Annotated in this window: 52 protein-coding genes and 3 pseudogenes (1 of these 55 only partly in view); 1 reads left to right on the forward strand and 54 read right to left on the reverse strand. The window is 41.5% G+C overall.

The annotated features are described in order from the left end of the window. The 54 genes and pseudogenes from EUBIFOR_RS03520 to EUBIFOR_RS12920 form a co-directional block, all read right to left on the reverse strand. On the reverse strand, positions 1-139 hold the 5' end (the start) of the coding sequence (locus EUBIFOR_RS03520) for a DUF5688 family protein (protein ID WP_003864555.1). Its footprint begins 911 nt before the window's first position; only the first 139 of its 1050 coding nucleotides appear in the window; it begins with the start codon at positions 137-139; the stop codon falls past the left edge of the window. Positions 140-167: 28 nt separating this feature from the next. After that, positions 168-851 (reverse strand): annotated as a pseudogene (locus EUBIFOR_RS03525) (DNA topoisomerase); the annotation flags it as partial. Between the two features lie 47 nt (positions 852-898). Continuing rightward, entirely contained in the window at positions 899-1096 is a 198-nt protein-coding gene (locus EUBIFOR_RS03530) for a hypothetical protein (protein WP_003864557.1), read from the reverse strand. Positions 1097-1347: 251 nt separating this feature from the next. Further along, positions 1348-2724 carry a virulence-associated E family protein gene (locus tag EUBIFOR_RS03535; RefSeq protein WP_050755933.1) on the reverse strand — a complete coding sequence of 459 codons (1377 nt, stop codon included), beginning with the start codon at positions 2722-2724 and terminating at the stop codon, positions 1348-1350. Then, the gene (locus EUBIFOR_RS03540; RefSeq protein WP_003864559.1) at positions 2636-3274 is read right to left on the reverse strand and encodes a CHC2 zinc finger domain-containing protein; all 639 of its coding nucleotides are present in this window, start codon (positions 3272-3274) and stop codon (positions 2636-2638) included. Before EUBIFOR_RS03540 ends, EUBIFOR_RS03535 begins: the two co-directional genes overlap by 89 nt. 197 nt (positions 3275-3471) lie before the next feature. Then, positions 3472-3942 (reverse strand): hypothetical protein, encoded by a 471-nt coding sequence (locus tag EUBIFOR_RS03545; protein WP_003864560.1) that lies wholly within the window; start codon positions 3940-3942, stop codon positions 3472-3474. Positions 3943-4215: 273 nt separating this feature from the next. Beyond that, entirely contained in the window at positions 4216-4725 is a 510-nt protein-coding gene (locus tag EUBIFOR_RS03550; protein ID WP_003864561.1) for a DUF5104 domain-containing protein, read from the reverse strand. Between the two features lie 167 nt (positions 4726-4892). After that, positions 4893-6125 carry a plasmid recombination protein gene (locus EUBIFOR_RS03555; protein ID WP_040466125.1) on the reverse strand — a complete coding sequence of 411 codons (1233 nt, stop codon included), beginning with the start codon at positions 6123-6125 and terminating at the stop codon, positions 4893-4895. Positions 6126-6547: 422 nt separating this feature from the next. Next, on the reverse strand, positions 6548-6994 hold the full coding sequence (locus EUBIFOR_RS03560) for a hypothetical protein (protein WP_003023134.1): 447 nt from the start codon (positions 6992-6994) through the stop codon (positions 6548-6550). A gap of 28 nt (positions 6995-7022) precedes the next feature. Then, positions 7023-7403, reverse strand: coding sequence for a hypothetical protein (locus tag EUBIFOR_RS03565; protein WP_003864563.1), 381 nt, complete (start codon positions 7401-7403; stop codon positions 7023-7025). A gap of 352 nt (positions 7404-7755) precedes the next feature. Further along, a complete protein-coding gene (locus EUBIFOR_RS12665; RefSeq protein ID WP_003864564.1) occupies positions 7756-8403 on the reverse strand; it encodes a hypothetical protein in 648 nt (215 codons plus the stop codon). Between the two features lie 227 nt (positions 8404-8630). Further along, on the reverse strand, positions 8631-8939 hold the full coding sequence (locus EUBIFOR_RS03580; RefSeq protein WP_003864565.1) for a hypothetical protein: 309 nt from the start codon (positions 8937-8939) through the stop codon (positions 8631-8633). Then, complete coding sequence (locus EUBIFOR_RS03585; protein WP_040466127.1) at positions 8917-9165, reverse strand: hypothetical protein; 249 nt, start codon at positions 9163-9165, stop codon at positions 8917-8919. Before EUBIFOR_RS03585 ends, EUBIFOR_RS03580 begins: the two co-directional genes overlap by 23 nt. Before the next feature lie 109 nt (positions 9166-9274). Continuing rightward, the gene (locus EUBIFOR_RS03590) at positions 9275-9658 is read right to left on the reverse strand and encodes a TnpV protein (protein ID WP_003864567.1); all 384 of its coding nucleotides are present in this window, start codon (positions 9656-9658) and stop codon (positions 9275-9277) included. Next, positions 9655-11577 (reverse strand): recombinase family protein, encoded by a 1923-nt coding sequence (locus EUBIFOR_RS03595; protein ID WP_003864568.1) that lies wholly within the window; start codon positions 11575-11577, stop codon positions 9655-9657. The genes EUBIFOR_RS03590 and EUBIFOR_RS03595 overlap by 4 nt, the downstream gene beginning before the upstream one ends. Continuing rightward, positions 11574-13058: a DNA topoisomerase gene (locus EUBIFOR_RS03600; RefSeq protein WP_003864569.1), complete on the reverse strand. Its 1485-nt coding sequence runs from the start codon at positions 13056-13058 to the stop codon at positions 11574-11576. The genes EUBIFOR_RS03595 and EUBIFOR_RS03600 overlap by 4 nt, the downstream gene beginning before the upstream one ends. A gap of 72 nt (positions 13059-13130) precedes the next feature. Next, entirely contained in the window at positions 13131-13877 is a 747-nt protein-coding gene (locus EUBIFOR_RS03605) for a CD1107 family mobile element protein (RefSeq protein WP_003864570.1), read from the reverse strand. Continuing rightward, entirely contained in the window at positions 13852-14160 is a 309-nt protein-coding gene (locus EUBIFOR_RS03610) for a DUF4315 family protein (protein ID WP_003864571.1), read from the reverse strand. Before EUBIFOR_RS03610 ends, EUBIFOR_RS03605 begins: the two co-directional genes overlap by 26 nt. 26 nt (positions 14161-14186) lie before the next feature. Then, positions 14187-16430 (reverse strand): C40 family peptidase, encoded by a 2244-nt coding sequence (locus EUBIFOR_RS03615; protein WP_003864572.1) that lies wholly within the window; start codon positions 16428-16430, stop codon positions 14187-14189. A 51-nt stretch (positions 16431-16481) separates the two neighbouring features. Further along, positions 16482-16940, reverse strand: coding sequence for a hypothetical protein (locus tag EUBIFOR_RS03620; protein ID WP_003864573.1), 459 nt, complete (start codon positions 16938-16940; stop codon positions 16482-16484). Further along, a complete protein-coding gene (locus tag EUBIFOR_RS03625) occupies positions 16927-19317 on the reverse strand; it encodes a VirB4-like conjugal transfer ATPase, CD1110 family (protein WP_040466128.1) in 2391 nt (796 codons plus the stop codon). Before EUBIFOR_RS03625 ends, EUBIFOR_RS03620 begins: the two co-directional genes overlap by 14 nt. Positions 19318-19338: 21 nt before the next feature. Beyond that, the gene (locus EUBIFOR_RS03630) at positions 19339-19728 is read right to left on the reverse strand and encodes a PrgI family protein (protein ID WP_040466129.1); all 390 of its coding nucleotides are present in this window, start codon (positions 19726-19728) and stop codon (positions 19339-19341) included. Between the two features lie 22 nt (positions 19729-19750). Next, on the reverse strand, positions 19751-20623 hold the full coding sequence (locus EUBIFOR_RS03635; RefSeq protein ID WP_003864576.1) for a VirB6/TrbL-like conjugal transfer protein, CD1112 family: 873 nt from the start codon (positions 20621-20623) through the stop codon (positions 19751-19753). A 19-nt stretch (positions 20624-20642) separates the two neighbouring features. Continuing rightward, entirely contained in the window at positions 20643-20774 is a 132-nt protein-coding gene (locus EUBIFOR_RS12370) for a Maff2 family mobile element protein (protein ID WP_425268504.1), read from the reverse strand. A 24-nt stretch (positions 20775-20798) separates the two neighbouring features. Next, positions 20799-22496, reverse strand: coding sequence for a recombinase family protein (locus tag EUBIFOR_RS03640; protein ID WP_015521926.1), 1698 nt, complete (start codon positions 22494-22496; stop codon positions 20799-20801). Positions 22497-22522: 26 nt separating this feature from the next. Beyond that, entirely contained in the window at positions 22523-22705 is a 183-nt protein-coding gene (locus tag EUBIFOR_RS03645; protein ID WP_015521925.1) for a hypothetical protein, read from the reverse strand. A gap of 303 nt (positions 22706-23008) precedes the next feature. Continuing rightward, on the reverse strand, positions 23009-23125 hold the full coding sequence (locus EUBIFOR_RS13235) for a putative holin-like toxin (RefSeq protein ID WP_015543458.1): 117 nt from the start codon (positions 23123-23125) through the stop codon (positions 23009-23011). 264 nt (positions 23126-23389) lie between these two features. Continuing rightward, the gene (locus EUBIFOR_RS03650; RefSeq protein ID WP_023843669.1) at positions 23390-25297 is read right to left on the reverse strand and encodes an AAA family ATPase; all 1908 of its coding nucleotides are present in this window, start codon (positions 25295-25297) and stop codon (positions 23390-23392) included. Positions 25298-25335: 38 nt separating this feature from the next. Then, on the reverse strand, positions 25336-27063 hold the full coding sequence (gene mobQ / locus EUBIFOR_RS03655; RefSeq protein WP_003864580.1) for a MobQ family relaxase: 1728 nt from the start codon (positions 27061-27063) through the stop codon (positions 25336-25338). Then, a complete protein-coding gene (locus tag EUBIFOR_RS03660; protein ID WP_015543456.1) occupies positions 27063-27428 on the reverse strand; it encodes a DUF3847 domain-containing protein in 366 nt (121 codons plus the stop codon). The genes mobQ and EUBIFOR_RS03660 overlap by 1 nt, the downstream gene beginning before the upstream one ends. Before the next feature lie 200 nt (positions 27429-27628). Next, positions 27629-27859 carry a hypothetical protein gene (locus tag EUBIFOR_RS03665; RefSeq protein WP_003864582.1) on the reverse strand — a complete coding sequence of 77 codons (231 nt, stop codon included), beginning with the start codon at positions 27857-27859 and terminating at the stop codon, positions 27629-27631. Then, on the reverse strand, positions 27847-28413 hold the full coding sequence (locus EUBIFOR_RS03670) for a DUF3990 domain-containing protein (RefSeq protein WP_003864583.1): 567 nt from the start codon (positions 28411-28413) through the stop codon (positions 27847-27849). Before EUBIFOR_RS03670 ends, EUBIFOR_RS03665 begins: the two co-directional genes overlap by 13 nt. Beyond that, the gene (locus tag EUBIFOR_RS03675) at positions 28406-28630 is read right to left on the reverse strand and encodes a DUF3791 domain-containing protein (RefSeq protein WP_003864584.1); all 225 of its coding nucleotides are present in this window, start codon (positions 28628-28630) and stop codon (positions 28406-28408) included. The genes EUBIFOR_RS03670 and EUBIFOR_RS03675 overlap by 8 nt, the downstream gene beginning before the upstream one ends. A gap of 322 nt (positions 28631-28952) precedes the next feature. Then, complete coding sequence (locus EUBIFOR_RS03680; protein ID WP_003864585.1) at positions 28953-30464, reverse strand: hypothetical protein; 1512 nt, start codon at positions 30462-30464, stop codon at positions 28953-28955. Positions 30465-30576: 112 nt separating this feature from the next. Beyond that, a complete protein-coding gene (locus EUBIFOR_RS03685) occupies positions 30577-30759 on the reverse strand; it encodes a DUF6440 family protein (protein WP_003864586.1) in 183 nt (60 codons plus the stop codon). 33 nt (positions 30760-30792) lie between these two features. Beyond that, positions 30793-31086 carry an L-2-amino-thiazoline-4-carboxylic acid hydrolase gene (locus tag EUBIFOR_RS03690; RefSeq protein ID WP_003864587.1) on the reverse strand — a complete coding sequence of 98 codons (294 nt, stop codon included), beginning with the start codon at positions 31084-31086 and terminating at the stop codon, positions 30793-30795. Between the two features lie 115 nt (positions 31087-31201). Further along, positions 31202-31627: an N-acetyltransferase gene (locus EUBIFOR_RS03695; protein WP_003864588.1), complete on the reverse strand. Its 426-nt coding sequence runs from the start codon at positions 31625-31627 to the stop codon at positions 31202-31204. A 515-nt stretch (positions 31628-32142) separates the two neighbouring features. Continuing rightward, positions 32143-33054, reverse strand: a complete 912-nt coding sequence (locus EUBIFOR_RS03700) for a reverse transcriptase domain-containing protein (protein WP_003864590.1) — start codon at positions 33052-33054, stop codon at positions 32143-32145. A gap of 497 nt (positions 33055-33551) precedes the next feature. Further along, positions 33552-34073, reverse strand: a complete 522-nt coding sequence (locus EUBIFOR_RS03705) for a GNAT family N-acetyltransferase (protein ID WP_003864592.1) — start codon at positions 34071-34073, stop codon at positions 33552-33554. A gap of 346 nt (positions 34074-34419) precedes the next feature. Continuing rightward, positions 34420-34626 carry a helix-turn-helix domain-containing protein gene (locus EUBIFOR_RS03710; RefSeq protein WP_003864593.1) on the reverse strand — a complete coding sequence of 69 codons (207 nt, stop codon included), beginning with the start codon at positions 34624-34626 and terminating at the stop codon, positions 34420-34422. Positions 34627-34772: 146 nt separating this feature from the next. Further along, positions 34773-35183 (reverse strand): single-stranded DNA-binding protein, encoded by a 411-nt coding sequence (locus EUBIFOR_RS03715; RefSeq protein ID WP_003864594.1) that lies wholly within the window; start codon positions 35181-35183, stop codon positions 34773-34775. Between the two features lie 23 nt (positions 35184-35206). Continuing rightward, positions 35207-35506: a hypothetical protein gene (locus tag EUBIFOR_RS03720; protein WP_015543455.1), complete on the reverse strand. Its 300-nt coding sequence runs from the start codon at positions 35504-35506 to the stop codon at positions 35207-35209. A gap of 696 nt (positions 35507-36202) precedes the next feature. Then, positions 36203-37057 carry a substrate-binding domain-containing protein gene (locus tag EUBIFOR_RS03725; RefSeq protein WP_015543454.1) on the reverse strand — a complete coding sequence of 285 codons (855 nt, stop codon included), beginning with the start codon at positions 37055-37057 and terminating at the stop codon, positions 36203-36205. A gap of 1 nt (position 37058) precedes the next feature. Continuing rightward, a complete protein-coding gene (locus EUBIFOR_RS03730) occupies positions 37059-38777 on the reverse strand; it encodes a Na/Pi cotransporter family protein (protein ID WP_003864599.1) in 1719 nt (572 codons plus the stop codon). A gap of 172 nt (positions 38778-38949) precedes the next feature. Beyond that, a complete protein-coding gene (locus EUBIFOR_RS03735; protein ID WP_003864600.1) occupies positions 38950-39732 on the reverse strand; it encodes an EAL domain-containing protein in 783 nt (260 codons plus the stop codon). Positions 39733-39990: 258 nt separating this feature from the next. Further along, positions 39991-40272: a hypothetical protein gene (locus tag EUBIFOR_RS03740; protein WP_003864601.1), complete on the reverse strand. Its 282-nt coding sequence runs from the start codon at positions 40270-40272 to the stop codon at positions 39991-39993. A gap of 14 nt (positions 40273-40286) precedes the next feature. Next, on the reverse strand, positions 40287-40634 hold the full coding sequence (locus EUBIFOR_RS03745) for a TnpV protein (RefSeq protein WP_015543451.1): 348 nt from the start codon (positions 40632-40634) through the stop codon (positions 40287-40289). A 1440-nt stretch (positions 40635-42074) separates the two neighbouring features. Beyond that, positions 42075-42206, reverse strand: a complete 132-nt coding sequence (locus tag EUBIFOR_RS12380) for a Maff2 family mobile element protein (protein WP_003864605.1) — start codon at positions 42204-42206, stop codon at positions 42075-42077. A 127-nt stretch (positions 42207-42333) separates the two neighbouring features. Further along, positions 42334-43509, reverse strand: a pseudogene (locus EUBIFOR_RS03755) (VirD4-like conjugal transfer protein, CD1115 family); the annotation flags it as partial. 144 nt (positions 43510-43653) lie between these two features. After that, positions 43654-45525: a group II intron reverse transcriptase/maturase gene (gene ltrA, locus EUBIFOR_RS03760; RefSeq protein ID WP_003864607.1), complete on the reverse strand. Its 1872-nt coding sequence runs from the start codon at positions 45523-45525 to the stop codon at positions 43654-43656. Between the two features lie 687 nt (positions 45526-46212). Then, positions 46213-46854 (reverse strand): annotated as a pseudogene (locus EUBIFOR_RS03770) (type IV secretory system conjugative DNA transfer family protein); the annotation flags it as partial. Continuing rightward, positions 46854-47417, reverse strand: coding sequence for a PcfB family protein (locus EUBIFOR_RS03775; RefSeq protein ID WP_003864610.1), 564 nt, complete (start codon positions 47415-47417; stop codon positions 46854-46856). The pseudogene EUBIFOR_RS03770 and the gene EUBIFOR_RS03775, both read right to left, overlap by 1 nt. Further along, positions 47418-47696 (reverse strand): hypothetical protein, encoded by a 279-nt coding sequence (locus EUBIFOR_RS03780; RefSeq protein ID WP_003864611.1) that lies wholly within the window; start codon positions 47694-47696, stop codon positions 47418-47420. Then, a complete protein-coding gene (locus tag EUBIFOR_RS12920; protein WP_167528766.1) occupies positions 47683-47829 on the reverse strand; it encodes a hypothetical protein in 147 nt (48 codons plus the stop codon). The genes EUBIFOR_RS03780 and EUBIFOR_RS12920 overlap by 14 nt, the downstream gene beginning before the upstream one ends. A gap of 106 nt (positions 47830-47935) precedes the next feature. On the opposite strand from EUBIFOR_RS12920, the gene EUBIFOR_RS12385 reads away from it, so the two are divergent. Next, a partial coding sequence (locus EUBIFOR_RS12385; RefSeq protein WP_147587361.1) for an IS91 family transposase occupies positions 47936-48535 on the forward strand: 600 nt, incomplete at its 3' end.

A 48535-nucleotide genomic window follows, 5' to 3' on the forward strand; every position in this document is an offset into this window, starting at 1 on the left:
CTTTTCTCACCATCAATCCCGTATAGGCACGGTTCAGTTTCTGACACTCCATCGTTGATACTTCTGCATTCTCATAATCCTTTGGTAAAAAGAGTCTGATATTGTCCTTTACTTCATTTACAAATTCATTAAAATTCATTTTTCGTTTCCTCCTCTAATCTGTTTTCTTATTTCTTTTTGCTTTTGTTTTTTGGTTTCTTTTGTGGGAAGGATAAAGAGAAATTCACCCTTCCGGTTTCATCTGCATCCATAAGAAGATCTGCCTCAAAGTACATATTCTTCTTTTTGGAATACAAGTCTTTTACATGCACACTTCCACTTTTCAGAAGTTCTGCAGCCATCTTCTTATCCATGGCTTTTTCCATGCTCTGCAGATAGCGATTCTCTTTCCAGAGAGCAAAGTGGCAATCGTGGTTGCTGCAATAGAAGTTGGTTTTGCTTTCGTATACCAGGCTGCCACATACCGGACAGGTTCCAATGCTTTCTCTGGTCTGAAATCTTCTGGTTTCTTCTTCTGAGATTGCATCACATCCATTCAGCATCATGGTGAGCATGTTTTTAATCCCGGTCATAAACTGTTCCGGTGCAATCTCTCCATACTCCATCAAGAGCAGCTGATTTTCCCATTCTGCAGTCATACTCGCAGATTTCAGGAAGTCTGGCAGAATCTCTACAAGAACTTTTCCATCGTCTGTCGGAAGGATCTGTTTGCCTTTTCGGGTGGCATACTGAGAATAGATCAGTTTTTCGATGATACCGGCTCTTGTTGCCGGAGTTCCTAATCCTTTCTTTTCTGTATCTTCATCGAATTCCTTATTTCCAGCTGTTTCCATTGCCGCAAGGAGAGTATCTTCTGAAAGCTTTTGTCAAGGGGGTGCGTGGATATTTTTCATATTATTTACGCAGATTCTCTCTCTGCTTCTGCCTGAATAATGCGTTTCAATCTGTCCTCAGCAGTCAAACCGCTACTATGATCAAAAAACACTTTGACTTTATAATTTGTTTTGCCTTGCTTAATCACAAAAACTCCATCCGGTTTGTTTTTCTCCGAATGGTTATTTTGGGTGGGTAGTGTACTGTTCACAATATTTGTCATACGATATTCCTCCTAATTAAATGAAAAAAGCCCGACAAGGAAAGGTCTGACAACGAAGTTCCGACAACGGACATCAAAAAACCTTTTTTCTTTATCGGGCGATACTATCTTTTTACTATTTCCTTTTTCTTTATAATATTGGTTGTCATGGTTGTCAGAGAGGGAAAAGTGCCGCAATATCAAGGCTTTCGGGATTTTTGCCCGACAACCAGACCGACAACCGGCTCGACAACCGAAGCGACAACGGGCTTTTATTTTTGCTTCAACCATTCTTCTGGAAGTCCTAACTGTTCCATTTCCTCTGTCGGGATTTCCTGAAAACCATCCATGCTGTTGTCAGGCTCGTTGTCGTTCCTGATACGCTCCCAGCCTTTTTGTCTGCGGTAAGGCTCTGGAAAATACCTAGGATTGCTGAACGCCCTCCAGCCTGTGACAGCGTTATTCATAATGTCGTTGATCTCTCGCAGTTCCCATTGTTTCGGTTCGTCATAATCATGCCCCAGTGCTTCCTTATAAAGCTGTTTGGAACAGACCATGCTGCCGGAATAGCGTTCCAAATAGTCTAAAATCTGTCCTGCCTTTGTGTCCTCCGGCATAAAGTCCTTTTGGTGGGCTTTCAGATAAGCGTTCATAGCCGGACTGAATCTCAGACGGAAATTGCCGCTTCTGTAAATCTCCATAGCTTCTGCCCACATCTGATTGATATACTCTCTGGAAGCCTGTTCATCTGCCAAAATATGAACCTCAGCCCTTTCAGGATAGACCATAACCGGAACGAAGCGGCGGTTGCCTGTTCTGTCAAGGGGAAGAAAGTCAAGGGTATTAGAAGAACCTCCAAACACACATTGTCGTTTTCTGTCTGCCGGATGTGTTTCATAGGGTATCTTATAGGTTTCCTTTTGGCGGCTCAGAAAGGACTTGATTTCTTCAATGCTCTTAGCGTTGGCGGTTGCAATCATTTCCGACATTTCAATAATCCAATGCCCCTGCATTTTGCGGTACACATTTTCATCATCCAGCTTTTTCAAGTCATCAGAGAACCAATCATCATTGACCGCAAGCAAACGGAAGAAAGAGGACTTTCCAGCTCCCTGACCGCCCACAAGACAGAGCATAACCTCAAATTTGCACCCCGGCTTAAAGGCTCGTGAGATAGCACCCAACAGAAACAACTTCAATGCTTCATAGGTGTAATCATCTGTATCAGAACCGAGAAAACGGTGCAGACAGAAGCGTATGCGTTCCGTTCCGTCCCATTGCAGGGCATTGAGAAAATCACAGACAGGGTGGTAACGGTTTTCATTAGCAATAACCGCAACTGCGTCTATGATTTTCTTCTCTACGGTCAATCCATAGTTTTCTTCAAAATATAGGAGCAGATATTTCACATCCACATCCGTCAATGTCGGGCTGTCACGATACCAACCGAGGGGCTTCACAATGTCGATTCTTTCGGTCAGAAGATTTTTTCGGATAGCCCCTTTCAAAAGTGGATCATATTGCAGAACACGCTTATAATTTGCGGCAGTATTATAAACCTTACCTTTCTCGCTCTGCTCTAAGCTGTTTCGGATTTCTTCTACTGTGCATGGTTCTGTCTGCTGACAGTTCTGCAATTCGCTGTTCAAGTTTTAACACCTCCTTTCTCTGTTCTGCCACAAGTGCTTTTCGTTCCTCCAATGAACCATACAGAAGAATATCAAGCAGATATTCGATATAGTTCTTCTTATGCAGTGCTTCTGCAAACAGGGGATTCCATTCCTCATCCGGCTGTTTAGGAGCGTATTTCTTTTCCCATTCTCTAAGAAGATGAAAATAATCCGTCAGCACCTTGTAGCAATGATTTTCTCCTTTTTGATACTTCTGTTCCGGTGTCGGCTCACGAATACGAGGGCGGACACTGGGCTTTTGTCGGCTGTCATAGTTAAGACCAAAATCTTCAGCAAGTTTGACAGCAGCTTCCCTCAGCCCGATACCGAATAGCTTCGCTGTGAGATCAACAGCGTCTCCGGTTGCTCCGCAGCCAAAACAGTAATAGCGTTCATCCAGCTTCATACTGGGGGACTTATCTGAGTGAAACGGACAGCACGCCATACCTGTGCGACCCACTTTCAAGCCATAGGCTTCTGCGGCTTGTCGGGCAGTAACATTTTCTTTTACAACTTCAAATACATTCATGTGACTCCTTTCCTGAAACGAAAAAAGCACCTGTCATTTTCAAAACGAAAACAGCAAGTGCCTTAGAGTTCCATATTTAATTTTAGGTGCAAAAAAGCAGGAGACCTTTTCAGATTTCCTGCTTAGCAAAGCTGTGAAGATTTAATTGTGGTTGGGTTGCCAGTTATACAAACTGGAAATTTTCTTTTTAGAATGAATTATTTAATTTCTACAATAGCACCATATTTCGTATGCGGAAGATATTGTACCTTTAAATAAGTATTTTTATCAATATACCTTGAAAATACTGTGATTTCGATTTCATCATCTTTAACTTTATCATATAGAAAAATACTTCTTCTTTCAGAAGATATATCTGCACCACCATGAGATTGTTCAGTTACATATCCTTCTGCATAACTATACTGTTTGTTTATGATGTAAGGCATATCTAAAACAAAATCTTTCAAATATAAGATTAAAAGAATAGCTACTATAACAAGAATGGTATTAGCCAATCGAAGAAATATTATATCATTTTTTCCAGTATATTCTTTTTTTATCGCTTCTTTATCAAAAAATATCGAATAGATAAGTTTTCTTTTTTTAATTAGATAGATAATGCAAGCAATTAACGCTATAACAAATAATGAAACTCTTATAAACAATCTAAATATAGCAAAATCCATAATATCATCCCCTTAAACTTCAAGTTTGTTGCTTACATTATACTTCATCAACCTAAAGAATGGAAGATTTTTTCTTGCCTCCCAAAGCAAAAGCACCTGTCATTTTCAAAACGAAGACAGCAAGTGTCTTAGAGTTCCACATTCTATTTTGAGTGCAAAAAAGCAGGAGAACTTTTCAGATTTCCTGCTTAGTAAAGCTGTGAAGATTTAATTGTAGTCAGTTTTTCTTATACCATCCGAAATTTATACTTTAATGTTCTCTCATAACAAAAATCAATTTTGTCCTCCAACAAAAATACCGTTTGGGGGATTATCCCATATAAAATTATCCTCAGCCACTTCGCTCTCCAATGCAATTTCAATTTTATATATCCCCACATTTTGGGCATTTTCATCATCCTCACTATACATATAAAAATTCATACAATACCTTTCCTTCTCTGTCAATATGAGATACATACCATCCAATTCCGTTTTCCTTTTACCATAGTTGCTTTCACTTGATGATGCACAATCGCCCTCAAAACTTTGGATACTGCCCTCAATATAATCGAAAAAAGCAGAGATTTCAGTGTCTAAATTCTCAATGTTCTTTTTGCTTTCTTCGGAAAATAGAGATTTGAGTTTCTCTGAATCCTGTTGCTTATATGCCTCAATAACTTGTTGACATATTTTATCCGTTTCATTTTGTTCAGAGCTAAACCAGTCATTGAAATACTTGTTAGAGCAGCCTGTTAAACCGAGTATCATAATCACACTGGAAAACAACAATACCTTTTTCATATAATTACATCCTTTACTTGATAATTGCAAAATCACTTATTGGATTAAGGTCATTACAAAAAATTTCTTACTATCATTATACTTCATCAACCTAAAGAATGGAAGATATTTTCCTGCTCCCTAAAGCAAAAGCACCTGTCATTTTCAAAACGAAAATAGCAAGTGCCTTAAAGTTCCATATCCTGTTTTTTGCTTTTCGCCGGAATTGTCCGGCTGACTTCACGCTCTGCCATTTCCTTCTTCTTGCGGCTCAACTGCTCTATAATGGAACCTTTGGCTTTCTTCTTGATTTGCTCCGTTCCGGCTTTTTTGACCTCCGGCTTCATCAGCGTGGTTTGAATTTTCTGAATGGTTGATTTCATAGCGTTTGTGATTCTGGCAATCACTCCATCCAATCGTTTCACTGCATACTCAACTTCTTTCTTTGAAGCCTTACGCTCAGGGGAGAGAACCCATGCCTTAGACTGCTCCACCAGCTTAATATCCTCCTTGTGCGTTTCCAGTTTTACAGTATCAGCAACGACCTCAACCGCCTTGTCATAGGCAATATCGGCAACCTCGTCCACCAAAGCTTCCACATCTTCAATCTTCATCGTGAGTTCTTCCAATTTTTGCTCCTGTGCTGCCAGTTGCTCCTTTTGCTTGAAAAGAATATAGTCCTGTTTTTCCAGATATGTACGACCACCATATTCCGGTTCTTCTTCCAGTTGTAAGCCATGCTTTTTCGCCACATCAAACAGCAGTACTCGGCAAGCTGAATCGAAAGTCATCTTGCGGTTGTTTTTTCTTCCGACTGGCTTCTCCGGTTCCGGCAGTTCAAACCCCAGTGCTTCCAAAGCCTTTTCCTGTTGTGGGGCAATCTCCCCATATTGATTTTCACAGTCGAACACATGACGCTCGTGAATATGAGGGGTGCTTTCATCCAAGTGCAGCGCCCAATTCAGGATATGGACATGAGAGCCGAAACGCTCATTTACGATTTCCATAAATTCTGTGACGATCTCAATGAGCAATTCCGGTGGAACATGATTATCAAGCGTTCCAATCTGATAGACCGTTTCCTCTGGACAGGTCTTTTTGCTTTTGAGCAAATCTCCGGTTTCCTTATTTCTTTCAGGGTGTCGGTTCTTCACATTTCTTTCGTTCTGCCTGGTCACAAAATCACGATACCGCTGACGATAAAAAAGCTGTTCCACATCTTCAAAAGTGGCAGACAGCTCATTTTCCTTTTCGGGATTTTTGAAATTGCGGAAGCCATTGTAACAGTCCCAATAGAGATTTTGTTTGGCTCGTTCTTCGTCAATGTGTTCGCTGTTGGCAATGTCAAAACTGCGGTCATTGTGCTTCGGATTATAAACGCCATTCTTTCCGGCTCGTCCATTGTGTCTTGTTAATTTCACATGAGTTCCTCCTTTTCTTTTTGATTTCCCCGACAGGGGAGAAGGGCAGCGAAGCTGATTCCTTGCGGCTTTCTGCGTCAAGTAATACCCAGTACTAAGTGGCGAAACGCCACTTAACTGGGCAAGGCTGCCGCCCTTGACCTGCACAGGGATATTGCATTCCCTGTACCCATGCACAAAGGGTTGCACCCTCTGTACTCCCGCCCGAACAAACTGACTTCACCCCGTCTCAAGCTCTGTCAGTTCCTTCGGTTTTACAAAACAGTCCACCGGACTATTTTGCAAAAAGAAAAACCGACGCATGATCGCTTTACGCTCAATACATCGGTTTCTTCATCTGACCTTAACGGTCATATTCAGTTGTGGCAGATTACAGGTAATCTACAAATTTCCCAAAACAAAATAGGATATTTATTTTTATTCTATTCAACTACATACCCATATTCTGTGTGTGGTAAATACCTTACAGTTATCTTATCTCCTAAATCGCTACCGGTTCCCCAATATTTTAATGAATGTTCTTCTCCAGTTTTCTCATCTCTAATATGTATTCTTCTTTCACTATTAGAGTTTTCTCCTGACATTGCACCTTGTGTAACTTCTCCGGTAACTTCAACTAAATTATTAGATAGTAAATAAGGTATATCCAAGCAACAAGGAACAGTTATAAATATACCGAGAATCAATAACCCAACAACTGCCATCACATTGATTATTTTTTCCCATTTTTGATATTTTATTTTTTCTTCTTCATTGACAGCCTTTCGTTTTATAAACTTCCCATTTTTCTTTCTATGCAAAACATACATAATTAAGACTATAAATGATACTATAATCACTCCAAAAGTTCTAAACATCAATAATGCCATAAATTTGTACTCCTTTCAAAGCGACACGCTATTTATTAACAGCTTTATCAGCTAATCTTTTATCTCCCCATGGCGTTTTCAGCATAGGCTCATTATCAATAATTCCTGCTCTTAAAATTTCAAGGGGTTTTTCTAATTGTAAGATGTTTTTATTATCTATAATAATAGCAGTTTGAAATTCCTCAAAACTTTCAAAAACTCTGTCTTGAAATATAAAAGATATATTTTCTTTACATTCCTCTGCGTTAGCAGGTAAAACACAGGAACCCATCACATATTTTTTCTCATTATAGGAAAACTCAACAAGAGTAAACGCCATATCATTATCATAATCAGACTTGATAATTTCCATTAGATCTTTTGCTTCAATAATGAGCGTTGGCTTTTCATTTTTCTTAAAACCAAACATGAATAACACCTCCAAGAATTAACTTTATCTTATTTTTCATTATACTTCATCAACTTAACGAATGGAAGAAAAAATTTGTGTGCAGAGTTCCTGTTCAAGCCTTGTAACGCGCATTTATGCAAAATCCATAGTCACCGATACTTTCCTCACGGGTGATATACAGTCGGAATTCTGTCAGCTTATGAAATAAGAAAAACCGACGCATGATCGCTTTACGCTCAATACATCGGTTTCTTCACCTGACCTTAACGGTCATATTCAGTTGTGACAGATTACAAATAGTCTGCAAATGGATAAACAAAAACGACCAACTATGCAGCTGATTATCATTTATGTGGAATATAAAGATTATTTATTCATTCGGTTTTAGCTTATATTTTTTTATCAAAAAGTACTTCACGAAAAAAATTATACTCATTAAACATAGTAACGAAAGAACATAAAATCCCAAACCTGCTATCCTAATCATAGATATATATGGTATTTTAGAACTCATTATTTTAGCGACGGATATTCCGAGCATTCCAAAACAAACGAAACTCCAACCTCCCATAACTTTTTTATTAGAATCTGAATTATATATATCCTTTTTTATGAGAAACATAACTAAACATGTATGTGCTATCGCACTCATTATATATACAATCAATAAAATAGCCATATAAGAACTATAATCTTCCTTTTCTAATGTTGAAAACATGAGAATAGTCCCAAACCAACCGGACAAAATGCTCATTCCTAAACCTTGAATGCCATGAATCCAAAAAGTTTTTTCGCCAGTCACATCTGATTTTGAAAATGTAGCAATTACGAAAACAACATAGAATAGTATTAAAAAAATTCTGTAAAAAGAGGGCGACGGAGTTGAATCTGCTATAACCATTGCTAAAAAACAGAGAAAAAGTATTGCTCCATCAAATTTATAAATCTCTTTCCTCTCTATTTTATTTTCAATACCATATAGTATGAAATTTTTGGTTTTTTCACTAAGTTTCATCATATAAAAATTACCCTTTCGTCATTATTTGTTGCTATTCTAACATATCTCCATACCTTAAATCTACAAATAAGTGTTAATAATTCCGAAGTGGCATTAAATTTTCACAGCTTTTTATCTTGCTACCCGTAACGCACATTTCCGCAAAATCCATAGTCCCCGATACTTTCCTCACAGGCGATAGGCAACGGTCAAAACATCAGGTCTGCACCTGACATTTTAACCGCATATCAGCCCTGATTATCACATTGTCCCTGCTGGCTGTTCAGCCCATGCTTTTTCGCATATTCACTGGCTTTCTGTCTGCGTTCCTCACTGTAAGGCGGCAGGAAGCGGATAGACAGACGGGACTTTGCCAGCTCATAAGAAACACCGCCTTGAACATTGGATTTTTCCAGTCTGCAAAGGTCAGGGTACTTCTTAGCAAAAGCAGCTAACCTCTTTTTCAATCCGGCGTTGTGGGTGTAGATATTTGCCTTGTCCTCGCCCTCATTAAAGAGAACGATTGTTTCTTTCTCAATCTTCGTAAGTCTCGCCATAACAGCCCTCCCTATGGTTTTTCAACACACGCAGCTTGCAGTAAAAGCAGCAATACCACCTTTCAACACCCTCAGCACTCAGCTTGACGGAAAGCATATAAAACAGCTTCTTCGCCGCTGGATCGGGTGCGAGGGCAGCTACCATACGCAAACGCTCGACAGTTGCTTTCAGGTTCGGACAGCCAAAGGCATAAAGGGTTTCCATTTCATTCCGGTTCATCTTCATTGTGTTTTCCTCCTTAAAATTTGATAAATGAAAAGCGACAGACACTTCATAAGGAAATACCTGTCGCTTCGTTGACGATATAAAATTGTTGGTTTTGGACTTGATAAAATCAGCAGTAAATCATTTCCTGTCTGATGATTTCTTCGGCTCGGTTACGGATAGAGTTCATGGACTGTACCCACAACATCTGATTGTCTGCTTTCATGGTTTCGGTCACACCCTCGGCTTGTTTCATCTGCTCAATGATAAGGCTGCACCTTTCCGCTGCCTGTTCGTTCAGGTCAGCAAGGTAAGTATGCAGTTCGCCGGATAAACAGAGGGCAGATAACCTTGCAGGGCGGTACTGCTCCAAATATGTCCTGTGCAGTCTGCCCCACATACCGATAGGGCGGTGTTCCTCCGGCAGCTTCAAGTCCGGCACATAGTAATCGCCCACAAGAACATAGTCCAGACCGTTACATTCATCATGGATTCGTGGTTTCAATTCTGTCATGCTATTTTTTCTCCTTTCACTTTTTGCCGATTTGATTTGCTTGTGGCGTTCTGTTCAACACACACATTGCTATCAGAACTTTTTTCTTCTGCTATAAGCTCATGCTCCGCAAATTCTTTTGATTTCTCACGAATCTTTTTCATATACTTACGATTGGATTCTCGTTTTCTGCGAAGTCGTTCCGCCTCTTTTTCAGCAGCAATCCTTTCTTCCTCGGTTGGTTCATGCTGCTCCACAGGTACTTGAAATTGCCCGACATAGTTAAGATATATCTCCACCTCTGTGGTGCGGTCTGCACCTTTTCCCTGTGGCTCGTGAACCAGTATTTTGTCTATAAATTCATTTATCATGGTAGGAGTAAGCTCTGTAATGTTCTCATACTTTTTAACCAGCTTTATAAAACGCTCCACATTATTTTGACCGCCTATAATCCGTTGCATATCAGCGGTGTCAGTCTCAATAATCTTGTTTAGCTCGTTCTGCTCATTTTCATAATCAGTAAGCATACTCTGAAAAAGTCTGTCCGGCAATCTTCCAATCACATTATCTTCATAGATTTTCCTGATAAGCATATCCAGTTCGTGAACTCGCTTCTGATTTCTTTCAATGCGGTTTTTTACAGTTTCAGAAACAGCAATATCTTTCATCGCCGATTCTTCTTGCAGAGAATAGACAAACCCCTGCTCATTCAAAGAAACATAATGGCAAGTCTCTTGTATGGTTTTCAGAATGATGCTTTTAAGTGCTTTTGTTGAAATATGGTGGCAAGTACAGTGCCGATCATACTTCTGATAAGCAAGATTATAAGTGGAACATTCATAACAATCTGCCGGATTTGAATGGCTTATCCGCTTTTCGCCTTTGGTAGTATAGTATATTCTTTCACGCCCTTTTCGTTGCCTGTGATTATACATCGGCGCACCACAGTCAGCACAGTAAATCTTTCCGGTTAGAACATTAGGCTCACCCATAGGATCTGCTTTTCTTACATTCTGTCTTAACTTTTGAGCAAGCAGCCATGTTTCTTCATCGACAATAGGCTCTTGTGTATCATCAAAAACCACCCAATCTTCCTTATCTGCCCTTTTCGTCTTTTTGTCCTTATAGGAATTTTTGAATGTCCTGAAGTTGACAGTCTTTCCAATATACTCTGGTCTGGCAATCAGAGTAGTAACCTGATTTCCTCGCCACATATACGGATTTTCTTTGTCATAGTTGCTTGCATGATTTCCAAGTCCCTTTTTTCCAAGATAATAAGACGGTCTTTCTATTTTTTCTTCTGAAAGTTCTCTTGCTATCTGATAAGGTCCTTTTCCCTCAATAGTCATGCGATAAATTCTGCGGACTACTTCGGCAGCTTCTTCATCAATAATCCAATGGTCGGGGTTTTCGGGGTCTTTCAAATAGCCGTATGGTGGGATATTACTTGTATGAGCGTTGCCGGAAGAACCTCTGGATTTCAGTACAGCTTTAATTTTCTTACTTGTATCCCTGACAAACCACTCATTCATGATATTCAGAAAAGGGGCAAACTCACTGGTTTCTTGACGGTCACTGTCAATACCATTATTGATTGCTATAAATCGAACTTCCTTTTCTCTAAACAGAATGTCAGTGAAAAAACCTACTTGCAAATGGTCTCTGCCGATTCTGGACATATCTTTGCAGATACAGGCAGTGATTTCTCCGTTTTTAACACCTTCAACAAGTCTGTTCCATGAAGGTCTGTCAAAGGTCGCTCCACTCCAACCATCATCGGTAAAATGAACAAGATTCGTAAAACCATGTTTCATAGCATAATCTTCAAGCATTTGCTTTTGATGAACTATACTGTTACTCTCTCCAGCATTATCATCATCACGAGACAGTCTTTCATACAAAGCAGTAATGCCATTGCTTCTATCTTTTTTTCTTCTCATGCTGAACTCCTTTCTTCAATTCCTATCCACTCCTTACGCTCACAAAATATCACATCGCTATATGGTTTTGGTGGGGACGTAAAATGTTCTGTCTTTTCTGCAGCTACAGCATAGAAAGTCTGTCCCTGGGTTACTTTCGGCATTCTCTCTTTCATTTCCAGATCCGGATCTACGATTGCCATGCGATCCTTATTTTTGAAGCAGTTTTCAAAGAGTTTCCATCCATCCTGCAGAACAATCTTTCCTTTTGCTTTGAAGATTTCTCCCTGGCATTCCACTTCAATCTCTGTTTCCTGGTAAATGTGATCCTTACTCATTGCCATGACCGTATGGACTGCGATCAGGAACAGAATCTTTTCTTCCCAGGATTTCAATTCATCCAGATGGCAGGATGCAAGCTCCATCGTTGGAATGATTGCATGGTGATCCGTCACTTTGCTGTTATTCATGACTTTTTTCACATCCGGCTGTTCTGGCTGATCAAAAGGACCTGTCAGCTGATATTTCTCATAAATCTGACGGACCACATTTCTTGCTGTCTGTTCCATATCTTCGGTCAGATACTGGCTGTCCGTTCTTGGATAAGTAATCAGCTTCTTTTCATACAGGCTCTGTGCGGTATCCAGTGTCTGTTTGGCTGTCATTCCGTAGATGCGGTTTGCCTCTCTCTGCAGTGTGGTCAAATCGTAAAGCCTTGGTGCTTTTACTTTCTTTTCTGTTTCTTTTACTGCATTGACAATGGCTTCACTTCCCTGGCATCTGCTTCTTAACTGTTCTGCCTCATCCGGATCAAAGATCTTTGGCTTTACTGCCGGAATTCCGTCACAATCCAGTTCCACATTGAAATACTTTTCTTTCTGGAAATTGCTGATCTGTCCGGCTCTTTCCACCAACATGGCAAGTGTCGGTGTCTGGACCCTTCCAACAGTTAGCTTTTTGAAATACTTTGTGGTGTAAGCTCTGGTTGCATTCATTCCTACCAGCCAGTCAGCCTGAGAACGGCATACAGCAGCTTCGGCCAGATGTCGGTATTCCTCTGCGGATCTCAGATGCTGCATTCCATCAAGGATTGCGGAATCTTCCAGAGAACTGATCCATAATCGTTTCACCGGCTTTTTACTTCCAGATAAGTCATAGACATGTTTGAAGATTAATTCTCCTTCACGTCCGGCATCACAGGCATTTACGACGTATTCAATTTCCGGACTGTTGAGCAGTCTTTTTAAGATATAGAACTGATCTTTCTTATCTTCTGAGACTGTAACTTTCCAGTCTTTCGGGATGATCGGGAGATCTTCATATCTCCACTGGTTAAATTTCTCATCGTAAGCATCCGGTGAAACATATTCGGCCAGATGTCCGAAGCACCAGCTGACCATACAGTCGGTTCCTCGTAAATATCCGTCTTCTCGTTCCTGTGCTCCAATCACTTCTGCGATTGCTCTTGATACACTTGGTTTTTCTGCAATTACTAAATACATGATGTATAACCTCCTTCATATAACGAAACGGAGAGAGCATGTTTTACAGCCCCCTCCGCCAAAAAAGTTTATTTATTTTTCATTTTCTTCAAAATCTTCGTCTTCAGACTCTTCCTCATCCGAAATTTCTTCCAGTCCATCTGTTTCCAAACCTTCCGGCTGATCATCCTCATCTTCCTCTTTTTTAGGCTTATAGATCTTGAAGTAGTAGTAAGCTGCCACACCGCCGAGAGCCAAAATCAGGATTGTTGCCATTGCACCCATATTGGTTTTGGTAGATGCTGTTTTCTCCGGATCAACGGTAGCTTCCTTGTCTACATCCTCATTATTTGTTTCATCCAACACTACCTTTGATGTATCCGGCTGTGGTGTTACGACAGTAGAAGTGCTGTCTTTATCCAGAAATTCAGACAGATCATTCTCATCAATCTGGGATAACATATAGACATTCTGGGATGTGGCACTGCGGTCGATCACGATATAGAAAGTGTTATTATTCTTCGTTGTAACCGTAAGAAATTCCTTTGTGGAATCATCGGTAATGTCATCCTTGACTTCGCCATTTCCTGGTGTCGTAAAGGCAGTTCCCTTGTCTGTTCCATCTTCCGGCAGCACCTCACTTGTACTTGCCACCTCATCCTTTTTGTCATCTTTTTTCTCTTCTTTGTCTGTTGACTGCTCTGTCTGAGTTGTCTCTACTTTGGATGCCTCTGCTGATTCATCCACATAGGCAAATGCTGTGGTTGATGCTGTAAAAAGCATCATGACTCCCAACAACAGTCCTGCCATTTTCTTATTCATTTTCTTCCATTTCACCATTCTGATTTTCCTCCTTATTTTTTTCTGTGAATACAAAGGAGCCTGAACCTTCTTCGTCAGACTCCCTGCTTACCTGAAATTTAACTGTTCCACTCTGGATACCATCCAAAAGATCATATAACTGATCATTATCCATCTTCATACCACGGATGCACCTGATCATCTCATTGTCCTCTTCCTGCTTTAATGCAGCCTGGACACCTCTGAGATATTGCTGCAGATCCGCAATCTTTTTCTCTGTCTTAGCAATCTCATCCAGATATTTCTTAATCTTTTTATTCAAACTTTCACCTCCCTTCGTTCACCCCTTTATGGCAGTCTTCCAAAGCACATGAAGTGTTGCTGCCAGTAGGATGTGCTGATACTTGAGTAATGGATCGGATCTCCACAATGGATCATCATGTTGTTACCGACATAGATACCCACATGGCTTGCACCGGATGTGTTATACGTTCCCTGGAAGAAGATCAGATCTCCTGGTTTTGCTTCTCCCGGTGATACATAAGTACATACACCTCTTAATCCTTCCGCGGTCAATCGTCCATAGTTCCAGCCATTACCACAGTGGTTAATGACATAAGATACGAAACCTGAGCAGTCAAATCCGGACGGAGAGTAGCCACCCCATACATAAGGTACTCCCAGATATTTTTCTGCTTCTCGAATCATCCGGGCGAATTCTTCATCCTGCAGTGCTTCCGGTGGAATCTCATAACTCATTCCATTACCGCCTGATCCACTGGTCACATTGTTTACATCCCACAGATAATTTCTGTTTCCATAGGTCGTATTTAATGCATTGTAGATGATCAGCTGCTCCGCATTCAGATTGGCTCTTGCCACAGCATCAAAGCTTCCATTTGTCAGTGTCACATATAGAATCTTCTTAGTGCTTGTACTGGTAACCGTTACTTCCTGACTGCCATTGTCATCTGCGATATAGGCTTCCCAGGTCTGGTGTCCATGAGCAGAAGCGGCAGCATGGTTATCATAGTAAACGTCAAACTGCACACCATATCGTGCAAAGGCTCCGGTATCCTCAACTGTGTATTCCACACCATTCATTACTACCTTTGTTCCAATCGGCACAAACGGATTGGAAGCATCTACAGCAATGGTATGGTTTGCAGTTGGATATGCACCACTGGCAGTTGGACCTCCGGACCATACGCCACAACAGATTCGACAGTTACAGTATCCACTGGTCACTACCTGTCCCAATGATTCTCCGACTCGAACATTTCTGGTTTCTGTCACCGTTTCTGTTCGACCTTCTGTATTCAGATGATATTGTGCTTCAAAAAGAGCTTGCAGCTCGTTTTCAACATCTGCGTACGTCCAGTCCCCATATTTTGCGGTAAGATACGAGATAAGATGGTATGGATTATGGCCGATCTCAGCAATGTTGTACTGATACTCGTCATAATTCGGATGTCTTCGTTCCATCTCATTGATCTGCTGGTTCAAGGCACTTTCCAAAGTGGCATATCTGTTTTCAGCAGCATAGATATCCTCATCCGAACTTGGATACGTTGTAATACCGATCACAGATCCAGCTCCCTCGATAGAGGCACTGCAGCTCCCCAGGGATACCGCTATGACAAGAAAAAGAAGCGCAAAAATACCGATGCCTGCGAACATGGCACGATTACGCTTTATGATCTCTTTCAAGGCAATCTTTGCTTTTACCGTCATGTTCTCGACACCGGCAATGGTTGTTGCTCCACCCAGACTACCAGCGGATTTTCCAGCTCTGGCTGCCCGGTAAGCATCCTTATATCGTTTTTTCTGGAAGAAGCGATTATAAAAATGTCTCTTTTGTTCGGCTTTCTTCACCGATTCTGCATGTTTTGCTCCTTCCATACTTTCTGCAGAACCAAATTTCAGTTTCTTTTCTACGGTAGCCTCACGATAACCTCTGCGATGGGTTTTCACATCCGTTCGTTTACTCCGGATCTGAGCATGACGCAGACCACGTAACGCATCTTCTGTTTCACGCTCTACAAGTCTGGCACTTTCCACACCTGCATTTTCATCTGTTTCTTCCTCTTCGGAAATGACTGCTTTCATGCCAGATATAACAGTTTGTGTGGCAATGTATTTCCCGGCTGTCCCTCCCGGTTTCATACCAGCACCTTTCACCATCTGATTTCCTTCATCATCAAAGGATAATCTTCCGGCTTTTGCCTGTTCTTTGGTCATCTGTTTTTGCAACTGCTTCTTCCGAATAGATTTCTTTTGACTGTTCAGGCTGTTATCATCATCCGGGATTTTTTCATGACGATGCAGTTTCTTTCGATATCCAGATACTTTTTCTTCCGGTGTGACTTCAACTGTATCCTCAACAGTTTCCTGTCGGACAGATGATTTCCGGATTTTCTCCATCTGCAGTCGTTTTCCTTTTCCCGATTTTGAATCTTCGCCCTCAGTCTTTTTTCGTTCCCGTTCCGGAACAAATTCTTCTTTATTTTCCGGTCGCCCCCGACTCCTGTGACTGATATCTTTTATGCTGCCATCACGGAGATTTTCTTCTATCAGACCATCTCTGGTCATCTTTGCGACCTTTTTATCTTTGCCTTTAAATTCTTTTCCAGCTATAGGTCATCACCTCCTGGCACAACTTTTCTTTCTGTACTCATTCAGTTCCTGGCGTCCTATAATCGGGATACCAGGATAACCATCTGCCTGTGTCCTGATTGCTGGAGAGCTCGCCTGGATATGAAATACCCAGTTCAATTCACTCGGATCTCTCGGCCAGAAACCATTGATCAGCATAGCCTCCTTGAACTGATTGTTGTGCAGATGGATCTGGGTACGTTTATACAAAACTTCTTTCAGATCATCACTGGTAAGATGCGGATAGATTTTCTGTGCCGGATAAAAATTCCAGAATACCCAGTCAAGGATAATGTTCTGTGTTTCCAGCGGAAGTTCATACAGATGATGATCATCATTGACTGTATGAACACGGTATCCAGGCTGTGCATTTTCCAGATTTTTCATCTGAATGTAAGGATTATCCTGATTCCACTGCCTGATTCGGATCTTATCAATTTCCTTCATGCTTTTCCGCCTCCATTTCTTTCTCTCGTTTTTCAACTTCTTCCGGTTTTGTAGTCATCAAACTGTACAGCTTCAAGTTCTTATCGAACTTGTCCTTAAATGGAATAATTGTTGTTCCATAGAAAAGAAGTCCTTCTCCTTCCCCGGAATTCGTCACATAAGACAACTGATACGGGGAAATATTCAGCTGTTTTGCAAGGATCTGTCTGTCACCTGCAGCCTGGTTCAGCATCAGGATAAAATCACTGTTCTCAAAGATATTTTCAATTTCCCTGCTGGCAAGAAGATCTTTGATATTCTGGGTGATACCACTTGGAATACCACCCCATTTTCTGAATCTCTTCCATATTTCTACGGAATAAGCTGCTGTCTGTTCTTCTTTGAGCAGAAGGTGGAACTCATCGATATAGTACCTGGTGGATTTGATGCCGCGGTTGATCGTAACTCTGTTCCATACCTGATCCTGGACGATGAGCATTCCGATTTTCTTCAGCTGCTTTCCAAGTTCCTTGATGTCAAAGCAGACAATACGGTTATTCAGTTCCACATTGGTTCTATGGTTAAATACTTTCAGTGATCCATTTACATAGATTTCCAACGCTGTTGCAATTCTCTGTGCCTGCGGTTCTTTCTGCTTTCTGAGGCAGTCATACAGGTCACCAAGGACCGGCATATTTTCCGGTTTTGGATCTGCAAAGTACTTCTGATACACCAGTGGAAGACAGCGGTCGATCACTGATTTTTCCTCTGCTTCAATTCCATCCCTGCTTCCCATGATCAGCTCACATAAAGACAGGACAAAATCAGATTTTACACCAAGTGGATTGTCATCATCGGAATAATCCATATTGATATCCATCGGATTGATATAATCCTTACTGGTTGGTGAAATGTGTACGACCTGTCCGCCAAGTGCATGGACCAGTGGGTAATACTCACCCTCCGGATCTCCGATGATAATGTCATCCTTCGTAACAAAGAAAGCGTTGGTGATTTCTCTTTTTGCTGCAAAGGATTTACCGGATCCAGGCGTACCAAGGATCAGTCCATTCGGGTTTTTGAGCTTTTTACGATCCACCATGATCATGTTGTTACTGAGTGCATTCAATCCGTAATATAAGGATTCTCCTGTCATAAAAAGCTCCTGTGTCGTAAACGGAACAAAGATTGCTGTACTGGTAGTCGTAAGAGCCCGCTTGATTGGGATATGATTTACTCCCAACGGAACACTGCTCATCAATCCTTCTTCCTGCTGATAATCCAGACGTTTCAGCACACAGTTATATTTCTGTGCAATACCGGCCGTCTGGAAGATGGCATTATCCAGTGCCTGTTTTGTCTTTGCAGTATTTAAAAAGAGCGCTGTTACAAGGAACATACGCTCATTTCGTGACTGCAGATCTTCCAAAAGACGTTTGGCTTCTCCTCCATAAGTATTCAAATCCGATGGGATGATATCCATGTCGTATCCGGCCCGGACTGCTTTTTTCTGTTCTTCGATTTTCATACGGTTGATATCCGTCACTTTGCTTTTTACCAGCTTGATTGCCTTCATCTGATCCACAGACTGGACATGCAGGTTGACGATCAGGTTCTTATCGATATCCAGAAATTCTGCCAGCATCTTATCCGTAAGCTCCGGTGCCAGGATCTGCAGATAAGAGACAGCCCCGATAGTATTTCCCATGCGGAATGTATTTCTGTCCTTGAATACAAAACTGGTCGGTGCCACATAATCTTTGGTATTGAGTCCAGTACGGATCATGGAACCATAATCAAACTGGAAGTCTGCCATGATATCCGGATTGAAAGTCTCATATAAAATCTGCAGTCTTTCCACTCCATTCAATGGATAGGCCGGAACTCCAAGGATCTTGAAATTATTCAGGATATCTGACTCAATACGTTCCAGCTTTGGCTTTGCTTCCCGGATATTATCTGCTTCGATGGAGAAGGTGATATATTTTGATTTCACCAGTCCATTATTTCCTTTCGCCAGCTGCTGTTTCAGCATCTTGGCATATTCCATACGAACATCGTCAAAGGCATCATCCTGAGGACGGATCCGGATGACCTGTTCAAATTCTTTCATGCTGCTTTTATGATTGATAAAACTCAGCTGAAAATGGATACTGGCATCAAAGTAATTGAGGAAATCGCACCAGTTTTCAAAGATTGCATTTTTGTCCTCGTTCTGAGCCAGCTGATAGTTGATGTCATAGAAGCGGATACACTTAGAATACGTTTTTCCCTGTACCCTGCAGATTCCATCTCTTCCCATTTCCTTATAAGCGATCGACTGCTGGACGGACAGTTTTTTCTGCCTGCGTTTCTCTTCCTGCTTTTCTTTTTCTCTTTTCTGTCTACTTTGTTGTATCCGGTATCTGCGACAGTTTTCTTATTTTTCTTTTTTCGCAACCGTTTTTCCTCCTTTCGGTTTTCCTGCATCCGGAGACTGTCTGATCTGTTCCGGATCTGTCTCATAATAGTTTTCAGTTTCATATTTTCTGACGGATGGACGAAGAAACTTCACCCGGATCATATGCATCAGAACATCTTCCAGATGCATCCCGTCTTTTTCGTACATGGCAAATAAAAATGCCGGTAACATCAAAAGCACCATGACTGTTGCTGCATTACTGTTTCCCATCACATTACGCAAGAGGAAATAGCTTGGAATTCCCATTGCAGCACCTATACCGATACAGATCAGCTGTCTTTTGGTCAGGTTAAATGCTACTTTATTCTTTACCTTTGTTAAATCTTTTGGTACGCTGACATATGCCATGATTTTCACTCCTTCCTGTAATTTAGTGCGCGTTAAATATCGACTTACTTAAGGATGCCGTCTTAAAGAGGCTGTAACATAAGATCACTGTGTAAGCCATAACGCCAAATAATGAAGAGCTCAGATTATCTGAATACTGGATACCTGCAACAAGCACTGCATAGATTGCAACGCATACCATCATCAGAAATGCCTGGAAAGCCAGGGCAAAGAGTCCTCTGAAATAATTCGTGCCGATCTGTCCCCATTCTCTGTTACTCATAGTTGCGAATGGAATCGGCGCAACTGAGGTATATAGGTAAATCTCTATCATACGTCCATACATGATCACTGTGATCAGTACAGACAGGATTCTCATACAGAAGCCGGCGATAAGGGTTTCCAGCGCCAATACAACAAGTTCTCCGATTTCCATACTTTCCAGGGTTGCGGAAAGATCCGTCAATGCCGAAGAAATATCAATGGCGGTATTTCCGCTGATAACACCGGCCGCAGAATTAACTACGTGCTGGCCCACATCGAATACCGCCATTGTGATCGTAAATGTGTTACTCACCAGATATACAGCGATCCACATTTTTACGAAGTACTTGAAAAACATCCAGGTATCAATATCATGCATGTTGTTGCGCTCGGTCAGCATAGAAATCAATTCGTAACAGAGTACGAGAGTGATAATAATACCTGCGATCGGCATAATCACAGAATCCGATAAATTCCGGATCATACTGAATATGCTGCCGTTCCACCCTTGCGGGGTCTGTCCAACCTGGGTGGCAATCTCACCAGTCTTTTGATTGACATCAGTAAACATCGTGTCCAGGTTGGAAGTGATCATCCCGGTTAAGAGTTCCCTCATCCATTCCTCAATCGCATCAAAAATCTGACTGAACATGGATCTCTACTCCTTTCTCTTAACTAAATAATCCACTCAGAAGCGGGATCAGCTGTGTTCCGATCAGGATAACACCACCACCGCTCATCAGCTGTTTTATGTCTTTTATGAGAAAATATTTGCTCGAAATGAGCCTTGAAAAGATTAAAATAGATTAAATTTTGATAGATTTTTCTTATTTATGGGAGCCGGAACCTCTTTCGATGGTTCCAAGCTCCGGTATTGGTTTTAAGTTGAAATGAATTTCCATTGTGACCGTTTCAGGAGTACGGCAGTAATTTTCTGTTCCGTCTTTCTCCTGCGGTTCTGAGATAACGATTTTACTGATCAGCCGGTTCAGAAGATTGGCATCCAGTTCTTTGATGTCCGCATACTCGCTAATATCGTCAATCCACTGCTGGGACTGTGCATCCAGTTTTTCTTCCGTATTCAGCACACTCTCATTCTGGAAAAGTTCCTTTTTGATATCTGTCTGCTCCTTCTGTGTCTTCTCCAGCATCTTATCAAAAACAGATTCTGTAATCTTGTCATTGATAAGGTCATCATACAGTTTTGCAATCAGCCGGTCTAACGTTTCCAGGCGGTCTTTCTGCTTTGATACCAGCTTCTCCAGACTTTCCCTGTGTCCCTGTGTATCTTCCTCGCATAACTCCTTTACCCGGTTTTCCAGTTCTGTTCCGTCTCCGGTAACTGCTTTTGCACATTCCTGGATTCTGGTAAGGACTGCATCATACAGGTCATCAGCGTCCACCCGGTGCTGGGTACAATGTGCTTTCCCCTTATGGATATAAGTGGAACAGGTATAAACTTCATGCTGGTCTTTGGTGTGCGTCTTCTTCAACGTCAACGCACCGCCACACTCTGCACAGCGGAGTAATCCGGCAAACATGCTGTATTCTCCCTGTTCTGTCTGGCGTTTCCTGCCTTTCATCTTTGCCTGTACCAGATCAAATACATCCTGCGGAATGATTGCTTCGTGGGTATCCCTGACTGTGATCCAGTCCTCCGGAGCTTTATCTCCCTGATTGCCAATCTTGAAACGGTAGTACCTTTTCTGGGAAGCCATGTCACCACAGTAAACGGGATTCATCAGCAGGGATTTCAGATAGGATTCATCCCATACATATTTCCCATTTTCCGGGTCTTTCTTTTCCCATTTTGTGTAATAGGTGCGGAGTCCCCGTTTCCGGTGCCACCATGACGGGCAGGGAATCTGCTGGCGTTCCAGTTCTCTGGATATAAAGTTAATCCCATGACCGTCCACCGCCCACTGGAAAATTTTCCGGACAATCGGTGCTGTCTCGTCGTCAATCAGGAGATGTCCCTTTTCCTCCGGGTCTTTCTGATATCCCAGTGGTGGAACAACACCTGTAAACTTTCCCTTGGTTGCCTGCAGGTGATAGGACGCATGGACTTTCTTGGAAATATCTCTGGAATACATCTCGTTCAGCACGTTCTTAAATGGGGCAATCTCATTGTCTCCGGCAAAGGTATCCACATTATCATATAATGCGATATACCTTACTCCATGCTTTGGGAAAAACTCCTCCATCAGAAATCCTGTCTGTACATGGTTTCGTCCCAGTCGGCTCTGGTCTTTGGTAATTACAAGATTCACCAGTCCTTTTTCACAGGCTTTGAGAAGTCTCTGCAAATCAGGTCGGTCTGTGTTCAATCCTGTATAACCATCGTCCTGAAACACATCCACCACCTGCCAGCCCTGTGACTGACAGTAATTCACCAGTATGTCTCTCTGGTTGGAGATGCTGGCACTCTCTCCGGTCAATTCGTCATCTTTGGAAAGTCGGCAGTATACACCAACTCTCCAGGTTGCATTTCTTTCTATATTGTTACTCATATATCTGTTGTTCATCTGATACCTCCGTTACTTTGCACATCCTACGCAGATTTCAGATTACTGAACTCATAATCATTATACTGCTTATCTTTCATTATTGCAAGTTTATCTTTTGTTTTCGTGTCACGTATTTTCTGTGCGATCACCTCTGCAAACACTTCTTTTGCGTCCTGATCACCGTCAAAATATACTCTGATGTTGATAATTTTCTTCTTCACTGCCATTGTAAAACCTCCATTTTTTGCAAAAAAAGAGCAGCTAATCCATTTTTACAGATTAACTGCCCAGACTGTTGGTTACATATATTAAAATTTTTGTATTAACATTTCAGAAATTGGGGATATAATAAAGACAGGGATAAATCCCTGTCAGATGAACTGCATATTTTAATTTTCCCATTGAAAACAAGAGGAATGTGTGGTACATTTGTTATAGGAAAAGCACCCACTCCAAAGTGGATGCCGCCTGAGTTGACTAAATGGTCTTACGACCACCGCCTATCCTGTTGGCAGACAGGATAGGCATTTTTATTTCCTCTTGTTCTTCCGATCAAGAAAGGCAATAATCGCAATTAACAGGCTACCAAAAGCGATCAGTAAACTGAGTACGCCTAAGAATATTGAGATAATCTCATAAGCTGTCATATCACGCACCTCCTTTCTTTCATCTCAGAACCCCGAAAGGCTCCGGTCTGTAAATATCAGGAGGCAGCCACACCCTGTCACAGGTGCTTCCCCGTAACATTGCTGTTACCGGATAATCATACCATTATATCCGCCATATTACAATTCATTTTTGTTCCAGATTCACAGCAATCCTTATTCTGTATGGATACCTGCTATTTCCGTTTGATTGCCTTGCACCGGCAGACGGCAGACGGCAGATAGGGTATCTATAAAGCCTGCCGTTCACTCCAAAATTCTGCCGTCACCCATTCTCCCTTGTTTTTTTAATCGAATGGTATTTTCCTGCTTTTCATTCATCCGATAATCCAGTTCTTCTTTCATCCGGCTTCTGGCTTCTCGCATGGTTCTCTGGGAGATTCCCTGTGCTTTTGCCTTTTCATCCAGTTCCCGGATTGTGACTGCATTTCCGTCTGCAAGCAGTTCATAGATCAGTTTCGTTCCCCGTTGCAGTTTTGTTTCTGTCGGCTTTCCTTCCTTTCCGTCCAGAAGATCATCTGCGGAAATCTCATAAGCTCCCACCCAGCGGAATCCTTCTTCATCTCCAAGTTTAAATGCCATCGTCTCACCTGGAGGTGCAAGAGAACTTTTCTCATGGATCAGTACTCTTGTTGTCGGGTCTTTCTTTACTTTCCCGATAAAAAGCAGGCTTCTCACCGCCGCCATGATATCAATAGAACCAAGTCCCCGGTAAGTACTCTGTGTCCCTGAAGATTTATTCAGATGTCCGATCAGCACAATCGCACAACCGGTCTTTTCAGCGATCATTCCCAGTTTCCGGAATACCGGACGGACTTCATTTGCCCGGTTCATATCCACATCGGCACCGATAAAAGCCTGTACCGGATCAATGATTAAAAGTCTGACCTGATTCTGACGGATTGCTTTTTCAATACGGTCATCGGATAACGTCAATGCTTCCTCTGTATCATCAATGACCATCACCCGACTCAGGTCTGCTCCTGCTTCCACCAGCCTCGGCTTAATCGTATCTCCCATACCGTCTTCTGCAGTCTGATAGATCACATTAAAAGGTTCAATCTCTTCCATGTTCGGGAAAGTCTTACGGTTCGTGCAGGCTGCGGTCAGCATCATGGCAAAATAAGTTTTTCCCTCTCCTGGATTGCCCTGAATAATCGTCAGTTTTCCAAATGGCAGATAGGGAAACCACAGCCATTCTACACTGGTCTGTTCAATGTCTTCATAACACAACATCGGCACCAGTTCTTCCTTCTCCGGTACTTTCATTGTAACTGTTTCAATGATTGATTTCTTCCTGTCTGCATTTTTATCACAGAGGATTTCATTCCAGTCCTTTCGGGACGGTTTCAGACGGATGACACTGTATCCGTCCGGGATTTCTATTGCCAATTTCTCACTGGCTTCATTCCCTGCATGGTCATTATCCAGGCACAGGAAAACCGAAGTAATCTGAGGGCGTTCAGAAAGAAAAGCCATCAGTGCCGCACTGGAAATGCCACCCAGACTCAGGTAGCTCCGCTTTTTCCAGTCTTTGGGAAATAATTGGATAAAAGAAAGCAGATCAATGGCTGCTTCAAACACAAACAACTGATTATCCGTCCCTCTGTGACAGAATCCGTAAGATTTATCAGATTCAGCCACATCTCCCCGGTATTTTGTTTCACCAGTTCCCCTGCAATGGGCATATCTTGGAATACCGTCTGCATCTCTGCCAACAAACACCACATTATGGTGCTTCTTTTCTTCATAAATATCCCCACTGCCGATCCATTCCTCCACCATATTCTTTTCAATCCCTCTGTTTTCTGTCAGATATCTGATGATTCTATCATTATTTTCCTCTTTCTCTGGTAATCGGAAGTCAGGGGACGGGGCGGGGCAGGTACTGTTCCTGCCTTCGCCTTCCTCCCCGGTTAGCATCTTGACAGCTTCCGGAAATGTGGCATTGTAAAATTCCATCACAAAATCCACCGGATAGCCACCCCTCCCCTGACTGTGCCTGTACCACCGGTTTCCGGATACCGTTACACTGTCATGCTTTTTCCAACGGTATTCCTTTCCGCTTTTCCCTAGTTGTTCTCCCTGTGCGCTCAGAAAAGAAACAAGATCTGTCTGATTTGCTCTTATAATTTGTTCTTCTGTATACTGCATTTTGCTCATCCTTTCCCGTCTGTCCTGCTGACAGACTGTTATAAACTCATGTCATAGTTTCGCTTTTTCTTCACTGCCTGTTGTTTTGCATCACGCTCTGCACACTCTTTCTTTTTTTCATCCAGTTTTCTCAGAAGAGAGGTCTTCTTTTCTGGATTCTGCTCCGACTGGTTCAACGGCTGTTGCTCTGCTTTCCCGTTTTCTTCAAGAATCTCTTTCGCCTGAACTGTGTAAAATGTCGGGAACTTCACCTGCTTCTCCCTTTTTTCTTCTGAACGCCCGGAAGTATCTGCTTCTGCCATTTCCCGGTCACGTCTGGCAATATCCGCACAGCTCTGTACCTTTTTCACAAAAGTTAGTTCCTCCTGGTACGGCTGATTATCTGCTTTCAGCTCTTCGATCCCCGCCTGAAGTTCTTCTTTCTCCCGTTTCCATCTGGCAGTTGGCACTTTTCCATTTTTATCCAGATGTTGTTTCAGTTCCCGTTCACATTTGCGGTAATAATTGATTTCTTTTTTATGCTGCTGATAATATCTCTCCCGTCTTTTCTGAAAATAGAAATGGTTATACTCATCAATCAATGGCTGATTTGTTTTTATTACCTCTGCCATCTTTTCCAGATTCTCAAGTTCCTTTAACTGTTTCCGCTTTTCAGAAATTTCTTTTTTACTGACAGAAACAACACCGTTCAGTTCCTCAATCCGTTCCTGCAAGTCATCCATCGTTTCTATCTGATGTGTCTGAAGATAACTGATGGATTTTGCAAACTCCTGTAAATTGGAGAGATTCTTACCTCTCTGTTTCATCTCCGCATAAAAATTGGGAAGTGGTGGTCTGCCCTGTGTCTTTTTATCATAATAATCCTGCAGGCTTTCCAGCAGTGTCGGGTTCTGCCTGCGATCCAGCTCTGCTTTCATTTCCTCATAAGCTGTCTTCATCCACTGAATGGATTCTTTCAGAGAAATAAACATCTGGTTAAACTGCCGGATTGCCCGGTTCAATTCTCCGATCACCGTTTTGATTCCCTTTTTCTCCATTGCCCGGACTTCATATCCCTCATGGATGGTCGGGATCAGGTCAATCCCCTGTTCTTTGTAGGAACGGTGGTCGATTCTGGATGCCATGTGGCACTCCCTGAATTTCCCATTTACTTTCTCTGTCCATGCCCGCCGCCATTCTTTTAAAAGCTCCGGATCATTCCATCCGGTAGTAGAAACAGCATTGAACATATCTTTTCCTTTGGCATCCTTCACCCGGTTTCCATCCTCATCAAGAATATATTCCCTTCTCTGCTTATTGCCCCAGATTCCTTCCTCTGTAAAAGGACGGATTGGGACAAGCACATGGAAATGGGGATTATCCGGTTCTTCTTCATTTTCCGCTTTTCCCTCATGGACTGCCAGATCCACGATCATGCCACGTGCCACAAACTGCTCCTGGCAGAACTCTTTTGCCAGTCTGATATTTTCCTCAAGTGTCAATTCATTCTGCAGTGCAATGTCAAACGAATAGGCAAGCTGTGCCTTGTTGTTCCGTTCCACATGCTCCACCTCGTTCCAGAGTGTTTCCCTGTCAGTCAGACGCTCTGGCACATACTCCGGTGTCAGGATTTCTGTAAATATCACACCTGACTTGCTCGTATAATCGTGTATCTTGTTGTAATAACTGTCAAAAATCCTCTGCCCGGAAATATAGGCTGCGGAAGCGACCACCATCTGCCCTTTCCCTCTGGATACATTCCTTACTGAAAAATGATACAGTGCCATTAACTGTCATCTCCCTTCTCTGTCTTTTTTACTGCTTCTGCAATCTGCTGTTGATCTTTGTGTAAGGCGGCTATATGAGCCTGCCGCACAATACTCTTGTTGTAACTGCTGTTCTGCAGTTGATTCATCATGTCCTGGACGTCTTCCTGTTCCAGATCTCTGGACAGCGGAAATACTTTCTCAAACTCTGCCCCTTTGACAATCAGCCGGTGGGAACGTTCCCTGCGTTCTACCAGCTTCTTCCGCTGCTCCAGAATGTTTTTGTGGTGAATTGCTGCCTCCAGTTCCTGTCTGCTCTTTTCCATGTTGGCCTTCAGTTCCTCCAATGACATGGATTCATACTTTGGATTTTTTGCTCTGCTCATTTTCTTGTACTCCTTCTTTTTTCTGTAAACAAAAAGAACCGGCTTATTCATGAATGCCGATTCCTGGGTATAAAAAACTGAGGTCGTTGTCCTGTGATTAGGAAATGCTGACCTCAGCGTTTTTGAAATATTTAATTGTTGCTCCTTGGAATGAAAGTCTTTGTCACCATTGTCGTATAAATTTAAACTCACATCCCATATCAGGATTTCTTTAATTCTTCCATATACAGTTCAGCTATATATGCCGGACCAGTGCACCACAGCTTTGTCTTCTCATCATACAGTGCTTTTCCTGTCTTTGAACACAAAAAATCTGTCAATACCTCGTTTCTGTCCTTGCCTGTCTCTTCTGCGATTTCATCTGTCACCATAGTGATCAGAAGGTCGATTGTATAATTCATTTTTTCCTTTGGAATTGTTACTTCAGCCATATCTTCTCACCTTTCACAAATTTCAGACACTCAATAGCTGCCTCAGTTTTAAAGCAGTATTGATCTTTCAATTTATTCGGCAGCAACTGTCTGATACAGAAATCGTCTGCTACTTTATCACCTGCAGTCCCAAAAGCACCCGCAAGATAAGCGGTAAGAGTAGCGTTTGTTGCATCATCCGCAATCTTTCCTGCAATGATATCATATTTTGCCATTTCACGTTCAACCTCAATAAACATTTTTTTCTTTCGGTGAGCGGCGATACAATGTAACCAGTCCACATCTGCATTTTCAAAAATATGCGTTTCAAGATTTTCTGAAAGTTTGAATTCAAAAGTTGAAATATATCCAAACTTCTGCCCCTCTTCAATTGTTCCGGTTGCGATGGCTTTGGCTATTGAGGTTCTCAGAAAACTTTCTTCCTGTTCCTTTGATGTGGTTAAATAAAATCCCTGTCCAAAATCTTTTCTCTTTGCACATTTGGCAAGATCTGGCTCTTTTACTTCACAATAACTTCCATGATAGAGAACAAATCCATCTTTTAACTCAAGCACTAATCTCTATCCCCTTTCTTTGCAAAAATTCAGTAATATCTTCAAGCACAGCTTCATCGCCTTCACAATGAAAAATCCCATAGCATTTTTCTATATATCCAAGAACATCGGCTTCTTTAAACAAGTGGATAATCTGTTCAACAGGTAAATGCCACTCTTCTGAAGCAAGCCGGATTAGTCTTGTTTGCATAAAAGTAATCTCTGTTTTCTCACTCATTATGAATCCTCCTCATTTTCTTAGTCAGTAAAACCGGAATTGTTGATTACCAAGGCATATTTCCAAATCGACTAATAAAAGTTACTGTTAGTCCGGTTTTATCAATCATTGCAAGTTTTACGATTGCGCCTGTACTGTTTGCTTTCCTCCGTCGACATTCAAATCTGTTGCCGTGGCACCTGGATCAGCGCAGTTCACCTCTTATGTCTTGGAGTCCTTTTGCATACTTCCAAAAGAACCCAGTCCGCTTGAAACATTTACGATAATAGTTTTATTTTTTCTCTCATTGTCATACAATGCACCTACTTCCCCAGAATTTATTTTACCACGTATTCTTCTGTTCGTCTGTCACCTGCATCGTATCTGCATTTACCAGATAAAAATCTACCAATTCGGTCTCGTAATTGCCATCCGGATATACTTTTTCTAACACCAGTTCTTCGCAGGAATTACCATCTGCATCTGTCTTGGAACCATTATCGTACAGACAGTATCTCACATTTACCGTATTACCGTTCTTTGTTTCCTGCGTTTCGCTGACGACAGCATAGACTTCTCCCTTTGCATTCGCCGTGTAACTGAACGCCATATTTTGAAGTGTATTCTGCTCCTGAAGGTAATTATAAACTGCCAGCATTGCATTTTGAATTGTCAGACCATCATGCTGCCCTTCTGTCTCGTAATCTTCTATGGTATTTCCACTCTGAATATCCTCTGAATCTGTTGAATTCTCTGTATCCAAATCCGGTAATTCTGTAGTATCCTCTTCTTGATTATCTTCTTCATCTATTGTATCCGAAGACCACCACAGACCATCCATACTCTGCATAACAAATGGATTATTGGTTCTGTATCTCCGTTCACCACCATAATCTTCCTGCACAGTTATATACGTATATTTGCTGTCACAACCAGTCACCGTTTCTGTTCCATCCATTCCGAACACTACACTCAGACCACTCATTCCAATAATCAAAAGTGCAAATATCGCAGCAGCTCCATAGACAATTATCAATGCCACTTTGTTTTTACCGAATTGTATGGATAATGCCTGGCAATTGTGTCTGTATAAACTCACGATCCCCCAGATCAAAAGAACCGCCAGACTGATTGTAATAACAGTAATCGATATTTCTGCGAAACGATATCTCACTTCATATCCCATATCACGTTTTATACCATACCACAATCCATAGAAGAAGGTACTATACGCAAGAACCAAAGTAATGATACTGATCCGTATCGGATGCTCTTTTTTATCCGGCACTGCCTTCTTCAGTGCCTCTGCCATCTGCGCTGCCGCTCTCTGCTCTATCCACATAGCAAGCTCTGCTTTTGACGGATATGTGCATTTAGTATCCGGAATCCCTGCGTAACACATCTGGCTCTCTTGAATCCCTGTCGCATCTCCTGCTGCCATTGCTGTAACCACTTTCAGGTAATAATACAACTTCAACTGTGCTGGATTGAATTTATCTATACGAATATCTGCCAGCTCCTGTGCAGCCCGTTCATAATTGTTAAGGAGTACACTCATCCGTGCCATAACCAAAAGCATCTGATTCGCTACAGCAGGGTAACGGTGATATTGCTTCTCATATAAATACCGTGCATACTCATGTCGTTCTTCCGGTGTTAACCGATAGGACTTCTTTCTATTCTGTGCCAGCATCGCAATTCGCAGACCATAAGCCAATTCCAAAATTGCAATCAGCTGGCAGATAAATGCACCAAATCCCCAGATATCCGTTGTATACCGCACATAGGTCACCAACACAATGCCTAGCATTGCCGGAATCACGATCAACCATTTTGTCCAACCTGATCTTCTCATAAAAATCTCCTGAATTGTTTTTCTGAATATAGTATATTACCGCACACACCAATCGACCATATACATATTGTGACGATGCTGTTACTTACCATAACAGTTGCTGTTTCTAAGGTCATCTATTTATAGCCTGAGAAATAACTGGTTTCCCATCTCTGTCCAACAATGGAGTCAGTCCACCTGAATACCCACATGCATGATATAAATAATTCACACCAGTTTCCTTATCCACCCATATCTCAGTAGTAGTTAATGCTCCCTGAGAATATATTTTTTCAAATCTCTCTTCTTTCGCCATTTTCAATTTCCTCCCATAATCAATTTTTCGGTTTTATAAAAAATGTTTCTCTGTTACTTTCTCGATTGTATCATGACATACAGTTCCATCTTCGGCAATCGTCGATTTTCTGATAAATCTCGAATGATGCTTTAATACTCCATAAGCATACCAGTCATGGTTGCAAAATACTTTGCAGAACTCTGCATAGCCATGTTCCTTACAGGTATCGAAATACAGACACCTGCTGATTTCATAAGTAAATCCACTATCATCATCCTGCAAAATTTCTGTCTCCCAACATACCTTTTTTTCGCCCTCCAGATCATCTACCAGAGACTGTCTCACAATCTTATAGCCATTCGGCAATAAATCGACATGCTTTTTTCTCTTTTTCCGTTACCATATTTTCTCCCAACTTGCACACTAAGTCATAATTTTCCAAACACTAAAACTTGAATTTCTATTTCTGCTGCCATGCCATTACATAGTCTTTTTCTCCAGTAGCTTCATCCAAACCGCTATACTGAATCTCAAATCCTTCTCTTTGATAAAAGGATATTGCCCGTGTATTTTTTTGATATACATTTAAGATTAATTTGTTTCTTTTTCCCTTTACATAGTTTAGCAAAATTTTACCTATACCTTGAGATTGCATTTCGGCAGAAACAAAAATACCTTCAATGTATTCGTTACTTAACCCTATAAAACCCTGTATTTCCTGTTTATCCTCGTAAACATAGACAGTTGCCTGTAATAGAAGTTCTTTTACTAACTCAAAATTACTTTTCCAATATTGAGCAGAGATAAAATAATGTGTCTTTATATTTGTATCTAACCATATTTCTGCAACTTTATTTATATCCACTTTCCGTAATTCTCTAATCATAACGGTGATGCTCCTCAAACTCCGATTTTCTCAATTTTTCAGTCGAGTAGACTAAGACCTCTCAATCTTAGCCCCTCACAGATCCGTACGTGCGGCTTTCCCGCATACGGCTCCTCATAGTAACATTCGCTTCAATATAAACAATAGTACGTTTTAGGTTTTGCTAACGGGTAATACTTGAGCATTTCCACAAATCCATTCCATGTGTATGCCCGTCTACAACCTCTCCGATTCATGGCTTTGAATAGAAACTGTTGTACTCTATGCAGGAATGTTGTTATCTTCCGAAAATTCCATGTAACACCATAATACCGATAGTGTCCAATTAGTTTTACGTTCAACTCTTTAATTATTTCTCGCATTGGTCGATTTCGATTATCGTAAATCCAGTTCTTGTATGCTCTAACCTTTTGCTCTAACTTCTTTCTTGAAGTCTGTACCTTTGGCACGAAACCTCCCTTTCGAGTTTTGCTACAATAGAAGGTAAACCCCAGAAAATCAAATGTTTCAGGTTTTCATTCTCCTCTTGCTCTACGATTCTGCTCTGCAAATCTCCCAAATTCAATTAGTCTGCTTTTACTACTTTCCAGCTCCAGTCCAAACTTTTCCATTCGTTCCTTTAACTCTTTATAGTATCTTTCAGCTTCTGACTTATATTGAAATCCTGCAACAAAATCATCCGCAAAGTTGACGAGAAAACACTCTCCCTGCATTTCCCTTTGCACCACCAGCTTAAACCACAGCGTCAGCACATGATGCATGTATATATTTGCAAGCATCGGACTCATTGCTGAGCCTTGTGCCGAACCTTCCTCTGTTGGCTCGAATTTTCCTTGCTCCATTATTCCTGCTTTAAGGTATTTACGTATTAGCCACAATAAGTTCTTATCCTGTATATTCCATTCAAGGAACTTCATCATCCAATCATGGTCGATATGGTCAAAGAAACCTTTGATATCGGCATCTACGATATAGCTGATTTTTCCATAGCTTATCCGTTGGTATACTTCTTTTATTGCTTCGTGACACCCCCTATTCGGTCTGAATCCATACATGCAGTTTAGGAATCTCGGTTCATAAATAGCTCCCAGTATTTTCTTCACTGCCATTTGTACAATCTTATCTTCATAGGAAGCAATCCCTAATGGTCGTTTCTTTCCATTTCCTTTAGGTATATATACCCTCAGTGACGGAAGTGGCTTAAAGGATTTGTTTTTCAACCTCTGTACCAGTTCCTTGATATTTCTATCAAGGTTCTTCCCATACTCATCCTTAGTTACCTTGTCAATTCCGACTGCTTTGTTCCCATCTAATTCCTTATGGCATTGCTTTAGCATATCTTCATTTATCAAGTGGTACACTGATGTAAATATAGGATGTTTTGATGTTGCTGATATCTCAGCTATTCTTACTAATTTCGTTTCCATTATTTCCTCCGTCCCTGAGTACGGATAATGTGTCCTCAGTAAGACCTTTACTATGCAATCCCCTTCCCTCCATCGGCATTGCCCGATTTCTACAGTACTATGGGATTGTCCGACCACCTACCATTCATTTGAAATACTCCGTTTTCAGTTGCAATTTCATACTCTTCTTCGAGAAATGGCAGGTTCTCCCCAGTTGATGTGTATTCACAATGTAAAACATGATTGGTTCTCTGACTCCGCAGTGCCACATAACACTCGCCATATCGCATTACATGATATTGTCTTCCGCACCAGTTAAGACGTCGACCGACTGAAGTTAACGTTTCGAAGCTCAATCACTATTCAACCCTGCTTTCTTGCTGTCTACGCTTGTCAGATGCCGTTACCGGCATCATCCCAAGACTCGCTATTATCTGGTTGGCTAAACCTTGGATAAACCGGAATCCCACCGGCTTGACTACACACCCTTAGCTGGGCGCACAACTGGAATTTACGAACTACAATATCTTTTCGAGAAAAAGATGGTTTTTGTGTGCAATTACATCTCCAACTTTTTTAGAAGCACTAGCAATTATTTCAAATCCATTTTTTTGATACAAAGATAGCGCAGGAATATTTTGACTTCCTGTATCCAAACGTAGTGCCCTGCAACTATTTTTTTGTGCTAATTCTGTAGCGAATTTTATTAGTGATGATGCAATTCCTTTACCAGACATACTCGGACGTACCATTAAAAGGTGAATTACCATTACCTCATCTTCAGATAATTTTTCTTTCCAAGGAATAGTTGCATATTCTATTGGTTGAACTTTATCAATAATGATACTTCCAACAATTGTTCCGTTTTCTTCATATACAAACAAAGCACCAGCATAAATAGCCCGTTCTGCATCATCTTTCGTTGGATAAACCCCTTTCTTAAATACAGTAAAGGCTGTATGATTCAGTTCATACTGGAAATGCTCATTGTAAGTATCTTCAATCGAATTAACATCTTTTAGTATTGCTTTTCTAATCATAAAATCTCTCCACAAATTTTGATTTCACACTTTCTTTCCCCTTATATGTCTATATCTGAAATATTCAGTCACAAACTTTATCAGGGATAGGCATCTGTGCCGCAAGGGGATCTTCCCCTTGTACGAAATCTCTGATTTCGCTGTATTTCCCGGTTTGAGATTTCTTGAAATCGGGAACAGCACCGCAGGTCGCACGATACAGGCAGATGGAATTGCCTGTATAGAAGTGCGCTCTTAGCGTTGCTAAGAGATTTATGCCGTATCCGGCGTGTTATCTTTTTTCAATTTCTTTTTTCGACTTCTGAAGCATTCTTCCAGTTTTAATAATTTGACATGTCTGCTCTTGTTACTCATCATCTGTAAATTCCAGCATCTCATCAACGGTGCAGTCCAGCTTCTTGCAGATCTTCTCAATCGTCTCCATTGATACATACTGGTTTTTTCCCATCCTGGCAAGAATATTTCCACTGATCCCGGTGAGGTACTGCATCTCTATCCGCTTCATATTTTTATCTATGAGCATTTTCCATAATCTGTTATAACTTACGCCCATAAGCAACCTCCATATTTTTCATCTGAACATATTTTGATTATATCACGATTTCGTTAGGTTGAATACCTGTAATTTTTGATGTCTTCTGTAAAATGGAAAAGAGGATGCCCCGACAAAGGGCAACCTCTCCAACCATTTACTTCGGTTTAGTCGAATGGAACCTCACCTTCCGGTGCTTCCATAAATCCGTCCTTATCTGTTTTCGGTGTTTCCGATGAATCAGCTCCAACACCATTATCCTTGTTCTGGGCAAATTCATGTTCTTCCACGATCACATCTGTAGTATAAATTGTTTTCCCGTCCTTGTCCTTATAATTGCCAGTGCTGATACGACCGCCAATCACAATCCTCATTCCCTTGTGAAGATATTTCTGTGCAAACTCTGCACTCTTTCCGAATGTGACACAGGAAATAAAATCCGCTTCCTGTTCACCGTCACGTTTATATCTTCTGTTTACCGCCAGTGTATATCTTGCTACTGCCATATCATTATCTTTTCCGGCATATTTGATCTCCGGATTCTTTGTCAGTCTTCCCATTAAAACCACTTTATTCATAATCGTTACTGTCCTTTCCGCAGCTACGCTGCCATTGCATATTCTTCATCATCTGTTTCATCGTCCGGCATAAACATTGCACATGCTTCCGGTGGATTGGTATCATCCGGTGAAAATATTTTCCGGATCATTTCATACATGATCGGATACCGATATGCGATTTCTTCTCTTGCAAGGAATCTGCATACCCTGTAAAGATTCTTTTTCATTTCTTCATCTGTTGTAAGCATGGCAACCAGATGGATTCTCTCCCTTGTATAAATCAGATTCGGGCATCCAAACCAGTTAATCAACTGCATTTCTTTCATTTTCAGTTCTGTCATAAACTGCTCCTTTCCGGGCATTTTGCCCTGTAAACATTGTCATCAGTTTCATTCGTCCGGCGGTCTGGCGTGCGTTTCCCTGTCACCTGCAGCCGTCTCAGACTGCCTCTGCCTGCATCAGCAGGTCACTGACCATAAGGCTTCGGTCAGCCGCCCATCATCGGGAGTGTCATTATAATTTCGCTCGCTCTCAGAAAAAGAAAGGTCATGGCATAACTCCTGTTAGGCTTCCAGGGTGCACTTATCGGTTGTCAAGGTTCATCGAAGGAACATTCCAAAACGTCCTCTGATTACTAGAGTCAAATGACTTCGCAAGATGCAAAAGATTCGTGATATTTTTTTGCATTTTTATCATTTTTTCTTTTACTTTTGTTAGTCCCTTCACATACTCTGTACTGAGACAGGCAAAAGCGGACATCTTTGGGGTAAAATTTTTAAAATAATTGTTCCTCTACCTATAAAGCCTGGGAAGCGGTATTTACCAACCCCCTTTTGCAAGTTTTTTTCGCATAAATGAAATATTCCCTCACTAATAGCAAGTTTCAGAGGGCATTTGGACGGTACTTTTGCAGAAAAAATTATTTTTCCACTAATCACACGTGGGAATTTGAAGAATGTCAGATAATTTTGAAAAAATCCAAAAAAGAAGCACCGACCGTTATAGTCAGTGCTTGTAAGATATTATATTCGTTTTTCTCAGGAAAGATCATCCCAGTTTTTATATGTTCCATTGTACAGACCTGTAAGTTGTTTTATTGTAAGATTTTCCAGTGGATTTTCTTCATTTATCACAATAGCTATAGCATCTTTTCCAATGACTTTTGTTTCCAGAAGCTCTGCTTCATAATCCTTTAATTCTCTGGATGACATTGCGAAATCACACTCTCCACTTATCACCGCCGTAATCCCTCTTGAAGAATCTGTTGCTTTTACTTCTATTTCAGCATTTGGATTTTGTTTCTGATAGTCATCTGCCAGTGCTTTTACCATTGGTTCCATTGAAGTGGATCCTTCAATCAGAATCTTTCCTTCTGACTTGTCAGAAAGGAATGTTGTTGTACTGTCAGCCTGAATACAATATTGTTTCACAATATCCTGTCCTTTACTCTTTACATAAGTCAGGAAATCCTGTTCCACATCTGTCAGTTCTCCATTATAAGCCAGATAATAATCCCTGCAAAGAGGATAACTGTTATTGTCTATTGTTTTCTCAGAAGGAAGAACTCCGTTGATTTGAAGTATTTTTCCATTCGTATCTGTTGCGGAACTATATGCGACATAACCAACTGCGTTTTTATCTTCTTCCACCTTTTTCAGAACTTTCTCTGTAGAATCAACAACTATTCCTGTATCACTCTCAGGCAGTTTCAAAAGATTCTCAAATTCTGCTCTGGTTCCTGACCCTTCTTCTCGTGATACAGCTGTGACAGCTCCCATAGCAGACAGATCCGGCAATGGCTCTTCCTCGGTTCCACATGCTGTTATTCCCGTTGCCAGCATTATCATTATCAGCAGAAGTGCAGATTTTCGGATGTTTTTTTTCTTTACCATTTTATACTGCACCTCTTTCCATCATTGATTTTCCCGTCTCTTCATCAAGGTTTATAAAAGCCACATTATCACAGGCTTCTTCTGCAATGCTGACACAATTATCTGCCATACGGTCAAAATTATACATGATCCCAGAAAAATATCTTGTCATAGACGCATCACAAACCTCATTTTTTACACGGTTTAAATGTGCCTTACTGTATTTTTTCTCTGCTTTATGCATTTTTTTCTTATTTTCAAAAACTGTTTCAGCCACTACAGCATCACCCTTACGGATTGCCTCCATTGCTTTCTTTAAAAGCTGCTGGATAATATCAATGCAGTCTTCCATTTCTGAGGAGGCTTCACTGGTCAGTCTTTTTCCATTGTTATTTACTTTTTCACATATCTGGTCAATATCTTCACATCTGTCTGCAATCCTCTGAATACTATTGTTTACATACAGTAACCCTGCCGTCTGCTCAGACTGTTGTTCTGTAAGGTTTCCGCTTGCGAATAATCTGGTAATATATTCTGTCACACTGTCCTGTAACTGATGTACAATCTCCAGATTTTCTATAAACGAACCATGAGTTTTTGAGTCTCCATCTGCTACAATCGCCGTTTTTAAATCACTTAACAGAGATTCTGCCAGTTCTCCAAGTCGGTTCAGTTCCTTAGATACCAGAACCATAGCAGCCGCCGGCTGTTCAATCACTTTCATATCCAGATATTTGGGTTCAAAAGCTGCTTTCTCTGTTTTGTCATTTCCACGGATGATTGTTGTAACAATTTTTACCATCAGCGGAATCAGTGGCAGCCAGACCAGTGTACAGACGATATTAAACGTTGTATGTGCATTTGCAATCTGTCTTGAAATCACATCAATCTCATTTCCCTTTGGTGAAATAAACTGGACAAATTTTGCAAACCACGGAACCAGGAAAATAAAAACGCAGCTTCCACTGATATTAAAAATACTATGCGCAATTGCTGTACGTTTTGCATTTTTAGATTGTCCAATTGATGCAAGAAGTGCTGTGATCGTTGTACCTATATTATCTCCAAGAAGAATCGGAATCGCACCGGTAAGCCCTATTACACTGCTTACTCCGTCCGGTCCTGCCTGTGATGCAAAATTCTGCAGAACTGCAATCGTAGCTGAACTACTCTGCACAACCAATGTCATGACCGCTCCCAGTACAACACCAAGAACCGGAATGGATGAAACTTTTCCCATCAGATCAACAAAGACCGGACTTCCCGCCAAAGGTTTCATGACTTCACCCATGATTTCAATTCCTTCAAATAAAAGTCCGAATGAAAAAATTACCATACCGATATTTTTAACCTTTTCTTTTTTGCTAACAAAGTTCAGAATAAATCCAACAAAGATAATTGGATAAATATAATTGCTGATTTTAAATGCCATCAGCTGTGCCGTCATAGTGGTTCCTATGTTGGCACCAAAGATAACAGAAATTGCCTGCGGAAGACTCATAAGTCCCGCACTGACAAAACCGATAACCATAACTGTCGTCGCTGAACTGCTCTGCAATACAGCTGTTACAAGTGCTCCGGCAAGTGCTCCCATAATTGGATTTCTTGTAAGAAATCCAAGGATTTTTTTCATTCGTTCTCCTGCGGCTTTCTGAAGTGCATCACTCATGCTGTTCATTCCATAAAGGAACAAGGCAAGGCCACCGATCAGACCAAAAACCACTTTCACATTCTCGTTCATTTCTCTGTCCTCTCCTGTTATTATATAAGATCTACATTTTCCTATACAATTATAGAAGACAGAAATCAAATCTATGTGAGTGCTTGTGTAAAATAGGTGTAAAAATCAATGGAAATCTTTATAATGTTATAATTGACTTATTCATTTTTCACCTGCTGACATATAGTTTTCATTACGATTTATTATTCAGTCTACGTAATACCAACATCGCCTCATTCCTTACATTTTTGAACGTTCTGTCCGGTCTTCCAAGAAAATATCCTTGTCCGTAATGAACACCTAATCTACACAGACACTCCAACTCTGCTTCTGTTTCTATCCCTTCTGCAATCAGAATTGCTCCTGTCTCATTACAGTAATGCAACAGAAATTCCATCATAATTTCCTTTTTCTTATGTTTTTGAATATCTCTGACCAGTTCTATATCAACTTTTAAGTAGTTTGGCGATGTATTTACTACACGGTTCAGACCAGAATATCCAGCTCCAACATCATCCAAAGCTATTTCATATCCCTGATCTGCATAATGCTTCATAATCTGTTGCAGAATCTGATAGTTTTCTATATCCGACCGTTCCGTTATTTCAAATACAATGTCACAGGACGGTACTCCGGCTTTCGCAGCCTTACGGTTTGTAAATCCCTGTATGAACGATTTATCCTGAATGATATTACCATCTACATTAAGAAATAATTTTGCATGTTCTGGTTTATTCGCCGCTGCCTTCAATGCTTTATTTCTGCACAATTTTTCCAATTTCCAAACACAGCCTACCTGTTCAGCAATCACAAACAAATCTGAAATCATAAGAGTCGTATCATGCCTGTCGATACGACTAAGAGCTTCATATCCTGCCACATCTCCAGTCTGTAAATTTACAATCGGCTGAAATACCGGATATATAGCCTTTCTTTCTAATATTTTATAAAATTCATCTGCATTTTTTACTTTCATTATTTCTTCTCTGCCTCTGTGAATACATTTTCTGTAACCCTATCAACCCACTATATGATATCATCACTTTTTCATCCTTCAATCAGATTTAAGTAAAATCATAGTAAATTTTCACCATTGTTCAGCCAGACCAATTCTTATATAACACAAAGCAAATACGTACTACCACCTGTTTTTTATTATGAAAACTATATTAAATGAGGCTCTTACTGTCTATACAATAAAAGCCTCGTTATATATAGTCTATGTTCTGATTATTCAGATCTTACTGTCTTTTTCACACACCAGTCTTTCATAATCCAGAAATCCCCGGATATACATTTCTTTTGCCACAATTCCCTCCATTGCATTTTTCGCTGAAATAATCCTGTCCAGTGTCTGCCACATCTCCTGTCCGCCATCTCTGAGGACCGGTTCCAGTATTTCTATGTAATGATGAATTTCTGCTTCCAGAGTGAACATCTCCGGGTCAGATTCAAGAAATCTTTCCAGCTCCCGCTGGTATTCTTCATAATAACTTTCAATCAGTTCTCTTCTCATATCTAGAATCCCCCTTATACATAAATCAGTTCCTGCTTGATGATCTCAGCAGCCCGGTTGCGGATATTGTTACAGTGGCATAGCCATTCCATAGGATTCTGTCTCTTCAGTTCCTCGGAAACTCCCTCCGCACTTCGCATCTGAGTTTCGATCAATTCAAAGCGTTCCTGTGCCTGTTCATTCAGATCTGCCAAATAACTGTCCAGCCTGGCGGTCAGAAGAAGATATGTATAAGTTCCAGATTTATGTTCTTTCAGATATTCCTTCCGAAGCATTCCCCATAAGCCAATCGGTCTGGTTTCCTCCGGGTAGTAAAGATTCGGTAAATAATAGTCTCCCACTTTTGTGTATTCGATTTTCATGGTGTCTCCTTTCGCTTTGCATGAAATTGTCATGTTATCTGCGTAGGATGTGCATTTTCTCTTTAAAATCTTTTCACATAGAAGACATTAAGTGCTTAATTCCCTGACTTTTTGCGCCAGATAGCGATAGGTAATCCTTTGAAATTATCGCTGGATTTTCCCCCGCTCCACACCGTGCATGAGAGTTTCCCCTCACACGGCGTTCCATCGAGTTTAAAATTTTTTTGTTTCAAATAAAACGTACACTCTTCGTTACTACAAGCATTTTATTTTAAACAAACTCTATAAAATACGCGTATTTTCCTCATAGGTACTGTTTTTAAACGCACTTTTCCAGACCTTCTTTTCATAGAAAGCCCAGGATTCCTTTATGGTTTTAAAATTTATACTGTTTCTTTTACTGCAAACAAGTGTTACCCTGTTTTTCAGGGCTGTATTTTATGATGTAGCTTATTGATATTGTATACAATCACAATGGTACTCCTTTGCACTGCAACATTTTCTTTTACACAATACATATATCTTCGGAATTCTATTTCTTGTTTTTAAGAAACCTAGAAACACTCTGCCCGTATACTTCAGTTTTATTCTCAACCGGATTCCATAGCTAGTGGTTATCCGTTTGAAATCTTCTTGATGGATTATCTACTGAAATAATTTCTATATCCAACAGAAGTTTTATTTGATAATACAGGCTAGATGCAGTATAATTTTTCTGTAATTTAATGTGTTTGGCCATACATTAATTTTACGCTAGGAGCCCGGCTTTTCGAAGTCGGGCTTTTAAGTTTATGAAAATTTCTTTCTAAACTCGACTTGGGGCCATCCCTCCATGGCTTGTTATCACCGCTTCATCGGTACTATGCCCCTACTCTCACTGGGATTAAGTACGGTTATACCAGTCTTATCCGGCTTTCCCGTCCAACGAACCTACAACAGCTTGTTTTTATACGTTCCCAGCTTTCCACGTTCCGACAATCCTATCATGAGATACTTTTAGGTGCTTCCTCTAAGCCTGTGCCCAGTTCTAAGAACTTTATCGCCTGTAACGATATGTGGACGTTCATAACAACCACTCTTACTAATCCACGAGCACCCCAATTAAATGGGGAAATGCCTTTCGACAAATCCAAATGTTTAGACCCGTACATTCAGAAGTTCGTCAGTATTTTTATACATTCTCACCATGAGTATCTGACACCCGGTATATAGGTAACACCGTCCACCTCTGGACAGGTTTCGTGCGGATTGATCCACTTACGGTTACTCTCTACCGACTTCACCGAGCTTTTGACAGTCGGATAGTTGTATATCCGATGCCAATCGGAGTATCAGTGTGGGCGTTTCTGGTCGTTACTCCTTCATTCCACCCATCAGATTGTCAGTTCTCCTAAGATTACAGGCTATCAAGCCCTTCAACCTAGTGCTTAACCTTTTCAATTAAGAACGTGTCGCACGATTGTCATTACCATAACCTTCCATCAGATTGATCACTCCCCATACACCAAGGCCTGCACCAATGGCAACGACCAGTGTCTGAAGGATATTGATAGCACTACTGAAAAATCCCATTTTGTTTTCTGAACAAACGCTTTTCTTATGGTCTGTAAGCGTTTGGCTCTCTCCTTTCCCATTTATTCAGACCTTTTGATACACCACTGTCTGGTACAGGGTGCGCGAATTTTTACTTTCATAAGTTTTAATCCTCTCTTTCTTCGGCTTCAACAGCCGCTATCTCTTCTTCTGTTACATTGCATTCATATAATTCAAACTCTGCATCTCTTGGAAGTACCAGCCGATGCTCCAGATATTTTTCAACATCAAAGGCATTTCTCTTGTCATAATCGGCAAGTTCCTTGTAGCGTTTATGCTTGGTGATATCATACTTATTGCTAAGGAACGGCCGCACTCCACGGAGCTGCAGGATACATTTATCACCATCCATGACCGCCAGCTCATCTCTACTCATCAGTTCTTTTCCAGTCTTTTGATAGTTCAGCCCATAGGATCGGTTGCTGCCTCTGGTGTCTGATGTGTTGTAAAGATCAATGGTTTCCTTTCCCAAAGTTTCTGATATTTCTTTCAGTGTGGAACTTTCCTTTCCACCCAGGAAAAGAACGGTGTCACAGTTACCCGTGATCGTCTCAGCCGCATCCTTATAGATGGTTTTCAGCTGAGATTGTGACTGCAGAATGATAGAAGCGGAGATTTCCCTGCTTCGGATCGTAGCAATCAATTTGTCGAATTTTGGGATCTGTCCGATATTGCTGAACTCATCAAGAAGCAGTCGTACATGATAGGGAAGCCTACCTCCATGCTCATCATCCGCCTTATCACAAAGCAAGTTAAAGAGCTGAGTGTACATGATCGCTACCACAAAGTTGAATGTGTCATCGGTATCACTGATGATGACAAACATGGCTGTTCTCTGATCGCCGATCATATCCAGTTCCATTTCGTCATACGACATGATTTCTCTTAGCTCCTGAATATCAAACGGTGCTAGTCTGGCACCACAGGAAATCAAAATCGATTTTGCAGTTTTGCCGGCAGCAAGCTTGTACTTGCGATATTGCCTTACTGCAAAGTGTTCCGGATTTTCTGCTTCCAGTTCTTCAAACAATTCATCCACCGCATTTTTAAATTCTTCATCATCCTCCCTGGTCTCACTGGCATTGATAAATTCCAGCAAAGTAGAAAAGTTCTGTTCTTCCTCTGGTGCCTCATACCAGATGTATCCGATCAGTGCAGAATACAAAAGACGTTCGGCCTTCACCCAGAAATCTTCCGTTGATTTTTCGCCTTCACCCTTGGTATTTGCGATAATGGTATTGACCAGCTTCAAGATGTCTTTTTCACTCCGGATATAATGGAACGATAGTGATAGGTAACCCTTTGAAATTATCTCCGGGTTTTCCCCCACTTCACACCGGACATGCGACTTTCACCGCATCCGGCGTTCCATCAAGCATAGTTTCAGCAGTGATACACAATCACTCTTTCACATTGGCTAAGTTTGCTACTTTGCTGCCAATAGCGGCAGTCCTGCGGTAGCACGCAGTTTGTTCACTTTGGTAATAACTTTGGCATTCAGAGAGTATTCCTTCACCAACGCCACTACAGACATCATGTCTTCCGAGCTGACTATTGCCAATCCCTGCAAAGAAAGAAGCAACAGGTTCTGGTAGCTGTCATTGCCCTTCTTACAATTGTTTGTTTTCCTGTAACAGATACAGGTTTGAACATCCAGTTTCTTCCCGGTGATTGCACATTTACCGTCTTGCCCTGCATAGAGGGAGACCCGGTTGTCGTTGTATCTCACTGATTCGGTCGGTATCGGATGCCTCATCAGCCAGAGCATTGAATTTACGTCAATCCTGAGATTATCGTGTATCTCTGCTCTACCTTCGGGCGTATACGGATTGATTTTTCGGCTTTTCCTCATTGGAATCTTGAATTGCACGTAGGCTAATGGAACCAGTGGCGTTTCTCCAATCCATCGCATTTGCTTCGATTTTCCGTATCGTTTCCTCAGATATCTGTTTTTGATCTCGCCCTGCTTCTTGATTCCGTCAATACGATGGAGAAGCTGTCCATTGATTGGACGGGCGATATCGCTGAAATTCAAGTTGACCCTTGTCGCAATGCAGTAATAGTCCTGCACTCCGATAACCTTGGCATTATAGTCCCCCACATTCAGGCTTATTTCTTCAGCCGTCTTACTGCTTTGTATTGCCTTGACACTATCAGCCATTTCCTTGCTGATTCTGTGTATGGCTTTATCGCAGACATTTGAAGTTATCACCCACGAGTTACTTTTGCGCCGCAGTTTTATGCGAAAACCCAGAAACTCACTGTCACGTTTCCTGAGATTAGTCACTTTTGACTTTTCATCAGACACTTCCAGTTTTAGCCGTTTCCATAGCCAGTCTTTGACTGCATAATAGGTTTTCTCTGCATCCTCTTTGGTTCTGCAAAATATCTTGAAATCATCCGCATAACGGACAATCCGCATCTCCTTGAGGTTGCTTTTCTTCAAGGCTGTATAGCTGTTGCACTTTTTCTCTGCGCCGTTGGGATAGTAGGTCACTTTACACGGATGTTTCATGTGCCTCACCATTTCATCCCACTGAGAGGCAATCCACCAGTCCAGTTCATTGAGGACAATGTTTGCCAGCAATGGTGAAAGGATACCACCTTGCGGCGTTCCCTTGGATGGGAGGACGTTTTCTCCATCAGGCATTTCGATTGGCGCTTTCAGCATGGCCTTGATGATCTGAATCAACTTGGTGTCCCGTATACCTAAAGTCCAGATCTGTTTTAGCAGCTTTCTGTGGTCGACGTTATCGAAGAATCCTTTAACGTCCACATCTACTACATAGTGAAGCTTGTTCCTTTGGGCGAGTCCATACGCATAGGAAATCGCATTTTCTGCGCTCCGACACGGTCTGAACCCATAAGAGTGCTCATAGAACTTTGCTTCGCAGATTGGCTCCATGACCTGCAAAATACATTGCTGTACTATTCGGTCAATAATACACGGTATTCCCAGAGGCCTCATCTTTCCGTTTGGCTTTGGTATTTCTACTCTTTTTACTGCTTTTGGTTCATACCTCCTGAACTGTTTCTGGATGAGCTTTACAAACTTATCCTCTGGCATGACTGCCAATGATTCTATTGTCCGCCCATCCGTGCCTGCGGTATGACTGCCATCATTGCCTTTAATATTTCTGAATGCCAGCTTGATGTTGCTTGGGGCACTGATGATATCCATCAGGTGCCCAAAGACTTCACCACTTTTGCTGTCGGCATACAGACTGTCAAAGGTTTTCTGCATGTCATAGTATTCCGCATGGCGCAACTTGCTTTTCTTCTTAGCTTTTTGTGCCATGTACATCACCCCATTTCTATGAAACCGAGCGACAATTTCTTTTTCTTACTCGACTGCATGAATAGTGGTTGTGTACTGCTGACGTTTTGCCTGACTTGTGGCCATTCCTAACCGTCCTCTTTTTCGCAGACGATATCATCGGTTCGACCACTGCTTTTCAGCAGGAATTCATCCGCTTATTATTCTTCGCCGGATTATCCAGTAGACTTCCTGCCTTTCCTTGTTCCGATAATCCTATCTGTACATACATACCTTTAGGTGTTCCCTCTGGGCCTGACAGCTTGGACACGCCTGTAACGTGCCACGGCGTTTCGTAACAACCATTTCTACTAAACCGTACTGCCTGGGCTTTAACCCACACACCCATTTCTGAGTGTGGCACTTTTAGACCTTTACATTCGGGAGCTTCGTCAGACATCTCTGTCATTCTCACCATGGGTATCTTATAGATCCCCGGCATATAGGATGCACCGTCCACCTCTGGACAGCTTTCGTCAGCTTAACCTGTTACGGCATCTCTCTGCCGACTTTACCGGGCTTCACACAGAGTTTGGCCTCTGCATGCCGGAGTATCAGGGGAGGCGTTTCAGGGCGTTACCCCTTCATTCCACCTCTCGAATTATCAGTTCACAGGACTGATTGAAACAGCGCTGTGCGCCGCCTTTTCAGCGACGAACAAGTCGCACGATTGTAATGCATGGACTTTTTAAAGTTGATCGTATTTAATACCTTGATCCGGTATCCTCCATTTACCAGCATCTTCCCGCATTCGACGATGATCGTACCCTTCGGATCAGTGACCACATAGGATACGTGATCCGTCATCTGCATAAGGTTGGGCTTCACATAGAATCTTGTCTTACCGGATCCGGAACCACCGATGACGATCACATTCTTATTTCTGGCATACTTTGGTGCTTTTGGTCGGCTGTTCATGGTCAGACGTTCTGTTTCTGTGAGGATGACATTGTTTTCAAAGACCGGATCCATAAAGGGTTCGATGTCTTTTCTGTTTCCCCATCTTGCAGATCCATACTCCACACCTTGTCGGAACTTCTTTGCATTTTTAGAACGATAGTAGACCACCAGTTTTAATGCACCTGCAACCAGAACACCTACTGTAAGATCCTGCAAAGCGATACTTGGCAGCCAGCTTAAAAATGCCAATCGGAAATTGACTAACATCACGCCAAGTCTCTGGACCATGCTTTCTCCCAGGCAATGCCGGTACAGCCAGGATCCTTTATCTGCTACATAGAAGATAAAGAAATATGGGAGATTTAAGATCACCAGCCGTTTGACCTGGATCTTCTGTAATTTCTCCCGCATCATCGTTCCTGACCTCTGGATTTTTGTCTCTGCTTCACACGCTGGCGGTGCTTTGCTTTTCTTTCTACAGATTTCTGCAGTTTCTTTCTGACCGATGGTTTCTTCACCTGTTTCTTTTTCAGTTCTACTCCGGCATATTCCCGGAAAGCCGCTGTCATCACATCCACATCTTTAGCCTTAAAGAAGACCAGATATTTCGGTGGATCCGCACCGACTTCTTTTTTCAGGCTGTAATCAATCCCGTATTTTCTTGCCACACGGTCAAAGGATTTGATATTTTCATCTGTGATCTTTATGTTGGAAAGCTGTACTCCCTGTGCATTCAGCTGCTTGATGGTCTGCTTTCCATGTGGCTTTTTCTTTTCAATCTTTTTTCGGGCTTTTTCCCTTCCTTTCTCCTGGGCCCGTCCGGTCTTTTCAGCCATTTTCACCTGCGTTGCTTTCTGTTTCCTCCGGTTGTCCATTTCCAGGAACTTCCGAATGGCTGCTTTTAGCACACTGGCAGTAATCTTGACTCCCTGGATGCTCAGGCTGATCACTTTCTGATTTACTTCTTCCTGCAATTACCCACGTCCTTTCTTTCCTTTCATTTCAGAATGAAGACGGGCAATACAATATCCGATGCATGGAACATGTTTTCCATACGGACAGCCACCACATGGTGTTGTTTTTACTGCTTTTTTCTTTTCCGGAAGCAGATAGTGGCACTGTTTCAAGCTACAGCCTTTCTTTTTGCCTTCCCACCAGTAACAATACTTGCAGGACCATGGCTTTTCTTCGCTGTACTTTCTTCCCTCAATAGCTGCATTTGGTTCTATAATTAGATCTTTATTTGTCTTCATTCTGTTCTTCCTCTTTTCTCATGATTTCTGTCAGTTTTTTCTCTGCCTGACTTCCGGCAGCAATGAGACAATACAAAATTGTAAATATTGCCGCTGCTCCCAGAAGAGCAACAAAAATAATGATATTTCTCATGGTTTCTCCCATCTAAAAAAGTGTCTTCGACACTTCAACTCCCCTGCCCCTCAATCTTGAGGGGATAGGGGTTTCTTTTTTTCAACTTTTCATTCATAATAGGCTTATGAATATCTTACAAAGAATCTTTACTGACGACTATGAAGAAATTAAATATACACTTCATCCCAGATCTACTGAGATGGAAAATATCGATAAGATGATCAACTGTGGTGATCCATCTTTTGGCGGTGCCATGTACGGTTGTCCCCATTGCGGCAAGCTTAAATTTGTCCCATTCCGATGTCACAGCCGTTTTTGTCCTACCTGTGGAAACAAGTATTCTATGGCACGTACTACTTCTATGTCTTTTAAGCTTGTTAATGTCCAGCACCGCCACTGTGTTTTTACTATTGATGAAAATCTTCGTGACTTTTTTCTTGAAGACCGTACTCTGCTCGACTGCCTCTTTCACTCTGTTACCAGTGTCGTCTCTCGTATGTTCTTCAAAATGAACAAGTCTAAAAATTATACACCTGGTTTTATTATGGTACTACATACTTTTGGCAGGGATTTAAAATGGAATCCCCACATCCACTGTCTTATATCGGAAGGTGGTTACAGTGATGATGGATTCTGGCGTCCGGTCCATCACTTCAATTATACTTATCTGCGTAATGCTTTCCGCACAGCACTGCTTGATGAAATGGGACGCAGACTCGGATCC

Source organism: Holdemanella biformis DSM 3989, from assembly GCF_000156655.1.
GTDB classification, from domain to species: domain Bacteria; phylum Bacillota_I; class Bacilli_A; order Erysipelotrichales; family Erysipelotrichaceae; genus Holdemanella; species Holdemanella biformis.

What these genes read in the sequence shown, in the direction of transcription:
- EUBIFOR_RS03530 (WP_003864557.1), bottom strand. Translation starts at nt 1,096, where the DNA reads ATGACAAATATTGTGAACAGTACACTACCCACCCAAAATAACCATTCG.
- EUBIFOR_RS03540 (WP_003864559.1), bottom strand. Translation starts at nt 3,274, where the DNA reads ATGAATGTATTTGAAGTTGTAAAAGAAAATGTTACTGCCCGACAAGCC.
- EUBIFOR_RS03545 (WP_003864560.1), bottom strand. Translation starts at nt 3,942, where the DNA reads ATGGATTTTGCTATATTTAGATTGTTTATAAGAGTTTCATTATTTGTT.
- EUBIFOR_RS03550 (WP_003864561.1), bottom strand. Translation starts at nt 4,725, where the DNA reads ATGAAAAAGGTATTGTTGTTTTCCAGTGTGATTATGATACTCGGTTTA.
- EUBIFOR_RS03560 (WP_003023134.1), bottom strand. Translation starts at nt 6,994, where the DNA reads ATGGCATTATTGATGTTTAGAACTTTTGGAGTGATTATAGTATCATTT.
- EUBIFOR_RS03565 (WP_003864563.1), bottom strand. Translation starts at nt 7,403, where the DNA reads ATGTTTGGTTTTAAGAAAAATGAAAAGCCAACGCTCATTATTGAAGCA.
- EUBIFOR_RS12665 (WP_003864564.1), bottom strand. Translation starts at nt 8,403, where the DNA reads ATGATGAAACTTAGTGAAAAAACCAAAAATTTCATACTATATGGTATT.
- EUBIFOR_RS03580 (WP_003864565.1), bottom strand. Translation starts at nt 8,939, where the DNA reads ATGGCGAGACTTACGAAGATTGAGAAAGAAACAATCGTTCTCTTTAAT.
- EUBIFOR_RS03585 (WP_040466127.1), bottom strand. Translation starts at nt 9,165, where the DNA reads ATGAAGATGAACCGGAATGAAATGGAAACCCTTTATGCCTTTGGCTGT.
- EUBIFOR_RS03590 (WP_003864567.1), bottom strand. Translation starts at nt 9,658, where the DNA reads ATGACAGAATTGAAACCACGAATCCATGATGAATGTAACGGTCTGGAC.
- EUBIFOR_RS03595 (WP_003864568.1), bottom strand. Translation starts at nt 11,577, where the DNA reads ATGAGAAGAAAAAAAGATAGAAGCAATGGCATTACTGCTTTGTATGAA.
- EUBIFOR_RS03600 (WP_003864569.1), bottom strand. Translation starts at nt 13,058, where the DNA reads ATGTATTTAGTAATTGCAGAAAAACCAAGTGTATCAAGAGCAATCGCA.
- EUBIFOR_RS03605 (WP_003864570.1), bottom strand. Translation starts at nt 13,877, where the DNA reads ATGGTGAAATGGAAGAAAATGAATAAGAAAATGGCAGGACTGTTGTTG.
- EUBIFOR_RS03615 (WP_003864572.1), bottom strand. Translation starts at nt 16,430, where the DNA reads ATGACCAGAGATGGTCTGATAGAAGAAAATCTCCGTGATGGCAGCATA.
- EUBIFOR_RS03620 (WP_003864573.1), bottom strand. Translation starts at nt 16,940, where the DNA reads ATGAAGGAAATTGATAAGATCCGAATCAGGCAGTGGAATCAGGATAAT.
- EUBIFOR_RS03630 (WP_040466129.1), bottom strand. Translation starts at nt 19,728, where the DNA reads ATGGCATATGTCAGCGTACCAAAAGATTTAACAAAGGTAAAGAATAAA.
- EUBIFOR_RS03635 (WP_003864576.1), bottom strand. Translation starts at nt 20,623, where the DNA reads ATGTTCAGTCAGATTTTTGATGCGATTGAGGAATGGATGAGGGAACTC.
- EUBIFOR_RS03640 (WP_015521926.1), bottom strand. Translation starts at nt 22,496, where the DNA reads ATGAACAACAGATATATGAGTAACAATATAGAAAGAAATGCAACCTGG.
- EUBIFOR_RS03645 (WP_015521925.1), bottom strand. Translation starts at nt 22,705, where the DNA reads ATGGCAGTGAAGAAGAAAATTATCAACATCAGAGTATATTTTGACGGT.
- EUBIFOR_RS13235 (WP_015543458.1), bottom strand. Translation starts at nt 23,125, where the DNA reads ATGACAGCTTATGAGATTATCTCAATATTCTTAGGCGTACTCAGTTTA.
- EUBIFOR_RS03650 (WP_023843669.1), bottom strand. Translation starts at nt 25,297, where the DNA reads ATGCAGTATACAGAAGAACAAATTATAAGAGCAAATCAGACAGATCTT.
- mobQ (WP_003864580.1), bottom strand. Translation starts at nt 27,063, where the DNA reads ATGGCACTGTATCATTTTTCAGTAAGGAATGTATCCAGAGGGAAAGGG.
- EUBIFOR_RS03660 (WP_015543456.1), bottom strand. Translation starts at nt 27,428, where the DNA reads ATGAGCAGAGCAAAAAATCCAAAGTATGAATCCATGTCATTGGAGGAA.
- EUBIFOR_RS03665 (WP_003864582.1), bottom strand. Translation starts at nt 27,859, where the DNA reads ATGGCTGAAGTAACAATTCCAAAGGAAAAAATGAATTATACAATCGAC.
- EUBIFOR_RS03675 (WP_003864584.1), bottom strand. Translation starts at nt 28,630, where the DNA reads ATGAGTGAGAAAACAGAGATTACTTTTATGCAAACAAGACTAATCCGG.
- EUBIFOR_RS03680 (WP_003864585.1), bottom strand. Translation starts at nt 30,464, where the DNA reads ATGAGAAGATCAGGTTGGACAAAATGGTTGATCGTGATTCCGGCAATG.
- EUBIFOR_RS03685 (WP_003864586.1), bottom strand. Translation starts at nt 30,759, where the DNA reads ATGGCGAAAGAAGAGAGATTTGAAAAAATATATTCTCAGGGAGCATTA.
- EUBIFOR_RS03695 (WP_003864588.1), bottom strand. Translation starts at nt 31,627, where the DNA reads ATGATTAGAGAATTACGGAAAGTGGATATAAATAAAGTTGCAGAAATA.
- EUBIFOR_RS03700 (WP_003864590.1), bottom strand. Translation starts at nt 33,054, where the DNA reads ATGGAAACGAAATTAGTAAGAATAGCTGAGATATCAGCAACATCAAAA.
- EUBIFOR_RS03705 (WP_003864592.1), bottom strand. Translation starts at nt 34,073, where the DNA reads ATGATTAGAAAAGCAATACTAAAAGATGTTAATTCGATTGAAGATACT.
- EUBIFOR_RS03710 (WP_003864593.1), bottom strand. Translation starts at nt 34,626, where the DNA reads ATGGGCGTAAGTTATAACAGATTATGGAAAATGCTCATAGATAAAAAT.
- EUBIFOR_RS03715 (WP_003864594.1), bottom strand. Translation starts at nt 35,183, where the DNA reads ATGAATAAAGTGGTTTTAATGGGAAGACTGACAAAGAATCCGGAGATC.
- EUBIFOR_RS03720 (WP_015543455.1), bottom strand. Translation starts at nt 35,506, where the DNA reads ATGACAGAACTGAAAATGAAAGAAATGCAGTTGATTAACTGGTTTGGA.
- EUBIFOR_RS03725 (WP_015543454.1), bottom strand. Translation starts at nt 37,057, where the DNA reads ATGGTAAAGAAAAAAAACATCCGAAAATCTGCACTTCTGCTGATAATG.
- EUBIFOR_RS03730 (WP_003864599.1), bottom strand. Translation starts at nt 38,777, where the DNA reads ATGAACGAGAATGTGAAAGTGGTTTTTGGTCTGATCGGTGGCCTTGCC.
- EUBIFOR_RS03735 (WP_003864600.1), bottom strand. Translation starts at nt 39,732, where the DNA reads ATGAAAGTAAAAAATGCAGATGAATTTTATAAAATATTAGAAAGAAAG.
- EUBIFOR_RS03740 (WP_003864601.1), bottom strand. Translation starts at nt 40,272, where the DNA reads ATGAGAAGAGAACTGATTGAAAGTTATTATGAAGAATACCAGCGGGAG.
- EUBIFOR_RS03745 (WP_015543451.1), bottom strand. Translation starts at nt 40,634, where the DNA reads ATGAAAATCGAATACACAAAAGTGGGAGACTATTATTTACCGAATCTT.
- EUBIFOR_RS12380 (WP_003864605.1), bottom strand. Translation starts at nt 42,206, where the DNA reads ATGGGATTTTTCAGTAGTGCTATCAATATCCTTCAGACACTGGTCGTT.
- ltrA (WP_003864607.1), bottom strand. Translation starts at nt 45,525, where the DNA reads ATGGCACAAAAAGCTAAGAAGAAAAGCAAGTTGCGCCATGCGGAATAC.
- EUBIFOR_RS03780 (WP_003864611.1), bottom strand. Translation starts at nt 47,696, where the DNA reads ATGAAGACAAATAAAGATCTAATTATAGAACCAAATGCAGCTATTGAG.
- EUBIFOR_RS12920 (WP_167528766.1), bottom strand. Translation starts at nt 47,829, where the DNA reads ATGAGAAATATCATTATTTTTGTTGCTCTTCTGGGAGCAGCGGCAATA.